This is a genomic window from Micromonospora sp. WMMD734, assembly GCF_049178975.1.
GTDB lineage: Bacteria > Actinomycetota > Actinomycetes > Mycobacteriales > Micromonosporaceae > Micromonospora > Micromonospora wenchangensis.
On record NZ_JBMHMK010000001.1, the window covers coordinates 3,683,509 to 3,740,665 of the forward strand.

General features: G+C 73.0%; 49 protein-coding genes and 5 tRNA genes (2 of these 54 running past the window's edge). 24 read left to right on the top strand and 30 right to left on the bottom strand.

What is annotated here, in order from left to right; genetic code table 11:
• Window positions 1–80, top strand: the 3' portion of a protein-coding gene (locus tag ACN267_RS15510; protein ID WP_088642232.1) for a winged helix-turn-helix transcriptional regulator. 298 nt of this gene lie to the left of the window's left edge; only the last 80 of its 378 coding nucleotides appear in the window; the start codon falls outside the window, past its left edge; it ends in the stop codon at window positions 78–80.
• A 28-nt stretch (window positions 81–108) separates the two neighbouring features.
• Here the strand turns inward: ACN267_RS15510 and ACN267_RS15515 are convergent, their stop codons facing one another.
• From ACN267_RS15515 to ACN267_RS15530, 4 genes are all read right to left on the bottom strand, one after another.
• Window positions 109–492, bottom strand: coding sequence for a PIN domain-containing protein (locus tag ACN267_RS15515; protein ID WP_204957159.1), 384 nt, complete (start codon window positions 490–492; stop codon window positions 109–111).
• Window positions 489–737: a type II toxin-antitoxin system Phd/YefM family antitoxin gene (locus tag ACN267_RS15520; RefSeq protein ID WP_204957158.1), complete on the bottom strand. Its 249-nt coding sequence runs from the start codon at window positions 735–737 to the stop codon at window positions 489–491. The genes ACN267_RS15515 and ACN267_RS15520 overlap by 4 nt, the downstream gene beginning before the upstream one ends.
• A gap of 144 nt (window positions 738–881) precedes the next feature.
• Window positions 882–1,109, bottom strand: a complete 228-nt coding sequence (locus ACN267_RS15525; protein WP_421488995.1) for a DUF397 domain-containing protein — start codon at window positions 1,107–1,109, stop codon at window positions 882–884.
• Window positions 1,106–1,969 (bottom strand): helix-turn-helix domain-containing protein, encoded by an 864-nt coding sequence (locus ACN267_RS15530; RefSeq protein WP_421488996.1) that lies wholly within the window; start codon window positions 1,967–1,969, stop codon window positions 1,106–1,108. The genes ACN267_RS15525 and ACN267_RS15530 overlap by 4 nt, the downstream gene beginning before the upstream one ends.
• Before the next feature lie 305 nt (window positions 1,970–2,274).
• Here ACN267_RS15530 and ACN267_RS15535 point away from each other — a divergent pair, with 305 nt between their 5' ends.
• Window positions 2,275–2,523 carry a DivIVA domain-containing protein gene (locus tag ACN267_RS15535; RefSeq protein ID WP_421488997.1) on the top strand — a complete coding sequence of 83 codons (249 nt, stop codon included), beginning with the start codon at window positions 2,275–2,277 and terminating at the stop codon, window positions 2,521–2,523.
• A gap of 44 nt (window positions 2,524–2,567) precedes the next feature.
• Window positions 2,568–2,780, top strand: a complete 213-nt coding sequence (locus ACN267_RS15540; RefSeq protein ID WP_421488998.1) for a hypothetical protein — start codon at window positions 2,568–2,570, stop codon at window positions 2,778–2,780.
• 10 nt (window positions 2,781–2,790) lie between these two features.
• On the opposite strand, the gene ACN267_RS15545 is transcribed toward ACN267_RS15540, so the two are convergent.
• Entirely contained in the window at window positions 2,791–3,567 is a 777-nt protein-coding gene (locus ACN267_RS15545; protein WP_088642199.1) for a DeoR/GlpR family DNA-binding transcription regulator, read from the bottom strand.
• Window positions 3,568–3,607: 40 nt separating this feature from the next.
• Window positions 3,608–5,653: a beta-galactosidase gene (locus ACN267_RS15550; RefSeq protein WP_421488999.1), complete on the bottom strand. Its 2,046-nt coding sequence runs from the start codon at window positions 5,651–5,653 to the stop codon at window positions 3,608–3,610.
• A 282-nt stretch (window positions 5,654–5,935) separates the two neighbouring features.
• Between ACN267_RS15550 and ACN267_RS15555 the strand changes: the two genes are divergently transcribed.
• The 4 genes from ACN267_RS15555 (at window position 5,936) to ACN267_RS15570 (ending at window position 11,508) form a co-directional block, all read left to right on the top strand.
• A complete protein-coding gene (locus tag ACN267_RS15555) occupies window positions 5,936–7,261 on the top strand; it encodes an ABC transporter substrate-binding protein (protein ID WP_421489000.1) in 1,326 nt (441 codons plus the stop codon).
• Between the two features lie 22 nt (window positions 7,262–7,283).
• Window positions 7,284–8,243, top strand: coding sequence for a carbohydrate ABC transporter permease (locus ACN267_RS15560; protein WP_204957147.1), 960 nt, complete (start codon window positions 7,284–7,286; stop codon window positions 8,241–8,243).
• Window positions 8,240–9,160: a carbohydrate ABC transporter permease gene (locus ACN267_RS15565; protein ID WP_204924071.1), complete on the top strand. Its 921-nt coding sequence runs from the start codon at window positions 8,240–8,242 to the stop codon at window positions 9,158–9,160. Before ACN267_RS15560 ends, ACN267_RS15565 begins: the two co-directional genes overlap by 4 nt.
• Before the next feature lie 152 nt (window positions 9,161–9,312).
• Window positions 9,313–11,508 carry an alpha-galactosidase gene (locus ACN267_RS15570; protein ID WP_421489001.1) on the top strand — a complete coding sequence of 732 codons (2,196 nt, stop codon included), beginning with the start codon at window positions 9,313–9,315 and terminating at the stop codon, window positions 11,506–11,508.
• An 83-nt stretch (window positions 11,509–11,591) separates the two neighbouring features.
• On the opposite strand, the gene ACN267_RS15575 is transcribed toward ACN267_RS15570, so the two are convergent.
• Window positions 11,592–12,980: a cellulase family glycosylhydrolase gene (locus ACN267_RS15575; RefSeq protein WP_204957143.1), complete on the bottom strand. Its 1,389-nt coding sequence runs from the start codon at window positions 12,978–12,980 to the stop codon at window positions 11,592–11,594.
• A gap of 382 nt (window positions 12,981–13,362) precedes the next feature.
• Here ACN267_RS15575 and ACN267_RS15580 point away from each other — a divergent pair, with 382 nt between their 5' ends.
• Window positions 13,363–14,325 (top strand): TIGR03557 family F420-dependent LLM class oxidoreductase, encoded by a 963-nt coding sequence (locus ACN267_RS15580; protein WP_281899422.1) that lies wholly within the window; start codon window positions 13,363–13,365, stop codon window positions 14,323–14,325.
• A 166-nt stretch (window positions 14,326–14,491) separates the two neighbouring features.
• Here ACN267_RS15580 and ACN267_RS15585 read toward each other — a convergent pair whose 3' ends face one another.
• The 8 genes from ACN267_RS15585 to ACN267_RS15620 form a co-directional block, all read right to left on the bottom strand.
• On the bottom strand, window positions 14,492–15,604 hold the full coding sequence (locus ACN267_RS15585) for a hypothetical protein (protein WP_421489002.1): 1,113 nt from the start codon (window positions 15,602–15,604) through the stop codon (window positions 14,492–14,494).
• Window positions 15,601–16,119 (bottom strand): SigE family RNA polymerase sigma factor, encoded by a 519-nt coding sequence (locus ACN267_RS15590; protein WP_204957139.1) that lies wholly within the window; start codon window positions 16,117–16,119, stop codon window positions 15,601–15,603. Before ACN267_RS15590 ends, ACN267_RS15585 begins: the two co-directional genes overlap by 4 nt.
• Window positions 16,120–16,210: 91 nt before the next feature.
• On the bottom strand, window positions 16,211–17,035 hold the full coding sequence (locus ACN267_RS15595) for an endonuclease/exonuclease/phosphatase family protein (protein WP_204957137.1): 825 nt from the start codon (window positions 17,033–17,035) through the stop codon (window positions 16,211–16,213).
• Window positions 17,036–17,045: 10 nt separating this feature from the next.
• Window positions 17,046–18,539 carry a phosphatase PAP2 family protein gene (locus ACN267_RS15600; protein ID WP_281899428.1) on the bottom strand — a complete coding sequence of 498 codons (1,494 nt, stop codon included), beginning with the start codon at window positions 18,537–18,539 and terminating at the stop codon, window positions 17,046–17,048.
• A gap of 83 nt (window positions 18,540–18,622) precedes the next feature.
• Window positions 18,623–19,624 (bottom strand): YihY/virulence factor BrkB family protein, encoded by a 1,002-nt coding sequence (locus tag ACN267_RS15605; protein ID WP_204957133.1) that lies wholly within the window; start codon window positions 19,622–19,624, stop codon window positions 18,623–18,625.
• Window positions 19,617–20,624 (bottom strand): diacylglycerol/lipid kinase family protein, encoded by a 1,008-nt coding sequence (locus ACN267_RS15610; RefSeq protein ID WP_204957131.1) that lies wholly within the window; start codon window positions 20,622–20,624, stop codon window positions 19,617–19,619. The genes ACN267_RS15605 and ACN267_RS15610 overlap by 8 nt, the downstream gene beginning before the upstream one ends.
• 103 nt (window positions 20,625–20,727) lie before the next feature.
• Entirely contained in the window at window positions 20,728–21,306 is a 579-nt protein-coding gene (locus ACN267_RS15615) for a Clp protease N-terminal domain-containing protein (protein WP_421489003.1), read from the bottom strand.
• A complete protein-coding gene (locus ACN267_RS15620) occupies window positions 21,306–21,542 on the bottom strand; it encodes an HTH domain-containing protein (protein ID WP_088642213.1) in 237 nt (78 codons plus the stop codon). The genes ACN267_RS15615 and ACN267_RS15620 overlap by 1 nt, the downstream gene beginning before the upstream one ends.
• A 115-nt stretch (window positions 21,543–21,657) precedes the next feature.
• Here ACN267_RS15620 and ACN267_RS15625 point away from each other — a divergent pair, with 115 nt between their 5' ends.
• From ACN267_RS15625 to ACN267_RS15640, 4 genes are all read left to right on the top strand, one after another.
• Entirely contained in the window at window positions 21,658–22,485 is an 828-nt protein-coding gene (locus ACN267_RS15625) for a PP2C family protein-serine/threonine phosphatase (RefSeq protein ID WP_204957128.1), read from the top strand.
• 53 nt (window positions 22,486–22,538) lie between these two features.
• Window positions 22,539–23,369 carry a universal stress protein gene (locus ACN267_RS15630; protein WP_204957127.1) on the top strand — a complete coding sequence of 277 codons (831 nt, stop codon included), beginning with the start codon at window positions 22,539–22,541 and terminating at the stop codon, window positions 23,367–23,369.
• A gap of 125 nt (window positions 23,370–23,494) precedes the next feature.
• Entirely contained in the window at window positions 23,495–25,897 is a 2,403-nt protein-coding gene (locus tag ACN267_RS15635) for a phosphoketolase family protein (RefSeq protein ID WP_421489004.1), read from the top strand.
• Window positions 25,898–25,970: 73 nt separating this feature from the next.
• Window positions 25,971–26,837, top strand: a complete 867-nt coding sequence (locus ACN267_RS15640) for a universal stress protein (RefSeq protein WP_421489005.1) — start codon at window positions 25,971–25,973, stop codon at window positions 26,835–26,837.
• Window positions 26,838–26,889: 52 nt separating this feature from the next.
• Here the strand turns inward: ACN267_RS15640 and ACN267_RS15645 are convergent, their stop codons facing one another.
• On the bottom strand, window positions 26,890–29,229 hold the full coding sequence (locus ACN267_RS15645) for a heavy metal translocating P-type ATPase (protein ID WP_421489006.1): 2,340 nt from the start codon (window positions 29,227–29,229) through the stop codon (window positions 26,890–26,892).
• 187 nt (window positions 29,230–29,416) lie between these two features.
• On the opposite strand from ACN267_RS15645, the gene ACN267_RS15650 reads away from it, so the two are divergent.
• Both ACN267_RS15650 and ACN267_RS15655 read left to right on the top strand, forming a co-directional pair.
• A complete protein-coding gene (locus tag ACN267_RS15650; RefSeq protein WP_421489007.1) occupies window positions 29,417–30,427 on the top strand; it encodes an Acg family FMN-binding oxidoreductase in 1,011 nt (336 codons plus the stop codon).
• Between the two features lie 96 nt (window positions 30,428–30,523).
• Window positions 30,524–32,194: a GAF domain-containing sensor histidine kinase gene (locus tag ACN267_RS15655; RefSeq protein ID WP_204957341.1), complete on the top strand. Its 1,671-nt coding sequence runs from the start codon at window positions 30,524–30,526 to the stop codon at window positions 32,192–32,194.
• An 80-nt stretch (window positions 32,195–32,274) separates the two neighbouring features.
• On the opposite strand, the gene ACN267_RS15660 is transcribed toward ACN267_RS15655, so the two are convergent.
• Window positions 32,275–32,913, bottom strand: coding sequence for a response regulator (locus ACN267_RS15660; RefSeq protein WP_091251953.1), 639 nt, complete (start codon window positions 32,911–32,913; stop codon window positions 32,275–32,277).
• 167 nt (window positions 32,914–33,080) lie between these two features.
• On the opposite strand from ACN267_RS15660, the gene ACN267_RS15665 reads away from it, so the two are divergent.
• Window positions 33,081–34,055 carry an Acg family FMN-binding oxidoreductase gene (locus ACN267_RS15665; protein WP_204957119.1) on the top strand — a complete coding sequence of 325 codons (975 nt, stop codon included), beginning with the start codon at window positions 33,081–33,083 and terminating at the stop codon, window positions 34,053–34,055.
• Window positions 34,056–34,171: 116 nt separating this feature from the next.
• Here the strand turns inward: ACN267_RS15665 and ACN267_RS15670 are convergent, their stop codons facing one another.
• The gene (locus ACN267_RS15670) at window positions 34,172–35,176 is read right to left on the bottom strand and encodes an NAD-dependent epimerase/dehydratase family protein (protein ID WP_421489008.1); all 1,005 of its coding nucleotides are present in this window, start codon (window positions 35,174–35,176) and stop codon (window positions 34,172–34,174) included.
• Window positions 35,177–35,598: 422 nt separating this feature from the next.
• Between ACN267_RS15670 and ACN267_RS15675 the strand changes: the two genes are divergently transcribed.
• Entirely contained in the window at window positions 35,599–36,183 is a 585-nt protein-coding gene (locus ACN267_RS15675) for a hypothetical protein (protein ID WP_421489009.1), read from the top strand.
• Window positions 36,184–36,242: 59 nt separating this feature from the next.
• Here the strand turns inward: ACN267_RS15675 and ACN267_RS15680 are convergent.
• The 7 genes from ACN267_RS15680 to ACN267_RS15710 all read right to left on the bottom strand — a co-directional run bounded on the left by ACN267_RS15680 (window position 36,243) and on the right by ACN267_RS15710 (window position 40,973).
• A tRNA-Val gene (locus ACN267_RS15680) sits at window positions 36,243–36,317 on the bottom strand.
• A 9-nt stretch (window positions 36,318–36,326) separates the two neighbouring features.
• Window positions 36,327–36,399 (bottom strand) — tRNA-Gly (locus ACN267_RS15685).
• A 184-nt stretch (window positions 36,400–36,583) separates the two neighbouring features.
• Window positions 36,584–37,747 carry a hypothetical protein gene (locus ACN267_RS15690; protein WP_421489010.1) on the bottom strand — a complete coding sequence of 388 codons (1,164 nt, stop codon included), beginning with the start codon at window positions 37,745–37,747 and terminating at the stop codon, window positions 36,584–36,586.
• A gap of 296 nt (window positions 37,748–38,043) precedes the next feature.
• Window positions 38,044–40,482 (bottom strand): tetratricopeptide repeat protein, encoded by a 2,439-nt coding sequence (locus ACN267_RS15695; protein WP_307821005.1) that lies wholly within the window; start codon window positions 40,480–40,482, stop codon window positions 38,044–38,046.
• Window positions 40,483–40,710: 228 nt separating this feature from the next.
• Window positions 40,711–40,782: transfer RNA gene (locus ACN267_RS15700), tRNA-Val, on the bottom strand.
• Window positions 40,783–40,795: 13 nt separating this feature from the next.
• Window positions 40,796–40,866 (bottom strand) — tRNA-Cys (locus tag ACN267_RS15705).
• Window positions 40,867–40,900: 34 nt separating this feature from the next.
• A tRNA-Gly gene (locus ACN267_RS15710) sits at window positions 40,901–40,973 on the bottom strand.
• 296 nt (window positions 40,974–41,269) lie between these two features.
• On the opposite strand from ACN267_RS15710, the gene ACN267_RS15715 reads away from it, so the two are divergent.
• Both ACN267_RS15715 and ACN267_RS15720 read left to right on the top strand, forming a co-directional pair.
• Window positions 41,270–41,869, top strand: coding sequence for a TetR/AcrR family transcriptional regulator (locus ACN267_RS15715; RefSeq protein ID WP_204957114.1), 600 nt, complete (start codon window positions 41,270–41,272; stop codon window positions 41,867–41,869).
• Between the two features lie 119 nt (window positions 41,870–41,988).
• Window positions 41,989–44,919 carry a M36 family metallopeptidase gene (locus ACN267_RS15720; RefSeq protein ID WP_421489011.1) on the top strand — a complete coding sequence of 977 codons (2,931 nt, stop codon included), beginning with the start codon at window positions 41,989–41,991 and terminating at the stop codon, window positions 44,917–44,919.
• Between the two features lie 49 nt (window positions 44,920–44,968).
• Here ACN267_RS15720 and ACN267_RS15725 read toward each other — a convergent pair whose 3' ends face one another.
• Window positions 44,969–45,838, bottom strand: a complete 870-nt coding sequence (locus ACN267_RS15725) for a hypothetical protein (RefSeq protein WP_281899460.1) — start codon at window positions 45,836–45,838, stop codon at window positions 44,969–44,971.
• Between the two features lie 203 nt (window positions 45,839–46,041).
• Here ACN267_RS15725 and ACN267_RS15730 point away from each other — a divergent pair, with 203 nt between their 5' ends.
• From ACN267_RS15730 to ACN267_RS15740, 3 genes are all read left to right on the top strand, one after another.
• Entirely contained in the window at window positions 46,042–46,710 is a 669-nt protein-coding gene (locus tag ACN267_RS15730) for a class I SAM-dependent methyltransferase (RefSeq protein ID WP_204924045.1), read from the top strand.
• Window positions 46,711–46,719: 9 nt separating this feature from the next.
• Entirely contained in the window at window positions 46,720–47,892 is a 1,173-nt protein-coding gene (locus ACN267_RS15735; RefSeq protein WP_421489012.1) for a cytochrome P450, read from the top strand.
• A 334-nt stretch (window positions 47,893–48,226) separates the two neighbouring features.
• The gene (locus tag ACN267_RS15740; protein ID WP_204957109.1) at window positions 48,227–49,726 is read left to right on the top strand and encodes a SulP family inorganic anion transporter; all 1,500 of its coding nucleotides are present in this window, start codon (window positions 48,227–48,229) and stop codon (window positions 49,724–49,726) included.
• A gap of 9 nt (window positions 49,727–49,735) precedes the next feature.
• Here ACN267_RS15740 and bioD read toward each other — a convergent pair whose 3' ends face one another.
• Together bioD and ACN267_RS15750 are read right to left on the bottom strand one after the other, a co-directional pair.
• Window positions 49,736–50,440 carry a dethiobiotin synthase gene (gene bioD / locus ACN267_RS15745; protein WP_204957340.1) on the bottom strand — a complete coding sequence of 235 codons (705 nt, stop codon included), beginning with the start codon at window positions 50,438–50,440 and terminating at the stop codon, window positions 49,736–49,738.
• Between the two features lie 79 nt (window positions 50,441–50,519).
• Window positions 50,520–51,680: an 8-amino-7-oxononanoate synthase gene (locus tag ACN267_RS15750; RefSeq protein WP_281899467.1), complete on the bottom strand. Its 1,161-nt coding sequence runs from the start codon at window positions 51,678–51,680 to the stop codon at window positions 50,520–50,522.
• Window positions 51,681–51,942: 262 nt separating this feature from the next.
• Here ACN267_RS15750 and bioB point away from each other — a divergent pair, with 262 nt between their 5' ends.
• Genes bioB through ACN267_RS15765 form a run of 3 tightly spaced genes read left to right on the top strand, consistent with a single transcriptional unit; the run spans window position 51,943 to window position 53,701 of the window.
• On the top strand, window positions 51,943–52,938 hold the full coding sequence (bioB, locus tag ACN267_RS15755) for a biotin synthase BioB (RefSeq protein ID WP_204957106.1): 996 nt from the start codon (window positions 51,943–51,945) through the stop codon (window positions 52,936–52,938).
• 4 nt (window positions 52,939–52,942) lie between these two features.
• Complete coding sequence (locus tag ACN267_RS15760) at window positions 52,943–53,191, top strand: hypothetical protein (protein WP_372445898.1); 249 nt, start codon at window positions 52,943–52,945, stop codon at window positions 53,189–53,191.
• Window positions 53,192–53,194: 3 nt separating this feature from the next.
• The gene (locus ACN267_RS15765) at window positions 53,195–53,701 is read left to right on the top strand and encodes a GNAT family N-acetyltransferase (protein ID WP_204957105.1); all 507 of its coding nucleotides are present in this window, start codon (window positions 53,195–53,197) and stop codon (window positions 53,699–53,701) included.
• Window positions 53,702–53,772: 71 nt separating this feature from the next.
• Here ACN267_RS15765 and ACN267_RS15770 read toward each other — a convergent pair whose 3' ends face one another.
• Complete coding sequence (locus ACN267_RS15770; RefSeq protein WP_204957104.1) at window positions 53,773–56,250, bottom strand: non-reducing end alpha-L-arabinofuranosidase family hydrolase; 2,478 nt, start codon at window positions 56,248–56,250, stop codon at window positions 53,773–53,775.
• Between the two features lie 209 nt (window positions 56,251–56,459).
• Window positions 56,460–57,157: the end of a glycoside hydrolase family 9 protein gene (locus tag ACN267_RS15775; protein WP_421489013.1), read on the bottom strand. The gene runs 2,275 nt beyond the window's last position; 698 of the gene's 2,973 nt are visible here — the last part of the coding sequence; its start codon lies beyond the right edge, outside the window — the gene reads right to left on this strand; its stop codon occupies window positions 56,460–56,462.

Below are 57,157 nucleotides of genomic sequence, written 5' to 3' on the forward strand. Positions count from 1 at the left end.
TGGCCCTCGCCGGCTGGGCCATCGAACACGTCCCCCACATCGAGGCCAGCCGAGCGCTCCACCAGGACAAGTCCGGATGACGGCAACGTTGTCAGATCACCGGGTCAGTCAGATGGTGCGGATCGTGATCAGGTCTTCGAGTCCTGCGAGATCGCCGGCGTTGCGGGTGTAGACGGCGGCGTCATGGGCGTGTGCGGTCGCGGCGATGAGCAGATCCATCACTCTGGCGCGCGGCTGACGGCCGGCTTCGACGACGCGGGCAGCCAGTCGTGCGTAGCTGTCGGCGATCACGTCATCGATGGGCAGCGGATCGAATCGGCGCTGGATAGCACTCAACCGCGCCAACCGGAGTGCCCTCGCCTCGGCGGTCTTGGCGACCAGGACACCGAATTGGAGTTCGGCAAGACTGGCAACGCTGATGGCCAGCTCACCCGGGATCGGTGTTACGTCGTTGGCGATGAGGACGCTGGTGTCGAGGATGCCCCGACTCACCGTTCTGCCCACGGGTCGGTGACGACACCGTCCAAGAGATCCCGATCGTCTGCCCAGGCGGGGTCCGTAGGTTGGTCGAACACCCCGGCGAGGTCGTCCCACTCCCGCCAGGTCCGAGGGCTGACCGGGCCGAGCACGGCTGCCGGACGGCCGGCAACGGTGATCGTCAAACGTTCACCCGCCTGCGCACGACGCACCAGGTCGCTGGCGTTCTGCCGCATCTCCCGAAGCCCCACCTCATGCATAAGACCAACGTAGCACATGTGCTACGCGGTGCTGGCCAACCTCACTACGGACAGGCGCACCGCGATACCACGGCGGCGGAGGATCTTGGCGGCAGATGGCCCCCTGGAGGGCCGAAATCACCAAGATCCTCCCGGAGCCGACGTTCAGTGGGAGGCGTTGGCGAAGTCGAACTCGCCGTCCTTGACGCCGCCGACGAAGGCCGTCCACTCGTCAGCCGTGTAGACGATCGTCGCCGCGTCACGCGCCTTGCTGTGTCGCACGGCCACCCGACCCGAGCCGTCGAGCAACGGCCCCGCCTCCACACAACTCCCGCCGTTGCTGTCACTCTTGGTGCTGATGTGCCAGGCGACCTCGGGCATAGCGTCGTTCATGCCAACTCCTCTGCAATGGCCCCCATCAGGGCGGTCGACTCGTCCTTGCTGAGTGCGGACTTCGACAATCGATCGTACGCACGGAGAAAGCGTTCGGCTTTGGGCGACTCCATGTAGAGCCGGCCGCCGAGGGATTCGACGTAGGCGACCGCAGGATACGGCTCGGGTAAATGGAAGATCCAGAACGTGCCATCGAGTCCCTGGTGGAGGGCGACCGAGAACGGCATGATCTGGATACGAACCTGCGGTAGGGCCTGGAGTTTCACCAGGTGTGCGAGTTGGTCCCGAAGAACCTGGGCACCACCGACACGGCGACGCACGACGGATTCGTCGATGACGGTATGGATCGTGAGCGGTCGCTCCTTGGAGAGAACTTCCTGGCGCGAGAGCCGTAGCTCGACCCAGCGGTTGATCATCGACTCGGACGCCTCCGGCTCCGCCGCGTTCCGGATCACCGCCTCGGCGTAGGCCCGGGTCTGGAGCAGCCCCGGCACGAGGGTCATGTGAAAGCAACACACCTTGTCGGCGCGACTCTCCAACCACGGGTACTCGATGAAGGACGAGTCGACGACGTCGCCGTAGTCCTCGTCCCAGCGGTCGGTGCGCCACACGTCCTCGGCCAGCGCCAGCAGGCGGGCCCGCTCGGCGGCGTGGTGGAAGCCGTAGAGGTCGAGCAGTGCGACGACGTCGCCCTTGCGGATCGGCCAGTCCGCCCGCTCGTAGCGGCCGAGTGCGGACATGTCACGTTGCAGGTGTTCGGAAACCAATTTCAAGGTCATCCCGCGTTCCTCCCGGAGGGCGCGGAGTTGTTGGCCGAGCCACTGCGCGCGCAGGGTCCGTATGAACGGCTTGTGCGGCATGATCCACCTCTCGAAAAAGTTGACGAGGCCCGCGAAGGAACCATTGCTCCAGTTCCAGCCCACTGGAAATGTGGCCTTCGGGTGAGGGTGATCACCGGCCCCCGGGGACGCCCGGTGCAAGCGCAGTAACCGCGGCTGTGCCAACAGCCGAGAAGGTGACGAAAGCCGGCCTCGCGGGTGGCAGCCGCATACCGGATCTCGTCGGGTCTCAACATGAAGCCGAATTTCCGGCTCCGACCGACTTGCTGAATACCTATCACGGCGGCGTGGGTTCCCGCGACCCCGTACCCGCCAGGAGGCGACGAATGATCCGCGACGACGGCACCCTGCCGGCCCGGCTGCATCCGGTCCTGGTCCGCGACCACCAGTTTCCCACCGTCGGCTTCGGCCGTCGTGGTTTCGCCCGCCGGGAGGTGCGCCGGTTCCTGCTCCGCCTCGCGCTGGAGCTGGCCAGCCTGCATCGGGAGGTGACCCGGCTGACCGAGGAGAACACCAGGCTCAAGCGGCTGCTGCGGGACCGCCGCAGCGCCCAGGCCAACCGTCCCCCGTGCTGAGCGACGGGCCGACGACCGGTCCCCGTTACGTGCTGCACCTGCCCATGACGGTCACGACCGAGGATCAGGCGTTGCGGTTCGCGTACGCGCTGGCGCGGTCGTTGGCGTTGGTGCCGGGGGTCGAGGTCGCCGGGGCCACCGTGTCCGCCGAGGATGCCCAGCACGTACGACGGTGGGTGTTCTGTGACCGGATCATGCCGGACCGGCGGCGCTGCCGGGCGCGGGCCGACCACGACGGGCCGTGCGACCCCGTTTGATGAGCCGGGGTCAGTCGACCTCGACGACGACCAGCTCACCGACCTGTTCGCCGATCTGCCGGCGGCCGTCCGCCGGCAGCCCGGCGTCGGTGATCAGCAGGTCGGCCTCGGCAAGCGGGGCGATGGTGGCGATGCCGATGGTCTCCCACTTGGTGTGGTCGGCCAGCACCACCAGGTGCCGGGCCGCCCCGATCAGCCGTTTGTTGACCGCCGCCTCCAGCAGGTTGGGGGTGGTGAACCCGGTGCGCGGGCTCATCCCGTGCACGCCGAGAAAGAGCAGATCCACATTCAGGGTACGGATCGCCGCCTCGGCCACCGGCCCGGTCAGCGCGTCCGACGGGGTACGGATGCCGCCGGTCAGCACCACCGTCTGGTCGACGCGCGGGTTCTGGTAGAGCGCGTCGGCGACCGGGATCGAGTTGGTCACCACGGTCAGCCCGGGTACGTCGCCGAGCAGGGTGGCCAGCGCGGCGGTGGTGGTGCCGGCCGACAGCGCGACGGCCATCCCCGGCTCGACCATCCGGGCGGCCCGGCCGGCGATGGCCCGTTTCTCGTCCTGCTGGCGGACCGACTTCGCGGCGAAGCCGGGTTCCTCGGCGGACCCGGGGCCGGCCAGGGTGGCCCCGCCGTGCACCTTGTCGACCAGCCCTCGTTCGGCGAGCACCTCCAGGTCGCGGCGGATCGTCATGTCGGAGACGCCGAACCGGCTGACCAGGTGGCTGACCCGCACCCCGCCGCGCTGCCGGATCAGCTCCAGGATGGCGTTCTGCCGTTGCTGAGCGAGCATCGAACCTCCCAACCGCGCGGACGAGGGAACGGTACGCAGGTCAGGCCGCTGCGGCCGGGGACGGTTCACCCGCTGGGACCGCCCCGCTCACCGCCAGCTCCTCCCGGACCACGGCCACCTCGCCGGCCGGCACCCGCAGCGTGCCGCCGCACGGCTGCCCGGTGAGCAGGTCGGTGCCGGTCACGTCGAGGGTCGCCTCGGCGTCGGTGTGGTTGACCACGAACAGCCAGGACCGGTCGTCGGCCCGGCGGCGGACCACCTCGACGCCGGTCGGGGCGGCGGCCGGCGGGCGTACCCCGGCCTCGGTGATCAGCCGGCCCACCAGGGCGTCGGTGGCCGCCTCGTCGAGCCGGGTGGCCAGGTACCAGGCGCTGCCGTCGCCGACCCGGTGCCGGGTCAGCGCGGGCACGCCCGGCAGCGGGCCGTCCTCGTAGGACGCGACGACCTCCGCGCCGGTCGGGTGCAGCCACTCGGTCCACACGTCGGCGGTGGACCCGTCGTCGAGGGCGACCCGGTCGCCGGCCAACAGCGGGAAGAACTCTTCGGTACGCACCCCGAGCAGGTCCCGGAACGCCCCCGGGTAGCCGCCGAGCCGGATGTGGTCGTGCTCGTCGACGATCCCACTGAAGTACGTCACCAGCGCCGTCCCGCCCCCGGCCACGTACCTGTGCAGCGCCTCGACGTCGGCGTCGCGGACCAGGTAGAGGGTGGGGACGAGGACCAGCCGGTAGCCGGACAGGTCGGCCGACGGGTGCACCACGTCGGCGGTGACCCCGGCCCGCCACAGCGCGTCGTAGAGCGCCCGCATCCGGTCGGTGTAGGTGACGTCGACGCTGGGATGGGAGTCGAGTTCGACGCCCCACCACGCCTCCCAGTCGAACAGGATCGCCACCTCGGCCTCGACCCGGCTGCCGCGTACCTCGGCCAGGGCCTTGAGGTCGGCACCGAGCCGGCAGACCTCGTCGAAGACCTTGGTGTCCGGCCCGGCGTGCGGGACCAGCGCGGAGTGGTACTTCTCCGCGCCGGCCCGGGAGGCCCGCCACTGGAAGAACAGCACGCCGTCGGCGCCGCGCGCCACGTGGGTGAGGCTGTTGCGGCGGAGTTGGCCGGGGGTCTTGGCGACGTTGCGGGGCTGCCAGTTGACCGCGCTGGTGGAGTGTTCCATCAGCAGCCACGGGTCGCCGCCGGCCACGCTGCGGGTCTGGTCGGCGGCGAACGACAGGCCCAGGTGGGCGTCCGGGTCGGTGGCCATCAGGTAGTGGTCGTTGGCGACCAGGTCGACGTCGGACGTCCACGAGTGGTAGTCCATGTGCTTGGCCATGCCGATCATGAAGTTGGTGGTGACGGGCTGCCGGACCCGCCGCTTGAGCACCTCCCGCTCGGCGCGGAGCTGGGCCCGCTGCTCGTCGGAGGAGAAGCGTAGGAAGTCGAGCTGCTGGGTGGGGTTGGCGATGGTCAGCGTGGACCGGGGCGGGTTGATCTCGGCCCAGTCGTGGTAGCGCTGGCTCCAGAAGGCGGTGCCCCAGGCGTCGTTGAGCCGGTCGAGGTCGCCGTAGCGCTCCCGCAGCCAGCCCCGGAACGCCTCGGCGCTGACGTCGCAGTAGCAGTGCACGTTGTGGCAGCCCAGCTCGTTGGAGACGTGCCACATGACGACGGCGGGGTGCTCGGCGTACCGGTCGGCGACCGCTTCGACCAGGGCGAGCGAGCGCTCCCGGAAGATCGGCGAGCTGGGGCAGTACGCCTGCCGTCCGCCGGGCCACAGCACGCCGCCGCCGACGGCGCGGGGCAGCGTCTCGGGGTGCCGGTGGGCCAGCCACGGCGGCGGGCTGGCGGTGGCGGTGGCCAGGTCGACCTGGATTCCCCCGGCGTGCAGGACGTCGAGTGCGCGGTCGAGCCAGTCGAACTCGTACCGGCCGGGGGACGGTTCGAGCAGGGCCCAGGAGAAGATCCCGACCGAGACAAGGTTGACCCCGGCCCGGCGCATGAGCGCGACGTCGTCGGCCCAGACCTGCTCGGGCCACTGCTCGGGGTTGTAGTCGGCGCCGAAGTAGATTCCGTCGCCCTGCCAGGTGCCGTGTTGCCGCATGAGAGCAGAGCGTGCCCCTAGCGGTCGATCAAGTCAACACTTTCCAACACGGACCCGCTTTCCAACGTTTACCACCAGCATCCCGTACGGCTTCGGCGATACCGATCCGGAGCTGCCCTCTTGACAGGCGCGTACGGACGGGTAGCTTCAAGCGCCACCGGGAGTTTGTGTTTGCCAATGTTCGTTCTCGGTGGATCTATGTTGGCATTCCCGAACAGCCGCTCCCCCACCACCACTGACGGCCCTCGGGCGCAGCGCACCTCTTCTTCCGCAGGAGGCACCATGTCCCGTCCCCGCACCGAAGCCGAGTATCTCGCCCGGCTCGTACCGTCCTCCGTCGCCGGCATCGGACGACGTTCCCTGCTCACCGGGGTCGGCGCGGGCGCGCTGCTCGGCACCGGGCTGCTCGCCGGTTGCGGCTCCGACTCCGACTCGGGCAGCGACAGCAAGGAGGTGTCGGTCGGTTCCAACCAGTCCGACCCGCAGCCCAAGGGGGTCATCGCCAAGGTGATGGACGGGTTCACCACCTCGTCCGGCATCACCACCAAGATCAACACGGTGGACCACAACACCTACCAGGAGAACATCAACAACTACCTCCAGGGCAAGCCGGACGACGTGTTCATGTGGTTCGCCGGCTACCGGATGCGCTTCTTCGCCGCCAAGGGACTGGCCGGCGACATCAGCGACCTGTGGGGCAAGCTCTCCGGCTACTCCGACGCGTTCAAGAAGGCGTCCACCGGGGACGACGGCAAGCAGTACTTCGTACCGTCGTCGTACTACCCGTGGGCGGTGTTCTACCGCAAGTCGGTCTGGAAGCAGTACGGCTACCAGGTGCCGACCACCCTCGACCAGCTCACCACCCTCAGCGCCCAGATGAAGCGGGACGGCCTCACCCCGATCGCCTTCGCCGACAAGGACGGCTGGCCGGCGATGGGCACGTTCGACATCCTCAACCTGCGGATCAACGGCTACCAGTTCCACATCGACCTGATGGCGGGCAAGGAGGCGTGGACCTCCGACAAGGTCAAGAAGGTCTTCGACACCTGGGCCGGGCTGCTCCCGCTGCACCAGCCGGACAGCCTGGGCCGCACCTGGCAGGAGGCCGCCCAGTCGTTGCAGCAGAAGAAGAGCGGCATGTATCTGCTCGGCCTCTTCGTCGCCCAGCAGTTCGGCAACGACGAGCAGGACGACATCGACTTCTTCACCTTCCCCGAGATCGACCCGGCCATCGGGGCCAAGGCGCTGGACGCGCCGATCGACGGCTACATGCTGGCCCGCAAGCCGAAGGCCGAGGCCAACGCCAAGAAGCTGCTGGAGTTCGTCGGTTCCAAGGAGGCCGCCGACATCACGGTGAAGAACGACCCGACCACGCTGGTCGCCAACAGCGGCGCGGACACCAGCGGCTACACGGCCCTGCAGAAGAAGGCCGCCGAGCTGGTCGGCTCGGCCACCGAGATCGCCCAGTTCCTCGACCGGGACACCCGGCCGGACTTCGCCTCCACCGTGATCATCCCGGCGCTCCAGCAGTTCATCAAGAACCCCAAGGACATCGACGGGCTGGTCAACAGCATCGAGAACCAGAAGAAGTCGATCTTCACCAGCTGACGGCGAGAGGGGGAGGACCGTCGTGTCCGACCTGCCCCTGATCCAGGCGGATCACGCCGTGTCGTCACCGGCCACGACCACCACCTCCCCGGGTGGTCGCGGCCGGCGGCTACGGCTCCTGTCCCGCACCGACCGCGTGGTGATCACGCTGATGGTGCTCGTACCGCTGCTGCTGGTGGTCGCGCTGGTCTGGCTGCCCGCACTGGCCACCGTGGCGCTCTCCGGCACCGACTGGGACGGCATCGGACCGCTCAGCGAAATCGACTGGGTCGGCGGCCGGAACTACTCCGACGTGGTCAACATCTACCCGCCGTTCGTGCCGGCGCTGCAGAACAACCTGCTCTGGCTGGCCGCCCTGTTCGTGGTCGCCACCCCGTTCGGGATGTTCCTCGCCGTGCTGCTCGACAAGGAGATCCGGGGCAGCCGGTTCTACCAGACCGCGCTCTACCTGCCCGTGGTGCTCTCGCTGGCGCTGATCGGCTTCGTCTGGCAGCTCATCTACTCCCGCGACCAGGGGTTGCTCAACGCCGTCCTGGGCGGCCAGACCGACTGGTACGGCGACCCGAACGTCAACATCTGGGCGGTGCTGGTGGCGGCCGGGTGGCGGCACGTCGGCTACATCATGCTGCTCTACCTGGCCGGGCTCAAGGGCGTCGACCCGTCGCTGCGGGAGGCCGCCTCGGTCGACGGCGCGTCGGAGACCAGCACCTTCTTCCGGGTGATCTTCCCGGTGCTGCGACCCATCAACATCATCGTGCTGGTGGTGACCGTGATCGAGTCGCTGCGCGCGTTCGACCTGGTCTGGGTGATCAACAAGGGCCGCAACGGGTTGGAGCTGATCTCCGCCCTGGTCACCCAGAACGTCGTCGGCGAGGCCAGCCGGATCGGCTTCGGCTCCGCCCTGGCGACGATCATGCTGGCCGTCTCGCTGGTCTTCATCACCATCTACCTGGCCGTCGTCATGAGGGAGAACCGGCGATGAGCGCGTCGACAGTGACCCGACCACCGGCGTCGACGCCGACGGCGAAGCCGGCCCCGCGCCGCCGGCCGCTGCGCCCCGCCCGGGTGGTGCTGCACCTGTTCCTCGGCGCGGTCGCCGTCGGTTGGCTCTTCCCGATCCTCTGGGCGGTGCTGACCTCGCTGCGCTCGTACGCCTACACCGCCGCCAACGGGTACGTCTCGTTCGGCGGGTGGACGTTCGACAACTACGTCACCGCCTGGCAGACCGCCGAGTTCGGCAAGCACTTCCTCAACTCGGTCTACATCACCGTCCCGGCGGTGCTGCTCACCCTGTTCCTCGCCTCGTGCGTGGCGTTCGTGATCGCCCGGTTCAGCTGGAAACTCAACATCGTCCTGCTCGGGCTGTTCACCGCCGCCAACCTGCTGCCCCAGCAGGCGCTGCTGATCCCGCTGTTCCGGATCTTCACCGAGGTGCCGCTGCCGGAGTTCATGAGCGACTCCGAGTTGCTCTACGACAGCTACTGGGGGCTGATCCTGGTCAACGTCGCCTTCCAGTGCGGCTTCTGCGTCTTCGTGCTCAGCAACTACATGAAGGCGCTGCCCCGCGACCTGTACGAGGCGGCCATGGTGGACGGGGCGAGCATCTGGCGGCAGTACTGGCAGGTGACCATGCCGCTGTGCCGCCCGGCGCTGGCGGCCCTGGCCACCCTGGAGGTGACCTGGATCTACAACGAGTTCTTCTGGGCCACCGTGCTGATGCGCACCGGCGACAAGTTCCCGGTCACCAGCTCGCTGAACAACCTGCGCGGCGAGTTCTTCACCGACAACAACCTGGTGTCGGCCGGCTCGGTGCTGGTCGCCATCCCCACCCTGGTGATCTTCTTCCTGTTGCAGAAGCAGTTCGTCAAGGGCCTGACCCTGGGCGCGTCCAAAGGCTGAGTCACCGCACCCACCCACCCATGCGCGCGAGAGCGGTATTCCTGGCAGGCATGAATATGACCCACAGGCATACCGCTCTCGCGCGGTACTGACACCCGGCGACCTCACCCACCGTGACGGACGCCGACGCGCCCGCACCGGAGATGAGCGCCATGACCGATCCGACCATGATCCACCTGCGCCGGGGCCACACCAGCCTGGTGCTCGACGCACGCGGCCCGGAGCTGCCCCGGGTCGTGCACTGGGGCACCGACCTCGGCCCGGTGCCCGCCGGCGACCTGCCGGCCCTGGTCGACGCCACCGTGCCGCCGGTGGTGCCGAGCAGCTTCGACGCGCCGAGCGTGCTGTCCCTGCTGCCCGAGGCGAGCGCCGGCTGGAGTGGCCGGCCCGGCCTCGCCGGCCACCGCCACGGACGGGACTGGTCGACCGCCTTCCGCCTCGACACGATCGACGTCGATGATCCGCGTGACGACGTGGGGGACGCGGTGCGCGTACCCGGTGAGGAGGATGACCGGGGCGGAGTCGGCGCGGCGCGGGTAACCGTGCGGGCGACGGACCCGGGCGTCGGGTTGACCCTGACTATCGAGGTCACCCTCGACCCGGTCGGGGTGCTGACCGTGCGGCACCGGCTACGCAACGACGCCGACCAGCCCTACGAGGTACGTGAGCTGACACCGACACTGCCGGTGCCGGCGGTCGCCACCGAACTGCTCGACCTGACCGGGCGGTGGTGCCGCGAACGCGCACCGCAACGGCACCCGTGGCCGCACGGCGCGTGGGTGCGCGAGGGTCGGCACGGGCGCACCGGGCACGACGCCACCCTGCTGCTGGTCGCCGGAACCGCCGGGTTCGGCTTCGGCCACGGCGAGGTGTGGGCGGTGCACACCGCGTGGAGCGGCGACCACGTGACCGTCGCCGAACGCCGCCCGACCGGGGAGTCCACCCTGGGCGGCGGGGAACTGCTCGCCCCCGGGGAGATCGTCCTCGGCCCCGGCGAGGAGTACGCCACCCCGCTGCTCTACGCGGTGCACTCCACCGCCGGGCTGGACGGGCTCAGCGACCTGCTGCACACCCACCTGCGGGCCCGGCCGGAACACCCCCGCACGCCGCGCCCGGTCACCCTCAACGTGTGGGAGGCCGTCTACTTCGACCACGACCTGGACCGGCTGCGCACCCTCGCCGACCGGGCCGCCGAGGTGGGGGTGGAACGGTTCGTCCTCGACGACGGCTGGTTCACCGGCCGCCGGCACGACCGGGCCGGCCTGGGTGACTGGCAGGTCGACGCCGACGTCTGGCCGGCCGGCCTGGGACCGCTCATCGAGCACGTACGCGGGCACGGCATGCAGTTCGGGCTCTGGGTCGAACCGGAGATGGTCAACCCCGACTCCGACCTGTTCCGCGCCCACCCCGACTGGGTGCTCACCGCGCCCGGCCGGCTGCCCCTGCCGTGGCGGCACCAGCAGGTGCTGGACCTGGCCAACCCGGCGGCGTACGCCCACCTGCTCGACCGGCTCGACGCGCTGCTGACCGGAAACCCCGGGATCAGCTACCTCAAGTGGGACCACAACCGGGACCTCACCGAGGCCGGGCACGCCGGCCGGCCCGGGGTGCACGGGCAGACCCTGGCGGCCTACCGGCTGCTCGACGAGCTACGCGCCGGGCACCCGCACCTGGAGATCGAAAGCTGCTCTTCCGGCGGGGCCCGGGTCGACCTGGAGATCCTGCGGCGCACCGACCGGGTCTGGGCCAGCGACACCAACGACGCCCTGGAACGGCTGTCCATCCAACGCTGGACGGGCCTGCTGCTGCCTCCGGAGCTGATCGGCACGCACATCGGCCCGGGGCGCTCGCACACCACCGGCCGGGTGCACACCCTGGGCTTCCGGGCGGTCACCGCGCTCTTCGGCCACCACGGCATCGAGTGGGACATCGTCACGATCGACGCCGAGGAGCGGGCCGAGTTGACCGCCTGGGTGGCCCTGCACAAGCGGCTCCGACCACTGCTGCACACCGGCCGGGTGGTCCGGATCGACCACCCGGACCCGGCCGTCCAGGCACACGGCGTCGTCGCCCACGACCGATCCCGCGCCGTGTACGCGGTGTCTCGGCTGGCCACCTCCGCCACGCAGACCCCCGGCCCGGTCCGCCTGCCCGGTCTCGACCCGGCCCGCCGCTACGCCGTCCGCCCGGCCGAGGGGGTGCCGGAGCCGGCGGCGATGCAGATCACCGGACCCCGCTGGCTGCCCGCCGTGACGCTGCCCGGCTCGGTGCTGGCCACGGTGGGCCTGCACCTGCCGGCCCTGCACCCGGAACAGGCCCTCCTCCTGGAGGTCGACGCGACCGACTGACCGGCCCGGGTCCGGGCGCGTGATCGTCGCGAGCGGGGACGGGTGGTGGCCGGGCCCTCGGAGGGCCCGGCCACCCGGAGTGCTCAGTTCGCGGTGCAGGTCACCGTAGGCGTCGGGTTCACGCTGCTGCCGCTGCCGATGAAGCCGAAGGCGGTGCTGGCCCCGGCACCGAGCCGACCGTTGTAGTCGACGTTGCGGGCGGTCACGGTGCTGCCGCTGCTGCTCAGCGACGCGTTCCAGGCCTGGCTGACGGTCTGGCCGTTGGCGAAGGTCCACTTCGTCGTCCAGCCGTTGATGGCCGCGCTGCCGGCGGTCACCTTGACCTCACCCTGGAACCCGCCCTGCCACGAACCGATGGTCGTGTACGTCGCCGTGCAACCGCCGGTCGCCGGCGGGGTCGTGACCGGCGGGGTGGTGGGTGGCGTGGTCGGCGGCGTCGTGGGCGGGGTGGTCGGGGGCGTGGTCGGCGGGGTCGTCGGGGTGGTGCCGGAGTAGACCGACGCCTCCTTCGAGGTCGACTTGATGCCGTTGACGCCGTTGAAGATCCGCTGGCCCCAGGTGGTCAGGGCGGCCGGGTTGAAGTTGGTGGTCATGTCGAGGTACTCCACGCCGCCGCCGTTGCCGCTCCACGACCAGCCCAGGTAGCCGATCCCGTTGGCCTGGGTGTACGACAGGATGGTGTCCTCGTCGGGGTTGCCGTCGGAGTGGTCGAAGCCGAACTCACCCACCACGATGGGCAGCTTGGCGGTGCGGAACCGGCCCAGGTAGTCACTGATCTCGGCGGCGGTGTCGAAGACGCCGTACATGTGGATCGAGAAGACGGTGTTCTTCTGCGGGTCGGCGGCGAACACCCCGGCCGCGTTGTCGCGCATGGTGAACGACCAGTCCTGGCCCCAGTTCGGGGCGTCCACCATGATCGTGTGGCTGATGCCGCCGGCCCGCAGCCGCTTGATCGCGTTGGCGTTGTCGGTGGCCCAGGTGGCGTAGCCCTGGTTGCCGTACGGCTCGTTGCCGATGTTGACGATGACGTACCGCTCCTGGCCCTGCAGGGCGCTGGCGATGCTCAGCCAGTAGTCGACCGCCCGGTCCAGGGTGATCGCCCCGGCCTGCTCGCCGTAGCCGGTGGTGTCGTGCACCTCCAGCACACAGATCAGCTTGTTGGCCCTGCAGAGCGAGATGACGTTGCTGACGTCGGCGGCGGTGTTCTTGGTCCAGCGGTCACCGCTGGCCAGCACCACCCGCACGGTGTTCGCGCCGAGCGCCTTGATGTTGGCGAAGGAGGTGGTCTGCTGCGGGTACCAGGTGTGGGCGTGGTTGACACCGCGCATGATGAACTCGTTGCCGTTGGCGTCGTAGAGCTTGCCACCGGAGACCGTGAAACCGGCCGCGGCCTGGGCCGGCTGGCCGAAGGCGAACACGGCGGCGAGGACGGTGAGCAGGGCGACGCCGGCGACGGAAAGTCGCTTCTTCATGGCTTTCCTCAGGAAGGGTCGACCCCGTTGCCCTGGCGGGGTGGCGATGCTGGTGACGGTGGCGCTCGGCTGCAGCCCGACAGCCGCCGCCGGAACTCCCTGGCCGCGTGCGGACCAGCGTAGGGCCACCGGGTCGGGAAGGCAACCGGTTAAGTTGCCTGCCTGTCCCCGCCGACCCTGTGGCGACCCACGCCGACCGCGAGCCGCCACAGGGGGCGGTCATCCCCACCACAGGATGTGACACCACCAGCCTGAACCGGTTAAGCCGGACCTTAGACCGCCCTCCCGTCACCGTCAAGAGGGACCCGGCCACCCATCCGAGGTTGACCGGCACCGGCCAGGGGTATCCGGTGACGATCGTCGCCCGGAAGGAGAAACCAGGATGGTCCGCGTCGGCTACACCCTGATGTGCGAACAGACCGGCCCCAAGCAGTTGGTCGACCACGCGGTGCGGGCGGAGGCGGCCGGTTTCGACCAGCTGGTCATGTCCGACCACTACTATCCGTGGCTCGACGCGCAGGGCCACTCCCCGTACGCCTGGTCGGTGCTCGGCGCGGTCGCCCACGCCACCAGCCGGGCCGAGCTGATGTCCTTCGTGACCTGCCCGATCCGCCGCTACCACCCGGCGGTGGTGGCGCAGAAGGCCAGCACCATCGGGGTGCTCTCCGACGGGCGGTTCACCCTCGGCCTCGGCGCCGGGGAGAACCTCAACGAACACGTGGTCGGCGGCTGGCCGCACGTGCAGCAGCGGCACGAGATGTTCTCCGAGGCACTCCAGATCATCCGTCCGCTGCTCAACGGCGAGACGTTGACCTTCTCCGGCAACCACTTCGACGTCCCCGACGCCTACGTCTGGGACCGGCCGGAACGTCCCGTGCCGATGGCCGTCGCCGCGTCCGGGCCGTCGTCGGCCGCCCTCGCCGCCGAGTACGCCGACGGCATCGTCGCCACCGAACCCGACTCCCGGATCATCCAGCTCTACGACGACGCGGGCGGTGCCGGGCAGCCCCGCTACGGCCAGGTGGCCATCTGCTACGGCCCCGACGAGGCCGAGTGCCGCAAGATCGTGCACGACCAGTTCCGCTGGTTCGGCAGCGGCTGGAAGGTCAACGCCGACCTGCCCGACCCGGAGGCCTTCGCCGCCGCCACCCAGTTCGTCCGGGAGGAGGACGTCGCCGACGGCATCCCCTGCGGCCCCGACGTCGACCGGCACGTCGAGGCGTTCCGCGCCTTCGTCGACGCCGGCTTCACGCACGTGGCGATCGTCCAGGTCGGCGGGGACAGCCAGCCGATGTTCCTGGACTGGGCGCAGGAACAGCTGCTGCCCCGACTGCGCGAACTGTGACCGCCGTGGCGGGTCGGGCCGGGTCGCCGTACCCGGCCCGACCGGCCTCGACGCGTTGCGGCGGGCTCCGGCCGCACCCCACCCGACGGCCGTCCCGGACCGGTGGTCGACCTGCTCCTGTGACAAGGGCGGAGGGCGCGGCGTGTCCGCTCCCCGCCGGTCGACGTCACAGCGGACGCCAGGTCGATTCGTCGTCGTGGTCGGCGACCGGCCGGAGAGCGGCGGCCAGGTCCCGGGCCCCGTCCTCGCCACCGAGCGCGGCGCTGCCCGCCGGACTCCCCGTTCCCACCATTGCCCGGCAGCCGGCGCAGCCGGGCACGCCACCGACCGACCAGGTGCCGGGCCCGTCATGCTGGACGAAGGTCCACGCCGGTCGGCCGTGCACGACGCCCGTCGGATCATCCGGCCGGTCGCCGCGCTCCAGGCCGACGGTCAGGTCCGCACCGGCAGCGGAGGAACCGGGGAGCCGGTAGTCGAGAGTGACCGTGTCCCACCGGCCGTCCCGCCAGCGCATCCGGGTCTGGTGGAGCCGGGCGTCCGACGGCAGCGCCACCGGCTGGAACGGCACCCGGACCGGTTGCCGCTCCCACACCATCCCCTCGGCCACCCGCCGTAGCACCTCCGCAGGCCGGTCGACGGTGACAGCGGTGATCGTGACCCAGGCGTCCGGGGCGTACCGCCAGGACAGCACCGTCTCCTTGCCGTCGGGGCTGGTGTGCAGGAAGGCGGGATGCCCCTGCACCGGCTCGACAGGTGAACCCGGCGGGGTGGGCCACGGCGTCGGGCCGCTGCGTAGCTTCCCCGCGTTCCTGTTGTCCCGGGTCAACTGGTCGGTGAAGAAGTCCACCCCCCGCGCGCCCACGGTCACCGCGACGCTGCCGACCAACCTGCGGGCCTGGGTGCCCTCGAACGGCGTGTGCCGGGCCGCCCCGATCGTCTGCCGGTCCGCAGCGGTGGAGAGGCTCCGTTCGGGCAGGTCGGCCGGTAGCCAGGTCAACCGGAAGAGCTGCCGGGCCGGATCGAAGGCGGTCGGCGCGACCGTGGGCGGCCAGGTCCGGTCGGCCGGGGTCGGCGACTGTCGTACCCCCAGCAGGGCGGTGATGCCGAGCAGCGCCACGGCGGTGACCACCGCCGTGGCCGCCACGGCCAGCCGGCGGCGACGCCGTACCGTGCGCTCCCCCGCCGTCACCAACGCCGCTGCTTCCGGTCCTCCGGTCGGCAGGTCGTCGGCGGCCCGGGTCAGCATCTCCCGGACCTGGGTCTCGTCGTCGTAAATCATCGGGTCACCTCCGTCGGGTCCGCCAGCGGCAACTGCCGGCGCAGCGCGGCCAGCCCGCGCGCGGTCTGGCTCTTGACGTTTCCGGCCGAGCAGCCCAGCACCTCTGCGGTCTGCTCCACGCTCAGGTCGGCGTAGAAGCGCAACACCAGCACCACCCGCTGCCCGGGTGGCACCGCCGCCAACGCGGCCCGCACCGCGACCGTGTCCACCACCGCGTCGGTCGGCGGGGCACCCCTGGGCTCCGGCTCCGGCGGACGGTCGAACAGGCGCACCCCGAACCAGCGGGACCGACGCTCCTGCCGGAACGCGTTGACCAGCATCCGGTGCACGTACGCCCCGATGTCGTCGGCGGCCCGCGCCCGGTCCCACTGCACGTACAACCGGGTCAGGGTCTGCTGTACGACGTCGTCGGCACGGTGGGCGTCGCCCCCGGTGAGCAGGTACGCGGTCCGGCGCAGCTTCGGTGTCGCCGCCGTCACGAAGTCGACGTACTCCTGCCGTTGCGTCGCGTGCATCGACCACTCCCCGTCCCGGACGCTGGCACTGTCACCCGTAGCGATGGCGGTGGGGGCGCAAAGGGTTGCACGGGTTCCCGGGGCGGGCCGGTCAGGCCGGGTCGAGGTCCAACTCGGCGACGACCGGGTAGTGGTCGGAGGCGTACTCGGTGTCGCCGCCGCGTACCACGTGGACGTCGCGCAGCCGGGCGGCGAGCGCCGGGGTGCCGAGCAGGTAGTCCAGCCGCATGCCGGAGAACTCGACGCCCCCGCCGTGCCGGGTCGGCGCGGTCAGTCCGGTCTCGGCCGACCCGGCCGGGTCAGCCGGTCCGGCGGCATGGGTCCAGAGGTCGACCAGGCCGCCGGCGAGCAGCCGGGCCACCGCCCGGGTGTCCACCGTCCGCCCGTCGCGGCGCAGGTGCCGCCGCCGGTACGCCGCCGGCAGCCGGGCCACCCGCCCGGTGTGGTCGGTGCCCGGGTCGAGGGTGTTCAGGTCACCGGCGAGCAGCGCCAGCTCCCCCGGTGCGCGGCGCACGGCTGCGGCGAGCCAGCCGGCCTCGATCCGCCGCCGCAGCCCGGTGTACGGGTCGAGGTGGGCGCTGAGCACGGTGAGCGGCCCGGCGCTGGTGGCCAGCTCGACCCGCTGCGCCGCGTGGTGCAACGGCCGACGTACCGGCCCGGCGGAGCGGATCCGCCACGGCGGGCGGACCAGCACCGCCACCGGCTGACCGAAACAGGTGCGGGCCAGGTGGGGGCGCATTCCCAGCCGCTCGGCGAACCCGGCCAGCACCCCCGGCCGGTCGAAGCCGCGCAGCTCCTGCACGGCCAGCACGTCGGGGGCCTGCGCGGTGACGACCCGGCACACCAGGTCCCGCCGGTCCGGGCCGGTACGGTCCCGGCCGCCGGTCCTGATGTTCCAGGTCATCACCCGCAGCACGGTCGGCGACTCACCCGGGCTGGCCGGCCTTGGCCAGCTCGTCGTCCAGCTCGTCGACCTGCTCCGACTCGATCTCGGGCCGGTTGCCCTGGTAGACGTCGGCGTTGGGCCGGATCACCCAGTAGAGCAGACCGATCCACAGGCCGCTGAGGATCAGCGCGCCCATGAAGTCGGTCGGGTGGTGCATGCCCCGGTACATGCGGGAGGTCGCCACCCCGACCGGCATGATCACGGCCATCGCCACGAAGAGCCACCGCCACCAACGGTCGGTACGGACGAACACGATGATCGCGATGACCAGCCAGAGGCAGGTGGTCGCGGCGATGTGCCCGGACGGGAAGGACGAGGTCGGCATCTGCCCGTCGAGGTTCTCCACCGCCGGGCGGGGCCGGTCCACCACCCGGGCCGAGGCGAGGAACAGGCTCAGCTCGCCGAAGAGCGCGAGCACCACGAAGAGCACCGGGCGCCACCGCTTCCAGATGGCCAGCACCAGCGGGCAGAAGACCAGCGAGACGATCAGGATCGCGTGGGTGTCGCCGAACTTGCTCCACCACCAGCTCAGCTCGGTGAGGAAGTCGGTGTGCCGGTCGGCGAACCAGCGCGGCACGTCGGTGTCCAGGGTCTCGAAGACGGTGCCCTTGGCGTGGTAGCTGACGTAGGTGCCGAAGCCGTACAGGGCACCGAAGACGATCACCCAGCCGACCAGCAGTTCGGCGACGGCCGAGCGGGGGTGCTCCAGCACGTGCTCCTCGGCCGGGGCGGGGGTGATCTTGTCGCCGGCCTCCGGTTCCAGCCCCTCGGTCAGCGGCGGCACCGGCCGGCCCCGCTCACGCCGCCACAGCCGGAAGGCGTACGCGGTGACGCCGAGCCAGGCCGCGCCGAGCAGCCAGCCACCGATCACGTCCGAGACGAAGTGCACGCCGAGCGCGATCCGGGTCAGCCCGATCAACGCCACCAGCACGGCGACGACGGCGATCGCCGGCTTGCGCCAGCGGGGCGACATGGCCGGCAGGAAGACCAGCAGCAGCGCCCCGTACGCGACGAACGAGCCGAGCGCGTGCCCGCTGGGGAAGCTGTTGCCGGGGGCGCTGGCGACCGGCACGTCGACCACCGGGCGCAGCCGGCCGACCAGGGCCTTGAGCGACGGGTCGAGGATCAGCCCACCCACCCCGGTGACGATCAGGTAGACCGCCAGCCGGGACTGGCGACGGATCAGCAGGGTGACCACGGCGATGGTGACCAGCCAGATCAGCACCGGCCGACCGCCCAGGTCGGTGACCGCCTGGAGTACGGTGACCAGCGCGTGGTGCGGGGCGACGAGCCCGTTGAACCACTCGGCCGCCTCGTGGTCGGCGTGGTACATGGGGCTCCACTTGAACCGGACGAGCATCAGCAGCAGCCCGAAGGCCACCCCCGCGCCGGCCACGGCCAGCAGGCCGACGACGCTCCGTTCGGCGAAATGGCCGAGCGGCCGTCGGGCCGTTGACTCCTTGACCGCGGTCACCCCGCACCTCCCTTGCGTCGACGTGGCGAGGCGCGCTGTACCCGATTCCGCCACCGCGTACACGCCCGTCCGGTGTGGCGGGCTCAGAGCGCGGTCATGTCACCGGTGTCGAACAGTTCGCCGCGCTCGGCGTCGGGCTCCCACAGGTCGGGTTGGGCGGGCTCCGGGGCCCCGATCCGCATCGCCTCCAACTGGGCGGCGAAGGACAGCCCGCCGAACAGCGCCATGCCGGTGAGGTTGGCCCACAGCAGCAGCGCCATCATCCCGGTCAACGCCCCGTACGTCTGGCCGAAGCCGCCGCCGAACTTGACGTACGCGGCGAGCAGCAGGCTGGCCAGCCACCACAGCGCGGTGGCGATGCCGGCGCCGAAGTAGAGCCAGGACAGACCTGGCTGTTTACGCCGGGGCGCGTGCCGGAAGATCACCGCCACCGCGACGACGGTCAGCACGAGGCTCAGCGGCCAGCGCACCACCTCCCACACCCCGGCGGCGAGATCACCCCACTCGTAGTGGCGCTGCACCGACTCGCCCATCGCCCCACCGCCGACCAGGATCAGGAAGCCGGCCAGCGCGGGCAGGCCGGCGACCACGGCGAGCACCGCCGCCCGCAGGTACTTCCACAGCGCCGGGCGGTCCCGTTCCACGCCGTAGATCCGGTTGGCGCCGCGCTCGATCTGGGCCATCGTGGTGGTCAGCGCGGCCAGGCCGGTGATCAGGCCGAGGGTCAGCGCCAGTTCGCCGGTGCTCTCGGTGCGGTCGCCCTCGCCGAGCAGCTCCTGCACCACCTGTTCGCTCTGCCCCGGGGTCAGCGCCAGCACGGTGTCGGCGACCACCCGGCCGCCCTCCTCGACGCCGAGGTCGCTGATCAGGCCGGTGAGCGCGATCAGGAACGGCACCACGGCGAGGCAGAGTTGCAGGGCGAAGGCCCGGGAGTGGCTGAACCCGTCGCCGTAGCGGAACCGGATGAACGCGTCCCGCATGAGCTGCCAGCCGCCGTGACGGCGCAGGGTGCGAAAGGCGTCGTCGGCGGAGAGTTCGTCCGACGCCATCAGCCGGGTCTCCGGGACGAGCCGGGTGCTACTCACGGCGGGCTTCCCCGACCAGCTTCTCCCCGCGCCGGGCCGCCGCGTCGGCGTCGTGGGCCAGGTCGGGGTCGCCGGCCGGGCGTGGCACGCAGAGCCACAGCGACTCGGGTCTGATCTCGGCGGTCAGAGTCCGCCCCGGCGCGATCAGGTCGCCGTCGAGCTGCCGGGGCTGGGCCCGGTTGCTGGTGATGACGACCTTGCGGGCCCGGTGCACCTCCATCCGGGGGACGCTGCCCCGGCGGCGGACCAGCGCCCAGCCCATGGCGAGCCAGTGCCGCACCCGGTTGGGGGTGAGCACGGCCACGTCCAGCCAGCCGTCGTCGGGTTCGGCGTCGGTGAGCAGGCGCACCCCGCCCTGGAGCCGCCCGACGTTGGCGACGAGCACGGTGCGGGCGCGGCGACGCATCGGCGGCCGGTCGTCGATGCGGATGCTGAGCCGCATCGGGCGGTCCCGCAGGTGCTTCGCGGCCCCCACCACGTACGCGGGCCAGCCGATGCGGGCCTTGGTGGTCTCGGAGGTGTCCGCCAGCATCTGCGCGTCGAAGCCCATCCCGGCCATCACCGCGAAGCACTGGTCGTCGACGACGCCGACGTCGAGCCGGCGGCGGCCCCGTTCGACGGCCACCTGCAGGCCGGCGGCGAGGTCGTTGGAGAGCCCCAGGTTGGCGGCGAGCAGGTTGCCGGTGCCCTGGGGCAGCACGGCGAGTTCCACGTCGGTGCCGGCCAGCGCGGTGACGCAGGCCATCACCGTGCCGTCGCCGCCGCAGGCGAACACGAGTTCGGCGCCGGCGGCGACGGCCTGCTCGGTCTGCCCCCGGCCCGGGTCCTCGGCGCTGGTCTCGTACCAGGTGGGGGCGGGCCAGCCGGCGGCGGCGAGCGCCTCGTCCACGGTCGCGCGGAACCCGTCGAGATCGGTCACCTTGGTCGGGTTGACCACCACCGCCGAACGCGGGGGGCGGTCGCCGCCGGTCACCGTACGCTTCTGCTCTGCACCGTCCACGGCGTCAGTGTGCAGCACCCCGGCCCGGTCAGCGACCCGGCGACGACCGACGTTGCGTTGACCGCAAACAGGTTTGAGCCGGGCCGGACCGGGGGGTGGCTGGTCAGGCCGCCGTACGCAGCGCCGACTCGATCCGGCGGCGCAGGTCGTCGAGGTCCGCGCCGGCCTCGGTGAGCACCGTCGCACCCAGGCCGCCGCCCTCGCGGAGCACGCCGAGCAGCAGGTGTTCGGTGCCGATGTGCCGGTGGCGCAGCCGCAGGGCCTCGCGGAGCGCCATCTCCAGTGCGGTGCGGGAACGCCGGGAGAGCGGCCCGCCGAGCGGTCGGCGCAGTCGCCACCGGCGGCGGGGGGCGGGGGCCGCCTCGCGCAGGGCGTCGGGGCCGAAGGTGTCCTCGATCCGGGCGACGATGGCCGCGAGGTCGATGCCGATCTCGCGTAGCGCGGCGGCGTCGGCCTCGCCGAGCCCCGTGCCGCCGTCGCCGGTCTGCCGCCTGATCCGGGCGCGCAGGTCGTCGGCGTCGAGGCCGGCGGAGGTGAGCACCCGGCAGGCGAGCCCGTCGCCGTCGGCCAGGACGGCGAGCAGCAGGTGTTCGGTGCCGACGGGTCGTCCCCCGTCGGCACGGGCCTGCTCAACCGCGTGCTGGACGACCGCGCGGGCGCGGTCGGTGAACCGTTCGAACATCATGCCTCCCCGGTGCCGTGGACCGCCGGTCGCCCGGCGTGCTTCTTGTGGACCGCCTGCCGGCTGACCTCGAGCGCGTCGGCGATCTCCTGCCAGGACCAGCCCTGTCGTCGGGCGTTGTCCACCTGGACCACCTCCAGCCGTTCGAGGAGCCGGCGCAGGGCGCGCACGGCGCGCAGGCCGACCCGGGGGTCGGTGCTGCCGGCGGCCGCCGCGAGTTCCGTCGCCTGACTCATGCTGTCAATGTACGTTGACACGCCTCAGGCGTCAACCCGAGTTGACAGCAGCGTCGCGTACCCGACACGACTCCGGACGGCCCGATCCGGCCGGCGGCGGTGCTACGGTCCGCTGGTGTTCCGTCGCCGCACCGCTGACCAGCCCGTCGAGGCGGCCCGCCGGCTGCCCGTCGGCCGGGTCGGGTGGGAGATCGCCGGCGGCACCGTGGCCGGCCACCGGTACTCCGCCAACTTCGACGCCCTGCACGTCGACCCCGACCTGCCGTTCGCGGTGGTCGTCGACGGCATGGGCGAGGGCGAGGGCAGCCGCGTCGCCGGCGACACCGCCCGCGACACCCTGCACGAACTGGTCCGCGCCGGCTGGCCCGCCGTCGGCCCGCGCGAGCTGCGCGCCGCGATCGCCGAGGCCCAGATCCGGGTACGCCGGGCCGGCGCCGCCATCGACGAGCTGGCCGGCTGCACCCTGACCGCCATGCTCGCCCAGCCCGACGGCGAGCTGGCCTGGATCGTCCAGCTCGGCGACTCGCGGGCCTACCGGCTACGCGACGGGCTGCTGGAGCTGGTGACCGTGGACCACACGATGGCCTGGCTCGGGGTGCTGCACGGCTGGTGGCCGGCGAACTCCCGGGAGGCCGCCCGCGCCCGCTACCAGCTGCTGCGCTACCTCGGCCACCCCGACCGGCCGGACCCGGACCTGCTCGGGGTGCCGCTGCGCCCCGGCGACACCTGGCTGCTGTGCACCGACGGGGTCAGCGACCAGCTCGACTACCACCGGCTGCGGGACCTGCTCGCCGAGCCGGACCCCACCCGGGCGGTACGCGGCCTGCTCGCCGCCAGCCTGGCCGAGGGGGGCAGCGACAACGCCACCGCCGTCGTGCTGCGCGTCCACCCGGCGGGCACCCGTCCGACTGATCCGGCTCCACCGCCCGCCCGCCGCGACTAGCGTCGGTTCCGACGGCGTGCCCGCGCCGTGCGGATTCCCGGGAGGTGAACCGGATGACCGGGTCCACGGGCGGGCCGGTGGTGGTCGGGGTCGGGCCGGCACCGGCCGACCTCGCGGTGGTCCGGCTGGCCGCCCGGGAGGCCGCCGCGCACGGCCGGGGCCTGGCCCTGCTGCACGCCTTCAACTGGGAGGCCGCCCTCGCCGCCCCGTCGGTGGCCGGCAGCCGGGACGCCGCCGAGGACCTGGTCGCCCGCGCCGCCACGGCCGCCAACGAGGTCGAACCGGCGGTGCCGGTCAGTGGGGAGATCGTCGAGGGGGCACCGGTCGAGGCCCTGATCCGCCGCTCCGGGACGGCGTTCCTGGTGGCCATCGGGGACGGCGGGATGGCCGGCTGCGGCGGCTGCGTACCGGCCGACGCCCCGGCCGTGCAGCTCGCCGCCCGCGCCGGCTGCCCGGTGCTGGTCGTCCGCCGCGACCCACCGCCCCCGGGCCCGGTGCTGGTCGGCGTGGACGGCTCGGCCAGTTCCCGGGTCGCGCTCGGCTTCGCCTTCGGGTGTGCCGCCCGCCGGCAGGCCCGGGTCATCGCGGTCCGGGTGATCGAGCCGGAACGACCCGACGACGGCGACGACGTGCTCCGCACGCTGGTCGGCCAGGCCCGCCGGCACCACCCGGACGTGCCGGCGGAGTGCCACACCGTACGCGGCGACCCCGGCACCGTCCTGGTGGAGCAGTCCCGCTCGGCGCAGGTGGCACTGGTCGGCGCGCGGGGCGACCAGCCGGGGCGGGGAATGCTGGGCGAGGTGAGCCAGACCCTGCTGTACCACGCGCCCACGCCGGTCATCGTCGTCCGTGGACTGGTTTCCGCCGGGGCGGGCGGGGCATGACGTCCCCAACGGCCGGGACCAACGGCCCTGACCGGTGACCGGGCGATCACGAAGACTGGGTCTGCCCGGGGCGAATCGGCGCTTCCGGGTGCAGAACCCCCCGACCCGCGAGAGGCTTTGGCAGCATGGACACCGCTCTCGACCTGCACAGCCCCCTGACCGACGACGAGCTGCGCCGGCTGGACGCCTACTGGCGGGCGGCGAACTACCTCACCGTCGGGCAGATCTACCTGCTCGACAACCCGCTGCTGCGCGAGCCGCTCGCCCCCGAGCACGTCAAGCCCCGGCTGCTCGGCCACTGGGGCACCAGCCCCGGCCTGAACCTGCTCTACGCCCACCTCAACCGGGTCATCGTCAACCGGGACCTGTCGGCCATCTTCGTCACCGGCCCCGGCCACGGCGGCCCGGCCCTGGTGGCGAACACCTGGCTGGAGGGCACCTACAGCGAGCTGTACCACTCGGTCAGCCGCGACGAGACCGGCATGCAGCGGTTGTTCCGCCAGTTCTCCTTCCCCGGCGGCATCCCGAGCCACGTGGCACCGGAGGTGCCGGGTTCGATCCACGAGGGCGGCGAGCTGGGGTACGCCCTGAGCCACGCCTACGGCGCCGCCTTCGACAACCCGGACCTGCTGGTGGCCTGCGTCATCGGCGACGGCGAGGCGGAGACCGGTCCGCTGGCGGGGAGCTGGCAGTCCAGCGTCTTCCTCAACCCGGCCCGCGACGGCGCGGTGCTGCCGATCCTGCACCTCAACGGCTACAAGATCGCCAACCCGACGGTCATGGACCGGATCCCCACCGAGGACCTGCTTAACCAGATGCGCGGCCACGGCTACCAGCCGTACCTGGTCGCCGGGGACGACCCCGAGCAGGTGCACCAGCTCCTCGCCGCCACCCTGGACCGGGCCTGCGACGAGATCGCCGAGATCCAGCGGGTGGCCCGCTCCGGCGGCCACGTCGAGCGCCCCCGCTGGCCGATGATCATCCTGCGGACCCCGAAGGGCTGGACCGGCCCGGCCCAGGTCGACGGCAAGCAGGTCGAGGGGACCTTCCGCGCCCACCAGGTGCCCATCGCCGAGGTACGCGACAACCCGGCGCACCGGGCCGAGCTGGAGCGCTGGCTGCGCAGCTACCGGCCGGAGGAACTCTTCGACGCCACCGGCGCCCCGGTCGCCGAACTGACCGCGCTGCCGCCGAAGGGCGAGCGCCGGATGAGCGCCAACCCGGTCACCAACGGCGGTCGGGTGCTGCGCGACCTGACCCTGCCGGACTTCCGCGACTACGCCGTCGACGTCAAGCGGCCGGGTGAGCCGGTGGTCGGCGCGGCCGGGGTGCTCGGCACCTGGGTCCGCGACGTGATCACCGCCAACCCGCAGACCTTCCGGCTGTTCGGCCCGGACGAGGTCGCCTCCAACCGGCTCGGTGCCGCGTTCGAGGTCACCGACCGGTCCTTCGACGGCCGGATCGAGGCCACCGACGACCACCTCTCCCCCGACGGCCGGGTGATGGAGGTGCTCTCCGAACACCTCTGCGAGGGCTGGCTGGAGGGCTACCTGCTGACCGGCCGGCACGGCATCTTCACCAGCTACGAGGCGTTCATCCACATCGTCGACTCGATGGTCAACCAGCACGCCAAGTGGCTGAAGGTGACCCGGGGCATCCCCTGGCGGGAGCCGATCGCCTCGCTGAACTACCTGCTCTCCAGCCACGTGTGGCGGCAGGACCACAACGGCTTCTCGCACCAGGACCCCGGCTTCATCGACCACGTGGTCAACAAGAAGGCCGAGGTGGTCCGGGTCTACCTGCCGCCGGACGGCAACACCCTGCTCTCCACCATGGACCACTGCCTGCGCAGCCGGCACTACATCAACGTGGTGGTGGCCGGCAAGCAGCCCGCCCCGAACTGGCTGACCATGGACGAGGCGGTCCAGCACTGCCGACGCGGCCTGGGCATCTGGGACTGGGCCAGCACCGACGAGGGCCAGGAGCCGGACGTGGTGCTCGCCTGCGCCGGTGACGTGCCCACCCTGGAGACCCTCGCCGCCGCCGACCTGCTCCACCAGCACCTGCCCGAGCTGAAGGTGCGGGTCGTCAACGTGGTCGACCTGATGCGGCTCCAGCCGTCGTCGGAGCACCCACACGGCCTGCCGGACAACGAGTTCGACACCATCTTCACCCGGGACAAGCCGATCATCTTCGCCTACCACGGCTACCCGTGGCTGATCCACCGGCTCACCTACCGCCGGGCCAACCACGACAACCTGCACGTGCGCGGCTACAAGGAGGAGGGCACCACCACCACCCCGTTCGACATGGTGATGCTCAACGACCTGGACCGCTTCCACCTGGTCATCGACGTCATCGACCGGGTGCCCGGCCTGGCCGCCCGCGCCGCCCACCTGCGCCAGGAGATGGTCGACACCCGGCAGGCGTGCCGCGACCACACCCGCCGCCACGGCGAGGACGACCCCCGGGTCGCCGAGTGGCGCTGGCTCCGCGAGACCCACCCGCAGCAGCTCGACGGGCAGTGACACCTCCGCGGCCCGAGGTGGGCCGGTCACCGGCCGGCCCACCCCCTGCCACCAGCCAGGAAAGGACGAGACGATGAAGCCCGACGAGATCCTGGTCGGCTACGACGGCTCCGCCGACGCGGGCGTCGCCGTGGACTGGGCGCTGGCCGAGGCGCGGCGCACCGGACGCCCGGTCCGGCTGGCGTACGTCTTCGAGTGGATGACTGTCGCCGGCTGGGTCGGCCCGGGGGTGGCCCCCGGGGTCTGGCCGGATGACGACGCCCGGCGGCAGGTCGAGGAGCTGGTGCACAAGGCCGCCTCGGACGCCGCCGCCGCCTGGCCCGGCGTCACCGTGCACGGTGAGGTCTTCGACGGCCCGCCCGCGTTGGTGCTGGAGGAACGTTCCGCCGAGGCCGGGTTGCTGGTGCTCGGCAGCCGGGGCCACGGCGGGTTCACCGGCCTGCTCGCCGGCTCCACGGCGGTGTCGGTGGCCGCCCACGCGCGCTGCCCGGTCGTGGTGGTGCGCGAGGCGCAGGCTACGGTCACCGGCCCGGTGGTGGTCGGCTTCGACGGCTCCGAGCAGGCCGGCACGGCGCTCGGGTTCGCCGTGGAGCGGGCCGCGCAGCGTGACGCCCCGCTGCTGGTGCTGCAGGCATTCGAGCCGCCGGACGACCGCTGGCGGCCCTCCGACCCGGACGCCGAGGCCCGGCTCGCGGCGGACCGGGCCACGATCGGACAGGCTCTCTCCGGGTGGCGGGAGACGTTCCCCGAAGTGCCGGTGACGGTGGAGATCGCACCGGCCCGACCGGCCGCCGCGCTCGTCGAGGCGAGCCGGGAGGCGCAGCTCGTGGTGGTCGGCAGCCGGGGTCGGGGCGGGCTGCGCGGGATGCTGCTCGGCTCGGTCGGCCAGCAGCTCATCCAGCACGCGCACTGCCCGGTCGCCGTCATCCGGGAACGCTGACCGCCAGGCCCCGGGTCCCGCGTTGATCCACCCGCCGGTCCCGATGGGTGGATCAACGCCCCGGGGCCGGCGGGTCGGGGTCCAGGGCGAGGTAGTCCTCCTCCTCCCGGGCCAGGTGCAGGCGCAGCACCGCTTCCAGGCCGTACAGGCTGGCGAGCAGGTCGGGCACCTGGTCGGGGCGCAACCGCCCGTCCGCCCGCGCCAGGTGACCGCCGATCGCGTCCACCAGCCGATGGATCTCCACGTGTTCCCGGCTCATCGTGGCCGTCGCCTCGTCGCCGCCCAGCGGGCCGGCCAACGCTGGATAGAGCTGCCGTTCCTCGGCGTCGGTGTGCGGCAGCACCTCGTCGGTGAGCCGGCGGTGCGTGTCGCGCACCGCCGGCAGGCACCCCTCGGCGGTCGGCCGGGTCGCCACCAGGTCGGCGGTGTCGCGTACCCGGGCCAGCACGGCCCGTACGCCGGGATGCTGGCCCGCGTACCGGTCGAGCAGGGCGCGGGTGGCCGGCGGGACGTCCCGGCGGCGCAGCCCGCCGCGCAGCGCCCGCAGCGCGTTGAGGATCACCAGCACGTCGATGCCCTCCTGGAGGAACGCGCCCGCCACCGGCGGCAGCCGGCCGACGGCGGCGACCAGCATCGCGAGCACCGCCAGCCCCATCCCGACGGCGGCGCTCTGCACCGCGATCCGGCGGGCGTAGCGGGCGATCTCGACGGCGTCGGCGAGCCGGTCCAACCGGTCCACGGTGATCACGGCGTCGGCGACGTCCGCCGAGGCGGTCGCCCCTCTCGCCCCCATCGCCACCCCGACGTGCGCCGCCGCCAACGCGGGCGCGTCGTTCACCCCGTCGCCGACCATCACGGTGACCCCCCGCCGCGACTCCTGCCGGACCCGGTCCACCTTCTCCTGCGGCGAGCAGCGGGCCACCGCCTCGTCCACCCCCACCAGCCGGGCCACCTGCTCGGCGGTACGCGGCCGGTCGCCGGTGAGCAGCAGCAGCCGGGAGAACCCGGCCTCCCGCAGCCGGCGTACCGTCCGGCGGGCGTCGGGGCGGACCGGGTCCTCCAGCAGGACCGCGCCGAGCGGGCCGTGGTCGTCGCTGACCCACACCGTCGACCAGCCGGCCAGCTCGGCCCGCTGGCGGGCCTGCTCCGCCCAGTCGGGCAGCCCGCCGGGGAACTGCCCGACCCGCACCGGCCGGCCGTCGACCCGGCCGCTGACCCCGCGCCCCGGCTCCTCGGTCACCTCCGTCGGCGTAGTCAGCCGCAGCCGCCGCTCGCGGGCCTGCCGCACCAGCGCCACCGCCAGCACGTGCGGGGAGAGCTGCTCCACCGACGCGGCCAGCCGCAGCACCTCGTCCCCGTCGCCACCGGGAGCGACCACCGTCTCCGCCGCCCGGGGCCGCCCCTCGGTCAACGTGCCGGTCTTGTCGACCAGCAGGGTACGGGCCCGGCCGAGCAGCTCCAGCGAACCACCGTCGCGCACCAGGACGCCCCGCCGGGCCACCCGGGACAGCCCGGAGACGATAGCGATCGGGGTGGCCAGCAGCAGCGGACACGGCGTCGCCACCACCAGCACCGCGACCGCCCGGACGAACTCCCCCGACCACACCCCGGCCACCGCGGCCAGCAGCAGGGTGAACGGGACGAACGCCGCCGCGTACCGGTCGGCGAGCCGCACCGTCGGTGCCCGGCGGGCGGTCGCCTCCCGCGCCAGCCGGACGATCTGCGCGTAGGTGCTGCCCGTCGCGTCCCGGGTGGCCCGCAGGCCCACGGCCGCCCCCGCGTTGACCACCCCGCTGGACACCTGCTCCCCGGCGGCCCGGCCCACCAGCTGCGACTCGCCGGTGACCACCGACTCGTCGAGCGTCGCCGCAGCCGCGAGCACGCCGTCGACGGGCACCACGTCGCCCGGCCCGACCAGCAGGTCGTCCCCCACCGCGACCCGGTCCAGCGGGACCACCTCGATCCCCCCGTCCGGGGTGCGCCGCCGCGCCTGCCGGGGCGCCCGCGCCAGCAGCGCCCGCAGGTCGCGGGTCGCCCGCCCCCGGGCGTACGCCTCCAGTGCCCGGCCGGTCGCCACCATCACCGCGATCACCGCCCCGGCCAGGTACTCCCCGACCAGCAGCGCACCGGCCAACGCCAGCACGGCGATGACGTCCACCCCGAACCGACGCCGCCACCACTGACGCAGCACCGCCCCGACCGCCGGCACCAGCGCCCCCAGGGTCGCCGCCGCCCACACGCCGTCGGCGGGGCCGCGCCGCCCGGTCAGCCACAGCACCGCCCCGACCAGCAACGCCCCGCCGAGCAGGGCCAGTGGCGTCCACTCACGCCAGCGCACCGGACGCCTGTCGACCGGCCGCCGCGGAACACACTCCTGCGGTGCCGCGTCCACCTGCGGATCGTCCCAGCAGGTGGCCGGCGGGGACCGGGAACCGGGAAACCACCGGGCCGAAATGCCCCCGAGGGGGGACCTGCGGACCGTGTGCAGGGCCGGTTCGGCAGGCCAGGATGGAACGGTATCCCCGCCCCGGGGCCGACCGGGTGGGGCACGATGGGAAAGAGACGGAAAGGTCGTGCCGATGAGCCACCAGACGCCCGCGACGGACCGCCCGCTGACCACCGCGCTCGCGGAGGCGGCGGCGACGGCAGGTCACGCCCCCTCGGTGCACAACACGCAGCCGTGGCGCTGGCGGGTCCTGCCGGACGCCCTGGAGCTGCGGGTGGCCCGGGAACGGCAGCTCACCGCCACCGACCCGGAGGGCAGACTGGTCGCGGTGAGCTGCGGCGCGGCCCTGCACCACGCCCGGGTGGCGCTCGCCGCCGAGGGCTGGACGGCGGTGGTGGAGCGACTGCCCGATCCGCAGCAGCCGGACCTGCTGGCCCGGTTGACCGGCCTGACCCGTTCCGGGGCCGACCCGGAGGCGATGCGCCTGGTGCAGTGCATGCAGGTGCGGCACACGGACCGCCGCCCGGTCAGCGACGAGCCGGTGTCCGTCGGGGTGCTCGACGAGATCGTCGGCGCGGCCGACGCCGAGGGTTCCCGGTTGCAGATCCTCGACACCGACCAGGTGATGGAGCTGGCCGCGACCGCCTCGCACGCCGGCACCGTCGAGGCGGAGGACCCGCAGACCCGCGAGGAGTTGCAGTACTGGACGCACCGGGCCGGCACCGGCACCGGTCTGCCGCCGGAGGTGCTGCCGCAGGACCAGCCGCAGACCACCGTCCCGGCCCGGGACTTCGGCAGCCCCGGCGACCTGCCGGTGGGCCCGGGGCACGACCGGGCCGCCGTGTACGGGCTGCTCTACGGCGACGAGGACGAGCCGGACAGCTGGCTGCGGGCCGGTGAGGCGCTCTCCGCGCTGTGGCTCGCCGCCACCCGGCACGGGGCGTCGGTGGTGCCGCTGTCCGGCGTGGTCGAGGTCGACGGCACCCGGCAGACGCTGCGGCAACTGCTCAGCGGGCTCGGCTACCCGTACCTGGTGCTGCGGATCGGGATCGCGGACCCGGCACACGCCGGACCGCCGCACACCCCCCGGCTGCCGGCCGCGCAGGTGGTCGACACCTCCGCCGTACGCGACCAGCGGCCCTGATGATCTCGTGCCCGGCGGTCACCGGACGGTAACATCGCCCGCGTGGCCGCCAGCACCCCTGCTTCCCGCAACGAACACCAGGTCCCCTCGCTGGGGCTGAGCCCGTTGTCCCGGGTCCGGCTCGACGAGTTGCTCCAGGAGATGCTGGACCGGGTCGGCGACGTGGTGACCAGCCGGGAGCGGCTGCGGGCGCTGCTCGACGCGGTGGTCGGTATCGGCACCGACCTCGACCTGCGCAGCACCCTGCAACGGATCGTGCAGGCCGCCTGCGAGCTGGTCGGGGCCCGTTACGGCGCGCTGGGGGTGATCGGGCCGGACCGGCTGCTGCACGACTTCATCACCCACGGCATCGACGCCGAGCTGCACGCGAAGATCGGCGACCTGCCGCACGGGCGGGGCGTGCTCGGGCTGCTGATCGACGAGCCCCGCCCGGTGCGGATGCCCGACATCACCCAGCACCCCCAGTCGTACGGCTTCCCGCCGCACCACCCGCCGATGCACAGCTTCCTCGGCGTGCCGGTGCGCATCCGCGACCAGGTCTTCGGCAACCTCTACCTGGCCGAGAAGCAGGGCGCCCCGGAGTTCACCGAGGACGACGAGGAGATCGTCGTGGCGCTGGCCGCCGCCGCCGGGGTGGCCATCGAGAACGCCCGGCTCTACGCGCTGGCCCATCGCCGGGAACGCTGGCTCGCGGCCACCGCCGAGATCACCTCGGTGCTGCTCGGCGAGGTACGCCGGACCGACGCGCTGACCCTGGTGGCCCGCCGGGCCCGGGAGGTCGCCGAGGCGGAGCTGGCGCTGGTGCTGCTCTACGACGAGGACGCCGGCCAGTTCACCGTCGAGGTGGTCGACTCCGCCGACGGTGACGCGGCGGAACTGGTCGGCGCGCTGCTGCCGGCCAGCGAGACCAGCTTCGCCGGCCCGGTGACCGAGCGTCGCCGGGAACTGCTCGACAACCTGGCCGAGGCGGCGCCGTGGCCGGTGCCGGTGGTCGCCGGCCCGGCAGTGGTCTCCCCGCTGGCCGCCGCCGACACCCTGCACGGGGTGCTGGTGGTCGCCCACCGGCCCGACGCCGGCCGGGCCGCCGACGCCGACGTCACCCTGCTGGCCAGCTTCGCCGGTCAGGCGGCCCTGGCCATGGAACGGGCCCGGGGCCAGGAGGAACGGGAACTGCTGGTGGTCCTGGAGGACCGCGAACGCATCGCCCGGGACCTGCACGACGTGGTGATCCAACGGCTGTTCGCCACCGGCCTGCAACTCCAGAGCGGCGCGATGCACGCCCGGCCCGACGTCGCCAAGCGGATCAACGCGGCCGTCGACGACCTCGACGCCACCATCCGGGACATCCGCCGCACCATCTTCGAGCTGCGTACCCCGATGAGCGCGGCGCTGCGCACCGAGATCCGGGAGGCGGTCGACGTGGCCGCCGGGTCGCTCGGCTTCCGCCCCGAGGTGGAACTCGACGGGCCGATCGACAGCGCCGTGCCGGAACCGGTCCGCCCCGACCTCACCGCCGTCCTCCGCGAGGCGCTGTCCAACGCGGTACGCCATGCCGAGGCCAGCCGGGTCGCCGTCGCCGTCCGGGTCGACGCCGGCCGGGTCACCGTGACGGTCACCGACGACGGGGTGGGCTGCGACCCGGCCGCCGCCCGGGGTGGCCTGGTGAACCTGCGCGAACGCGCCGAGCGGCACGGCGGCGAGTTCGAGGTACGCCGGATCGAGCCGCACGGCACCGAACTCTGCTGGTCGGTCCCGCTGCGCGACTGATGCCCGCCGCCGGCCGATTCCCGCTCAGCCGGCCGGCGCTGCCTGACGGTTCCCGCTGAACCGGCCGGCGGTGCGGTGGGTCAGTGGCGTTGGCCGAGCAGGCGGGTGGCGAGCACGGCCGCCTGGGTACGCCGTTCCAGGCCCAGCTTGGCCAGCACGCTGGAGACGTAGTTCTTCACCGTCTTCTCGGCCAGGAACATCTTGCCGGCGATCTCCCGGTTGGTCAGCCCCTCGGCGACGTACTCCAGGATGCGGCGTTCCTGCTCGGTGAGGGACTTCAGCTCACGGGGCTGCTCGACGCCGCTGCGGATGCGTTCCAGCACCCGGGTGGTGATCGCCGGGTCGAGCAGCGACTGCCCGGCCGCGACCCGACGGACCGCGTCGACCAGGTCGGTGCCCCGGATCTGCTTGAGCACGTACCCCGCCGCACCCGCCATGATCGCGGCGAACAACGCCTCGTCGTCCTCGTACGAGGTGAGGATCAGCCCCTTGATCGACGAGTCAACCGCCCGGACGTCCCGGCACACGTCGATGCCGTTGCCGTCGGGCAGCCGGGCGTCGAGGATCGCCACGTCGGGGCGGAGGGCGGGAATCCGCCGGGCCGCCTCCTGCGCGGAGCCGGACTCGCCGACCACTTCGATGTCGCCGCTGCTCTGCAACAGGTCGGCCAGGCCACGGCGGACGACTTCGTGGTCGTCGAGGAGGAACACCCGGATCATCCCTCGTTTCTACCCGCCCGGACCGGCCCGTGCACGGGCCGAAGGTCCCTAACCTGGCGCGTCACCCCGGGGAGGGCGACCCGACGGGTCGGGACGTCCGGCCCTGCCCGGCCGGCCTGCCGGTGACGGACCGTGGAGGGGAACCACGCCACGGAAGGAGCACGACCATGGGCACCGGGTACACCGAGACGCAACTGCGGGCCGCTGTCGCGGACGCCGTCCGCGCGCCCTCCCTGCACAACACCCAGCCGTGGCGGTTCCGACTGCGCGACGGCGGCATCGAGGTGTCGGTCGACCCGGCCCGCCGGCTGCCCGCCACCGACCCGAGCGGTTGGGGCACCCGGATCGCCGGCGGGGCGGCCCTGTTCAACCTGCGGTTGTCCCTGGCCGTGGCGGGCACCCCGGCGACCGTACGGCTGCGGCCGTACCCGGCCGACCCGGATGTGCTGGCCCGGCTCGTCCCGGAGCTGCCGCGCCGCCCCACCCCGACCGAGCAGAGCCTGTACGCGGCCATCGGCCGCCGGTTCAGCAACCGGGCGCCGTTCTGGCCCGACCCGGTGCCCGCCGACGCCCGCTGGCGGCTCGGTGAGGCGGCCCGGGCCGAGCAGTGCTGGCTGGAACTGGTGATCGGGGTGAGCGCCGTCAACGCCTTCGCCGAGATCGCCCGCAGCGCCCACCGGGTGCTCGAACGCGACCCCGCCTACCGGGCCGAACGCGCCGACTGGGTGCGTACCGAACCCGCCCCCGACGGGGTGCCGGCCCGCGCCGGTGGCCCGCAGGCCGAGCCGCAGGACCTGCTGCCGTCGCGCGGCTTCGGCGGCCTCGACCGCGCGCCCGGCCGCGACTTCGAGCCGGAACCGCTGGTGGCGGTGCTCGGCGCGGCCGGCAACACGGTCGTCGACCAGGTGCTCGCCGGGCAGGCGTTGCAGCGGGTGCTGCTGACCGCGACCGACGCGGGACTGGCGGTGTCGATGCTGTCGCAGCCGATCGAGGTGTCGGGGGCGCGGGAGGCGCTGCGGCTGTCGCTGGGGCGTTTCGGCACCCCGCAGATGGTCATGCGGATCGGGTACGGCCAGCCGGGGATGGCCACCCCGAGGCGGACCGTGGACGAGGTGCTGGACGTGGCGGTGGCACCCGGCTGACCATGCCGGCCCGACGACGGGTGCCCTCGCCGGCACCCGGGCGGCGGGGGCCCACGGATCCGGGGGCGGTGGAGGCGGTGACCCCGACGGATCCCGGGGGGCGGTGGGGCGGTGGATCAGATCGGACCGGCGGCAGCCAGCAGGGCGGTCTCGCGTTCCGGGTCCAGGCCGATCGTCACCCGCACCGGCCGCCCCGCGCGCGGTGGCACCGCGCCCACCCGGTCCAGCCAGCGCCAGGTGTCGCCGACCGTCCCGGCCACCGGGCGACAGGTCAGCCCCGCCGCGTACGCCCGCTCGACGCCGAGCTCCTGCAACCACCGGTACTCGTGGCCCGGGGGAATCCAGACCGGCAGGTCGTTCCAGGGTTCCACCCCGGCGGCGAGGATCGGCTCCGGGTCGGTCCAGCGCAGCCGGGCGTCGGATCCGGTCGCCGCCACCATCTCGCTCAACAGCTCACCCATGGTGCTGTGCCCCGGACGGCTGACCACGTTGAACGCGCCGCCGACGCCCTCGGCGGCCTGGTCCAGGGCGAAGGCCGCCAGGTCACGGACGTCGACGTACTGCACGGGCAGGTCGGCCGGGCCGGGGGCGAGGACGTCGCCACCCCGGGCCACCCGCCGCAACCACCAGGGCAACCGGCCGACGTCCTCACCCGGCCCCAGGATCAACCCGGCCCGCAGCAGCAGGGCACGCTCCCCGAACACCTCCGTCGCGGCCCGCTCACCGCCCGCCTTGCACCGGGCGTAGTCGTCGTCGCGGGGGTCGTCGGACGCCGCTTCCACCACCGTCGCCTCCTCCCCCGCCCCGGCCGGCACCGGCGGGGCGTAGACGGAGCAGCTGGAGACGTAGGCGTAGTGCCCGGCGGCACGTAGTGCCCGGGCGGCGTCGTGTACCGCGCGGGGCATGCCGTCCCAGGTGTCGACCACCAGGTCCCAGTCGCCGCCGGCCAGCGCGGCCAGCCCGTCCGGCGCGGTCCGGTCACCCCGCAACCGGTGTACGCCCGGCGGGGGGTCGCCGTGTACGCCCCGGTTGAACATCGTCACCGTCCAGCCCCGGCGTACCCCTTCGGCCACGATGGCGGAGCCGACGAACCCGGTGCCGCCCAACATCAGCAGTCTCATGCGTCCCACCCTGCCGGCCCGGCACACCGATGGGGCATTCTGTTCACCGGTAGCGGATCTGCCATCGGCAGAACCCGCGTCCCCGTCGGCCACCGGATCGCCGGAAAGTCCGGTGTCCCGCCACCAGCCTCGACCGGCGACCGCCGACGGAATGACCCGGCGTCCACGGTCGTTACACCCTCCGTACGACCGTAGGAGCGCCCCGCCCGGCCGGTCCGCAGGTGGGCAGTGCCCCGGAATAATGCGGGGCCCCCGGTCGTTACATCGGGTTCCGGCGTGAGCGGCAGGGCCCGCCGGAGACCTACCGACTTTCCCTCATGAGCGCCTCGTCGTGGTGCTTACGCCCCCACCGCCGGCTCCGCCGGTGGCCCCGGTCCCCCGACCGGTCGGGTGGCGTCGACCCCCTCGAAGGAGCATCCCCCATGAACACCACCATGCTGCGTAAGAGTGTTCTCGGTATCGCCGGTCTCGCCGTCGCCGGTGGCCTGGCCGCCGGCCCGCTCAACCACGACACCCCCACCCTCGACACCCGCCCCGTCGCCGCCGTCCAGGCCGACAAGCCGGCCGCCGACACGCTGATCCCGCACGGTGTGCAGGGCGACCAGTCCCGCATCGACCTCAACGACGAACAGACCGGCAACGCCAAGGCGATCATCGCCGCCACCAAGAAGGCCGGCATGGACGAGCGTGCCGCGGTGGTGTCGATCGCCACCGCCCTGCAGGAGTCGAAGCTGGAGAACCTCGGCCACCTCGGCGACCGCAACGACCACGACTCCCAGGGCCTGTTCCAGCAGCGCCCGTCGAGTGGTTGGGGCACGGTGGAGCAGATCACCGACCCCGAATACGCCACCCTGGCCTTCCTCAAGGGCCTCAAGCAGGTCGACGGCTGGCAGGACATGCCCCTGACCAAGGCCGCCCAGACGGTGCAGGTGTCGGCGTACCCGGACCACTACGCCCAGTGGGAACAGCAGGCCGCCGACCTCGTCGCCCAGCACTGGAACAGCTGACCCTACGTACGACACTACGAAGGCCCCGGCTCGGTTGAGCCGGGGCCTTCGTGATGCTCTGGTGGGCGATACTGGGTTTGAACCAGTGACCTCTTCCGTGTCAAGGAAGCGCGCTCCCACTGCGCCAATCGCCCGTGGTCGAGAGCGGACGACGGGATTCGAACCCGCGACCCTCACCTTGGCAAGGTGATGCGCTACCAGCTGCGCTACGTCCGCGTGCCGCCCGGTTTCCCCGGCGACGCCCCGAACTCTACCCGATGGCAAGATCGCCCGTCCGGCGACCCCACCGCTTCGCCCCGGGCAGCGATCGCCCTGTTCATCGACGGGGTACCGCACGCCGACAGCACCTCGCCGTCCCACCCGGGGCAGGACGCGCCTGCCCCGGTCGGCCACCGACCGCCTAGCGGTACAGGGTCAGTGAGACGTTCGCGCCGTACTGGATCGGGTAGTCGAGCGGTACCGGCAGGATCTCCCCCAACGGCGGCGGCGGGGGCGGCGGCGGACGCCGCCACCACCAGAACAGCCACCACCAGAGGTCGTTGCCGCACCAACCCGCGTAGACGTAGTCCCCGACGGTGAGCACCGAGATCGACCCACCCGGCTTGGCGAACGCGGGACCGGTGACGACGTACGCCTGCCACCCGCCGGCCACGTTGGTCACGATCCGCACGGCGCCGGCGGCGTCGGCGAAGTACACCCCGGTCGGGCCGTCGACGGGGCGGGTCGCGGCGAGCGCCGCGCCCACCGGCACCACACCGACGTCGGACACGGCCACCCGGTTCCACGGGTCGGGCAGGCCACCGCCGGCCGGGCTGACCTGCCAGAGCCGGCCGTCCAACCCGGCGTAGTAGGCCTGCACACCGCCCCCGGCCAACGAGGCCACCCCACTGCCGGCCGCCGCGACACCGGACGGGCCGACGGATGACGTCTGCCAGGTGCCGCCCGTCCGGGCGAGGTGACGCAACCCGCCGTCGACGCCGACGAAGAACGCGCCCGGCCCGCTGGACTGCCACGACCCGGCGACTACCGCGCCCGGCGGGGCGACGCCGGGCACCGAGACGCGCTGCGGACCGGCACCGGGGCGCACCACACGTGAGTACGAGGTGCTGTAGACGGCGCCGTCGACGCCGACGAAGAAGACGTACACGTAGCCGTCCGGGGCGGTGAACGCGGTCAGCCGGCCCCCGGGCGGGGCGAGGTTGCCCGCCCCGTCGCGGTAGACGGTGATATTGGAGGTCGCCGAGCTGGTCACGGCGGCGACCAGGCCACCCTGGGTGCCGACGGTGAACACGGCGGTGTTCCCGTCGGACTGTCGGACGGCGCTGACGTCGGCGTCGGGTGGGGCGAGCGCCGTGGGGCCGAACGGGCTGACTCCGGTGGATGACGTCAGGTAGAGGCGGCCGTCCTGGCCGACGGTGAAGCCGACGACCTGCGACGCTGCCGCCTGCGCGGTCGACGGGGGCGGCGCGGCCTGCGCGGGTGGCACAGCGGCGGCGGTGGCGACGAGCGCCAGCACCACTCCGGCCGCCGCCGCGCGGAGGCGGCCAATTCTGTGGGGGATCACGATTGTCCTTTCGGTCGACAGGGAACCACGGAACAACAGGCTCGCCCACCGACAACAGATCAGACAACAACCCCAGAAGAATTGACAGTCATCAGTAAATTGAAGTCGACGTCATTGACCCGGAGCATCAAGAAATGCAGTACAGGCCCTCTGGGCTGGCACGACATCCGCAGTCGCGCACGCTTTCCGGGCTTTTCCCGGACGCCGCCGACGGCCTGGTTCCCGCCACCTGCGACAATTGTTTCCGGCCCTTCCGGAGCGTCCGGGAAATCACCGGACAGTGGATTCCCGGGAGACTATCGCGGAGGCGTTGGCGTCCCGTCGAGCCGGCCACGCACCAGGGCGGCGTCCGGGTGGCCGAGCCGGTCGAGCACGTCGAGGGCCTGCGCCCAGGCGGCCCGGGCGGCGTCGGGCGCGGCGGTGGCCCGGTGGCTGTCACCGAGATGCATCAGCGTGACGGATTCGTAGTACCGTTCGCCGGCCTCCCGCCACAGCGCGAGCGCGTGCGTGTAGCAGTCGATGGCGTCGCCGTGCCGGCCGAGCTGGTGGTGCGCGAAGCCGAGGCTGTCCCAGGCGTGTGCCTCCCAGTACCGGTTCCCGGTCTGCTGCTGCTGCACCAGCGCCCGCCCGCAGTAGTCCAGCGCGCGGAGGTGGTCGCCGAGCTGGATGTGGTACCAGCCGATGTTGTTGAGCGCGTTGGCCTGCCCCTGCGCGTGGCCGGCGTCCTCGAACAGGCGGTGCGCCCGCTGTGCGTGGTCGAGCGCCCGCCGGTGGTCGCCCTGGCGCTCCGCGAGGATACCGAGGTTCAGCTCGGTACGGCCGCCGCCGACCCCGTCGCCGAGTTCGGCGTACAGGTGTCGGGATCGCTCCAGGTGGTCGCGGGCCTCGTCGTACGCGCCGAGACGCAGGCAGGCGACGGCCCGGTTGCGGTGGGCGCGGGCCTGGCCGTCCCGGTCGCCCGCCGCGGTGGCGGCCCGCAGCGCCCACTCCTGGGCGCGGGACTGGTCCGGCCAGGCGCCCACCCGGTCGAGGTAGGTGTTCACACTCCACGCCAACTGCCAGGCGTGGGTGGGCAACCCGTTCTCGGCGGCCAGGCCGATCGCGGCGAGCAGCGCCCGGTGTTCGGCGGCGAGCCACGCCCAGGCCTCGTCCCGGTCGGCCGGCACCAGCACCGCCGTCCCGGGTTGCGCCGCCGGCAGGTCGATGTCGTCGCGGTGCCGGTGCAGCAGCAGAGCAGCGGCGTACGCGGTGTGCAGGTAGTGGTCGAGCAGCCGGCACAGCGCGGCCTGCCGGAGCCCGGCGGAGTCGGTGGCCACGGCCAGTTCGACGGCGTACGCGCGGAGCAGGTCGTGCAGGGTGTACCGGCCGGGGGTGTGCTCGGTGAGCAGGTTCGCCCGGGTCAGCACCGCCAGCGGCCGGCGTACCTCGGCCGGCGCGACGGCGGCGAGGCTGGCGGCTGCCGCGACGGACACGTCGGGGCCGGGATGCGTCCCGAGCACCCGGAACAGGTCGGCCGCCGCCGGGTCCAGCCCCCGGTACGACCAGGACAGCACCGCCCGCACGTCGGTGCCGGCCTCCCCGCCGCTGAACGCGTCGAGGGCACCCCGGGTGGCGGTCAGCTCGGCGGCGAGCCGGGCGAGCGGGAAATCCGGGTAGGTGGCGGCCCGCGCCGCCACGATCGCCAGCGCCAACGGCAACCCCGCCGCCGCGGCGACGATCCGGTCCACCGCGGCCGGCTCCGCCGCGACCCGGTCCGCGCCCAGCCGGCGGGTCAGCAGCTCACGCCCCTCCGTCGGGGACAGCACGTCCAACGGGAGCGGGCGGGCACCCTCGGCGGTGACCAGCCCCGGGAGCTGGTTGCGGCTGGTCACCAGGACCAGGCAGCCGGGTGAGCTGGGCAGCAGCGGACGCACCTGGTCGGCGTCGCGGGCGTTGTCCAGCAGCACCAGCATCCGCCGGTCGGCGAGCAGGCTGCGGTACAGCGCCGCCTGCGCCGCCAACCCGACGGGGATGCGTTCCGCGGGTACCGCGAGGGCCTCCAGGAAACCGGCGACCGCCTCGGCCGGGCTCAGCGCCGGCGACTCGGGGTCGTAGCCGCGCAGGTTGACGTAGAGCTGCCCGTCCGGGAACCGGTCGGCGACCCGGTGTGCCCAGTGCACGGCGAGGGCCGTCTTGCCCACTCCCGCCGTACCGCCGATGGTCGAGACGGGCACCGTGCCCGGCGGGCCGGGCGGCTCGGCGAGCAGTGCGGTCAGGGCGGCGAGCGGCGCGGTCCGCCCCGCGAAGTGCCGTACCGCCGCCGGTAGCTGGCGGGGCACGAGCGGTGCCGGGGTCTGCTCGGCCGGGGCCGCCGGCGGGGAGCCGACACGCGCCCGTCGACCTCGTTCGGCGCGGGCGGCGGCAGCGAGCCGCTCGTCGGCCCGCGCCGCGTCCGCCGCCCCCAGCATCCGCCAGTACGCCGTCTCCCACCCGGCCGGGTCGGTCAGCTCGGCGGGCAACCGGGTGCCGGCCTGTTCGGCGTACGCGACGCAGGCCCCCAGGTAGTCGACGACGAAGTCCCAGTCCGGCAGCGACTTGGCGTTGAGCTTGTCGCTGAGGGTGGATCGGGCCAGTGGCCTGCCCCGGCGGGCGGCGACCGCGACCAACGTGTTCAGCGACGGGCCGCCGGCGCGCTGCCGCAGCCGCCGTAGCTCGTCGGCGAACGCGAGCAGCGCCTCCCGACCGGTCTCCCCCACTCCACACCCACCCGGCGTAGCGACGTCCCCTGGCAGCGTCGGAGCCAGGATAGACATCACATCGACGCGGAGCGATCATCTCCCATGAGTCGGGAGGGTCCGGCCGGGCTGACGGGTTCCGGCTCCCCCGCGACAGCGGGAGCACTCCCGACCCGGCCGACGGCGGGGCCGGGAGAGATAAGCAGTAGAGCCACCTTCCGGAATCGGAAGGTGGCTCTACTGACCGTGTGGGCGATACTGGGTTTGAACCAGTGACCTCTTCCGTGTCAAGGAAGCGCGCTCCCACTGCGCCAATCGCCCGTGCCTGTTACCGAGGTGGGGACGGGATTTGAACCCGCGTACACGGCTTTGCAGGCCGTTGCCTCGCCTCTCGGCCACCCCACCGAGGTTGCCCCCGTCATGCGTGGCGGCAGCTCCGAGCGGACGACGGGATTCGAACCCGCGACCCTCACCTTGGCAAGGTGATGCGCTACCAGCTGCGCTACGTCCGCTTGCCTCCGGGACGACACCCGGTGACGGATGGAAACTCTAGCCGAGCGGTTCCACCGATGCCAAATCGGGGCCGCTGACGGCGCGTTCGACCACCGGGCGGTGACCGACCCCACCACCGCCAGAGCTTCCTAGGAGAGTTGGCTGCCGGGGTGGGGTGCGTCGCCGGCACCCCTGGTGAACAGGTCGGAAAGGTAGCCCACTCGCTGCGGGGTGCTGTCCGGCTTCCGACTGCCGGCAGCCCGATCGGGCGGGTCGGTAACTCCCTGTGCTCGGTTCGATAGGTTACCGTAGCGGCGTGACGAGACGTGCCGCCGCCGATGTCCGCCTGGATTCCCTGCTGCGCACGGCCTGTGACGTGATCGTCGAGCGTGGACTCGCCAACACCCGCACCGCCGACGTCGCCGCCGCCGCCGGAGTCAGCCAGGCGCTGGTCTTCTACCACTTCGCCACCAAGGAGCGGCTGCTCGCCCAGGCGTTCGCGTACGCCGTCGAGCAGGAACTGTCCCGGCTGGACGCGGTGCTGCGCTCCGCCACCCCGCCGCTGACCAAGCTCCGGCGCATCCTGCGTCTCTACACCCCCACCGGCCGGCCCTGGGCGATGTGGATCGACGGCTGGGCGGAGTCGCTGCGCACCCCGGAACTGGAGAAGGTCTGCCGACGGCTGGACCTGCGCTGGCGGGAGGACCTGGCGGCGGTGATCTCGGCCGGGGTGGCCGACGGGACCTTCGACTGTGCCGACCCGGCCGGCGCCGCCTGGCGGATCAACGCGGTGATGGACGGGCTCGCCGTCCAGCTCGCCGTGCACGAGCGGGTGATCTCCCGGCGTCAGTTCGGCGAGTGGATCCGGCTGGTCACAGCCCGGGAACTGGGGCTCGACCCCGCCCAGCTCGTCTGATCCGCGCAGCGCGGGCCATTGCCCCCGTCCGATCCGCCTGGTATCCACGTATGCGCATGCGTTACCCCGCCTGCGCCGGGCCGGCGTCGCGCCGGTCCCCGCTCCCACGAGGAGGTTCCGTGCCCAGACCGGAGTGGACACCCCGAACGAGCCGGCATCGACGCCGGCTCGTTCCCGTACTGGCGACCGCCGCCGTGGTCGCCGCCCTGCTGCCCGGCGGGGGCACCGCCACAGCGGCGCCGGGCGACACCGCGGCCCCGGCCCCGGGCCGCTCCGGCTCGTTCGCCGACGACCGCCACCAGGCCGCCGACGTCGACAACCGCACCGGTACCGCCGCACCCGAGGCCCGCCAGCGCAGCCTGGCCCGGGCCACCGGCGCCCCGGTGCGCTGGAACCGGCTCGGCACCCCGCACGCCCTCGGCCCGGGCCGGCTCGCCACCGGCCTGCCCGCCGACCCGGAGGCCGCCGCCCGGCGTTACCTCACCACCCAGCGGGACCTGTTCGGGCTCGACGCCGACGCGGTCGCCACCATGGATCGGATCCTGGTCCGGCGGATCGGCGACGGCGCGGTGGTCACCCTGCGACAGCGCTTCGGCGACCTGCCCGCCGGTCACGACGGGCTGGTCACCGTGGCGGTCGCCGACGGCACCGTGCTCTCGGTCAGCTCCTCGCTGTCCCGGGACGCCGCCGCCCCCGCCCCGGCCACCCGCACCGCCGAGCAGGCGTACGCCGACGCGCTCGCCGACGCCGGCCTGGCCACCGACGCGGTGGCCAGCCACCGGGTGCGCCAGGTCGCCGTGCCCACCCCGGTCGACGGCAACCGGGCCGCCTACGAGGTGACCCTGATCGGTAAGGACAGCGACCACCCGGCGGCCTTCACCACCTACGTCGACGGGATCACCGGGAAGGTGCTGGTCCGCGAGGACCTCGTCGACTTCGACTCCGACAACCCGAGCTGGGCGGTCTACCCGGCCACCCCGCCGCAGGACCTCGCCCCCGGGCAGGACCCCCGGGTCCGCTGGTGCGCCAGCCCCGCACCCGACTGCGCCGCCGCCTTCCGCGACCCGGCGGGCGGGCAACCCTGGGACGTCGACCTCGCCACCGGCACGCCCACCGGCACCACCCGGGGCAACTCCGCCAACACCGTGGTCTCCTGGGGCGCCGGCAGCCCCATGGTCAACGCCCCGGACCGCCCGGACCGGCGCTACGAGTACCCGTTCACCGACCAGTGGCACCAGGCCCGCTGCAACCCGGCGGTGTTCACCTCCGCCCAGCGCAACGACGCCGACGCCGCCACCGCCAACCTGTTCGCCATGCACAACCGGATGCACGACTGGGCCTGGCACCTGGGCTTCACCGAGGCCAGCTGGAACCTGCAGGCGGTCAACGTCAGCGGTGCCGGGCTGGGTGGCGACGCCGAGCAGGGGCGGGCCCAGCAGGGCGCGCTGAGCGGCAACCGGAACAACGCCAACCAGTCCACCCCGCGTGACGGCCTGCCGCCGAGCACCAACATGTACCTGTGGCAGCCGCAGGCCGGTGGGCCGTACCCGCCGTGCGTCGACGGCGACTACGACATGACGGTGATCGGCCACGAGTACACCCACGCCATCACCAACCGGATGATCGCCGGCCCGGACAGCGGGATCAGCGGCCACCAGGGCGGGGCGATGGGCGAGTCGTGGAGCGACCTGCTCGCCGCCGAGTACCTCTACGAGCACGGCCTGCGCGCCCCCGGCGAGACGCCCTTCGTCACCGGCGGCTACGTCACCGGCAACCTGGTCAGCGGCATCCGCAACTACGACCTGAGCCGCAGCCCGCTCAACTACTCCGACGTCGGCTACAACACCGGCGGCCCGGCGGTCCACGCCGACGGGGAGATCTGGGGTGCGACCAACTTCCGCATCCGCGCCGCCCTGGTCAAGAAGTACGGCCTGGGCACCCCGGCGCGGCAGCTCGACTGCGCGCAGGGCCGGGTGGCCGCCGAGAACTGCCCGGGCAACCGGCGCTGGGTGCAGCTGGTCTTCGACTCGTTCCTGCTCCAGGCGGCCAGCCAGGTCAGCATGCTCGACATGCGGGACAACCTGCTCACCGCCGACCGGCTGCGCTTCGGCGGGGCCAACCAGGAGCTGATCTGGGCCGAGTTCGCCCGCTCCGGGATGGGCCGGGACGCCGCCACCGTCGGCGCCGCCGACACCGACCCCACGCCGAGCTTCGCCAGCCCGACCGGCGGCAACGCCACGCTGACCCTGCGTCCCCGGGGCGACAGCGTCAACGCGCCGATCCGGCTCTACGTCGGTGACTACGAGGCGCGGGCCACCCCGGTCGCCGACACCGACCCGGCCACCCCGCTACCGGCCACCTTCGAGGCCGTCGCCGGGACGTACCAGGTGCTGGCGGTCGCCCCCGGCTTCGGCCACCAGCGCCTGGAGGTGGTCGCCAAGGCCGGCCAGCAGGGGTACGTCGACCTGCGGCTGAGCCAGAACCTGGCATCCACCACCTCGGGGGCGACGATCACCGGGGACGGGGTGAACCTGGACCGGATCGCCGACGACACCGAGGCCACCAACTGGGCGTCGTTGACCGGGGTGGCCGGCAGGCAGGTCACCGTGACGTTGCCCTTCGGCACCCCGCAGCCGGTGCAACGGGTCACCGTCAGCGCGATGCTGCGCCCGGCGATCACCGGCGACGCCGACCCCGGCGCGCAGAACGCGCTGAGCGCGCTGCGGTCGTTCGCGGTGTCGACCTGCGACGCGACCACCACCGACTGCGCCGACCCGGCCCGCTGGACCCGGGTCTACACCAGCGCCGACGATGCGTTCCCCGGCGGGAGGTACCGGGCCTACAGCCGGGACCTGATCGCCAGATCGTTCCGGGTGCCGGCCACCGTCGCCACCCACGTCCGGCTGGAGGTGCTGGCCAGCCAGTGCACCGGCGGCCCGGCGTACGCCGGTGAGCAGGACGACGACCCGGCGACCCGGACCGACTGCGCGACCGCCAGCCCGGCGCGCGACCAGGTGCGGATCGCCGAGTTCCAGGTGTTCGCGAAGTGAAACCCGCCGGGGCCGGGTGGTGGCGCCACCCGGCCCCGGCGGCCCCCGATCACCGTCGGACGGTGGTCCAGCGGACGGGCCGACGGACCGGGCGCGCATCGTCGCCCTCCACCCCGTCGGACGCGGTCCGGGTGAGCTGCCGCAGCCGCATCAGCAGGCCGACGCCGAGGAAGAGCAGCAGGCCGCCGAGCAGGAACGCCGCCTGCACCACCCCGAAGCCCCCACTGGCGTTGGCCGAACGGTTCGCCGCGGCCGGTGGCGGCACCTCGGCCAGCGCCTCCTCGGTCGGCTCGGTCTCCTCCTCGGTCGGCTCCAGCACCTCCTCGGTCGGCTCCGGCGACGCGGTGGTCGGCTCGGGTGCCGCCGTGGTGGGCGGTGGTGCCGTGCCGACGACCTGCCGGGTGGCGGTACGTCGGGCGAGCAGCCGCAGGTTCGGGTCGTACGCCTCGGCGGCCATGGTGATCCGACCCCGGGTGACGTCCTCGGCGAAGGCCACCCGGTAGGTGGCGGTGACCGTGCGGTCCGGGCAGAGGGTGCCCGGGTCGAGCTGCCGGTCGGTCAACCGGGCCACGTCCCCCTGCGCCCGGATGTCCAGCGGGAACGAGCCGGTCTCCTCGACCCGGTCCATCTTGACCTGGTCCAGTCGCAGCCCCTGCACCGAGAGCACCATCGACCAGCGGACCTTCACGCAGCCGCCGTCGCCCTTGTTGGACACCACCGCCGAGACCGTCCGCACCTGGTCCCCGGCGGTGAACTGGGCCGGCAGGCCACTCAGCTCGGTGGAGAAGCGGTCCGCCGCCGACGCCGGTGTCGGCCCGACGAGCGCTGTCCCCGACAGGCAGGCCAGCACCGCCCCGACCCGTAGCGCGTTCCGCCACACCATCACCACCGCCTCGCTCCTCCCGTCGGTCTTGTCCACCCGCCACGCTATGAGCACGATGGGGAAGCCGGTAGACGGGCGTGTTCGCGCCGGTCGGCAAGTACGGGGCCGGTTAACACCGACAGTGGTGAACCGGTCACCCGCCTTCGCCGACACGCCGGGTGACGGTGTGGGCTTGGCCGCTTCGTCGGGCCGGTGAGGGTCGACCGCGCCGGGGTTCGCGCGGCTGACATCCTGGGCGGGTGTCCGATCTCTCCGCGGCCTTCGTCCGGCTGCACGCCCGGCTCGCCCCGGTCGCCTTCGTACCCGAGGTGCGGTTGCACCAGGCCGACGAGCCGATCGGCCTGTGGGAGCTGACCGAGGGCGAGTTCCGCAGCTCCCAGCCGCCGCCGTTCTGGGCCTTCGCCTGGGCCGGTGGGCAGGGCCTGGCCCGGTACGTCACCGACCACCCGGAGACCGTCGCCGGCCGCCGGGTGCTCGACCTCGCCTCCGGCTCCGGCCTGGTCGCCATCGCCGCCGCACGGGCCGGCGCGGCGGCCGTACGGGCGGTGGAGATCGACGAGCGGGCCGTCGCCGCCGTCGCCCTCAACGCCCACGCCAACGGGGTACGCGTCGACGCCGAACTGGCCGACGTCCTCGACGGCGACGCCGGGGACGCCGAGGTGCTGCTCGCCGGGGACGTCTTCTACAGCGAGGCGATGGCCCGCCGGGTGCTGCGTTTCCTGCTGCGGGCCGCCCGCTCCGGTGCCCGGGTGCTGGTCGGCGACCCGGGCCGGGCGTTCCTGCCCCGGGAACGGTTCCGCGAACTGGCCGGCTACGACGTGCCGGTGCCGGAGGCGCTGGAGAGCGTACGGGTGAAGCACACCACGGTGTGGGAACTGGACCCCGCCCCGCCGGGGGCCGCCCGCTAGCGTGACCGGGTGCTGTTCCGGGGGTGGGAGGCGTCCGTCGACGAACCCTGGCCGGACGTGGCCAGGGTCGTCGACCGGGTCGGTGGCGTACACCTGGTGGTGACCCGGCATGCGCTGGTCCGGCGGGTGCTCGCCGACCCGGTGACCTGGCGGCCCGACAACGCCCTGGACGCGGTGACCCCGATCCCGGTGGCCGCGCTGCGGGTGCTCACCGCGCACCGGTTCCGGCTGCCGCCGACGCTGGCCAACAACGCCGGGGACAGCCACCCGGCGATCCGGGCGATCGTCGCCGAGGCGCTGCACCCGGACCGGGTGGCCGCCCAACGGCCGTGGTTGACCACGCTGGTGCGGGCCCGGGTGGCCGGGATCGCCGCCGAACTGGCCGCCGGCCGGCCGGTCGACCTGCACGCCCGGCTCGCCGCCGATCTGCCGCTGCTGGCGCTGGCCCGGCTGGTCGAGCTGCCGGACGCCCCGGTGGGCGCGGTGAAGGACTTCGCGCGGGCGGCACTGGAGCTGTTCTGGGCCCCGCTGGACGCCGAGCGGCAGCAGAGCCTCGCCGCCGAGGTGGGCCGGTTCCATGCCGTACTGCGGGAGTTCGCCGGCACCGGGGGCGGCCTGGCCGGTCGGCTGCGCGCCGCCGGGCACTCCCTCGACGTGGTGGTCGGGGCGCTGTTCTTCCTGCTGGTAGCCGGCCAGGAGACCACCAGCCAGTTCCTCACCCTGCTGTTGCACCGGCTCACCGGCGAACCCGGGGTGCGTGCCGGGCTGCGGGCCGGCACCGTCGCCGTCGCCGACGTGGTCGAGGAGGGCCTACGCCGGGACCCGCCGATCGTCACCTGGCGGCGGGTGGCGGCGGTCGACACGACCCTGGGCGGTACGCCGGTGCCGGCGGGCAGCTCGATGCTGCTGTGGCTGGCCCGGGCCGGCTGCGACCCGGCGGTGGTGGCCGACCCGGCCGGGTTCCGCCCGGGGCAGCGTGGGTCCCGCCGGCACCTGGCCTTCGGGGCGGGGGCGCACCGGTGCGTCGGCGCGCAACTGGCCCGGCTGGAGGCGGCGGTGGTGGTCGCCGAGGCGGCACCGCTGCTGGACGCGGTGACGGTGGTACGTCCGCCGTGGTGCCCGGACAACCTCACCTTCCGGATGCCCGACGCCTTCGTGGTCCGCCGCGCCACCACGCCGTAGCCTCCCGCCGCAGCCTCGCCTGAACCCCGCTCACCTGCGGAAACGGGCGTAACCCCCACTCCCCGCCAAGGGTTGAACCCCGTGTGACGCCAAGCGCCACACCAACCCGGGAGGTCCTCATGCACCCCACCCCCTCCCCACTCCCCCCACCCCGCCCACTCCCCCCGCCCTCCCGGGTTGATCAAGAGGTTTGCGTCAACGTTGATCTTCGATCTGACGCAAACCTCTTGATCACCGGGGCGGGCGGGGTGGCGCGCGGCGGGGACGGGGTGGCGGGGGCGGGGGCCGGCAGGGTGGCGGGGACGGGTGGGGTGGCGTCGGGTGGTGGGGGGCGGTGAGGTGGGGAGAGTGGCGGCGTGACGTGCCGGCGTCGCTCGTGGTGTTCCTGGTCGCGTTGCCGCTGTGCGTCGGGATCGCGGTCGCCTCCGGCGTACCCGTCGAACTCGGGCTGGTCACCGGGGTGGTGGGTGGGCTGGTGGTGGGGGTGATGCCGGGCAGCAGCCTCCAGGTGAGCGGACCGGCCGCCGGGCTGACCGTGCTCGTCGCCGAGGCCGTGGAACGGTACGGCCTGACCGGCCTCGGCACGATCGTGCTGGTCGCCGGACTGCTTCAGATCGGGTTGGGGCTGCTGCGGCTCGGCCGGTGGTTCCGGGCCATCTCGGTGGCCGTGGTGCACGGCATGCTCGCCGGCATCGGACTGCTGCTCATCGCCGGTCAACTGCACATCCTGGCCGGCGCCGGGACCGCCCCTGTCGGCCTCGCCGCGTTCACCGGTCTGCCGGCACTGGTCGGTGAGCTGACCGGCTCCGAACCAGCCAGGCTGTCGCTCGCCCTGGGTACGGCCACCATCGCGGTGATGATGCTCTGGAACCTGCTGCCCGGCAGACTGCGTACCGTGCCCGGGGCGTTGGTCGCCGTCGTCGCGGCGTCCGCGGCGAGCGCCGTGCTGGGTCTACCCGTCGACACCATCGAGGTGGCGGGGCTGCTCGCGGCGATCCAACCGTCGCTCGGCCACCCCAGCCAACTCGCCGACCTCGGGGTACTCGCCACCATCGTCACGTTCACCCTGGTCGCCTCGGCGGAGAGCCTGTTCAGCGCGGCGGCCGTCGACCGGATGCACCAGGGGCCCCGGACCGACTTCGACCGGGAGTTGGTCGCCCAGGGCACCGGCAACACGGTCTGCGGGCTGCTCGGCGCGCTGCCGATGACCGCCGTCATCGTGCGCAGCTCCGCCAACGTGCACGCCGGCGCGCGGACCAAGGCGTCCCGGGTGCTGCACGGGTTGTGGCTGCTGCTCTTCGTCGCCGCCGTGCCCGGCCTGGTCGGGCTGATCCCGCTGCCCGCGCTCGCCGCCGTGCTGGTGCACGCCGGGTGCAAGCTGCTGCCGCTGCGGACGCTGCCCGGGCTCTGGCGGACACACCGGGGCGAGGCGGTGGTGCTGACGGTCACCGCCGTCGCCATCGTCACCACCGACATGTTCACCGGCGTGCTGGTCGGCCTCGGCCTGGCCGTGGCCAAGGTCGCCTGGGAGACGTCGCACGTCCGGGTCACCGTCGACGACCACGGCACCGGCACCGGCCCGATCGACGTCGCCATCGTCGGTAACGCCACCTTCCTGCGGCTACCCACCATCCTCAACACCCTGCACGCGCTGCCCACCGACCGGATCGTCCGGCTGGACCTGCACGGCCTGCGGCACCTCGACCACGCCTGCGGCACCGCGCTGGACACCTGGATCGAGGCGCACAACCGCACCGCGGGCGGCCAGGTCCACGTCGTCGCCCCGCGACCTGCGCAGGACGACCGGCCCCGGCCGGTCCCCGCCACCGAGTGAGCGGACCGGTCAGCCCGCGTCCTCGGCCCAGGTACGCCAGTCGTCGAGCACCCCGTACAGGTCGGGGGTGAGCCAGCCCGGGGCGGACCGGCGGAACACGCCCGGATCCATCGCCCCGGCCCCGGCCGGCAACGCGCCGAGCAGGCTCGGCACCAGCTCCGTCAGGTTCGCCCAGTGCACCAGCTGCGGCTCCGCCGGCCACGCGCCGATCACCACCCCGGCGGGCACGGCCCGACGCTCCAACGCCTCCAGGGTCAGCGCGGTGTGGTTGAGGGTGCCCAACCCGGCCCGGGCCACCACCACCGCCGGAGCGCCCAGCGACACCGCCAGGTCGGCGACGGTCCACGCCTCACCCGACGGACGCAGTCCCATCGGCACCAGCAGCCCACCGGCCCCCTCGACCAGCACCAGGTCGTGCTTGTCGACCTCCGCGCGGACCGCGTCGACGGCCGTGTACAGCTCCAACGGCTCCAGCTCGGCGACCCGCGCGGCGGCCAGCGGAGCCAACGGGTCGGGGTAACTGGCCAGGGTACGACCGGTCAGCGGGGCGGCCAGCCGGGTCACCGAGTCCACGTCGCCGGGTTCGCCGGTGGCCGTGCCCGTCTGGCCCGGCTTGACCACCGCGACCCGCAGGCCGGCGGCCTGCGCGGCGGCTGTGATCGCCGCCGTCACCACCGTCTTGCCGACCTCGGTGTCCGTCCCGGTGACCAGCACCGCACCCTTCCACCCGCTCACGGCAGGATCACCTCGGTTCGCGACTGCGGGGCTCGCAAACCCGGCTCACTCCTCACGCTCACAGGACCCCCCCGGTTCGCGACTGCGGGGCGCACTCCACGATGGCCTCCAGGGCGTGTTCGAAGTCCGCCCGGGTGACCCCGGTGGAGAGGGTCAGCCGGAGGCGGGAGCGGTGGTCCGGGGTGGACGGCGGGCGGAAACAGCCGACCGCGACACCCCGGGACCGGCAGTCGGCAGCCCAGGCGGTGGCGGCCTCCGGGCCGGGAGCCGTCACCGACACCACAGCGGCGTCGGGGGTGGACACCGGCAACCCGGCCGCGCCGAGGCGGCGTACCGCGTACCGGGCCCGGTCGGCCAGTTCGGCGCGCAGGTCGTCGGCGGCGCGGGCCAGCGCCACGGCGGCGCGTACCCCGGCGGCGACGGCCGGCGGCGGCGCGGTGTCGAAGATGAAGGTCCGGCCGGTCTCCACCAGGTGCCTGACGAACTCGGCCGGACCGGCGACCACCCCGCCGGCGCCGCCGAGCGCCTTGGACAGGGTTGCGGTGACCACCACGTCCGGCGCACCGGCCAACCCGGCGGCGGCCACCGCGCCGGCACCGGCCGGGCCGGTGACGCCGAGCCCGTGCGCGTCGTCGACCAGCAGCAGCGCGCCGTGCCGCCGGGCCACCGCGTGCAGCGCGGCCAGCGGCGCGAGATCACCGTCGACGGAGAACACCGACTCGGTGACCACCACCGCCGGGCGGCCCGGCGCGGCGGCGAGCACGGCGGCCACCGCGTCGACGTCGGCGTGCGCGGTGACCACCGTCTCCGCGCCGGAGATCCGGCAGCCGTCGATCAGCGAGGCGTGGTTGTGCGCGTCGGAGACGAGCAGGGTACGCGGCTGGACCAGGCCCCGGACGGCGGCCAGGTTGGCCAGGTAGCCGGAGGAGAAGACGAGTGCCCGGTCGACGCCGAGCCAGTCGGCCAGGTCGTCCTCAAGCGCGTGGTGGACGTCGGTGGAGCCCCGGACCAGCCGGGAACCGGTGGCGCCCAGCCCGTACCCGGACAGGGCCCGGCCGGCGGCGGCCACCACCTCGGGGTGGGTGGCCAGGCCCAGGTAGTCGTTGCCGGCCAGATCGACGTCCGGGTCACCGGCGGCGCGGGGGCGCAGGGTACGGGTGAGCCCCGCCTTCGCCCGCAGTGCGGCACGCCGGTCCAGGGCCGCCAGCCAGTCCGCCACCGGTCACCGCCTCCGTCCGCCGTCCGACCTGGCACCCTGCCGACCTCACACCGCTGCCGCCCGGTCGCCGGGGTGCCCGACGACCGGCCCGTGCCGGTGGGTGACGGCGTTGCCGCCGTCGGGCGAAATTACCATCCGCCGGGCCGGCACCGGCGTGGCGGCGGGCCCGCCGTACCGCCACGCGGAAGGGGACAGCCGGGATGGCCGGGGGCCGTCGGCTCGGGCGTTTCCCGGCCCGCTGCGGCCTTGTAGGGTACGAGCCATGCCAGAGATCCTCGACCAGGCCCGGACCCAGGTGCTGGGCGACGGCGTCGGCCTCGACCAGGCCGGTGTCCTCGCGGTGCTGACCCTGCCCGACGAGCACCTCACCGCCGCCCTCCAGCTCGCCCACGAGGTGCGGATGCGGTGGTGCGGCCCGGAGGTCGAGGTCGAGGGGATCGTCTCGCTGAAGACCGGTGGCTGCCCGGAGGACTGCCACTTCTGTTCGCAGTCCGGCCTGTTCACCTCGCCGGTCCGGTCGGTCTGGCTGGACATCCCGTCACTGGTCGAGGCGGCGAAGCAGACGGCGGCGACCGGGGCGAGCGAGTTCTGCATCGTGGCCGCCGTGCGCGGCCCCGACGACCGGCTGATGAAGCAGATGCGCGAGGGGGTCGCCGCGATCCGCGCGGCGGTCGACATCCAGGTCGCCGCGTCGCTGGGCATGCTCAGCCAGGAGCAGGTCGACGACCTGGTCGAGATGGGCGTGCACCGCTACAACCACAACCTGGAGACCTGCCGCTCGTACTTTCCGAACGTGGTCACCACGCACTCGTGGGAGGAGCGTTGGGAGACCCTGCGGATGGTCCGCGAATCCGGCATGGAGGTCTGCTGCGGGGGCATCCTCGGCCTCGGCGAGACCGTCGAGCAGCGCGCCGAGTTCGCCGCGCAGCTCGCCGAGCTGGACCCGCACGAGGTGCCGCTGAACTTCCTCAACCCGCGTCCGGGCACGCCGCTGGGCGACCGGCCGGTGGTGGAGGGTAAGGACGCGCTGCGGGCCATCGCCGCGTTCCGGCTGGCCATGCCGCGCACCATCCTGCGGTACGCGGGCGGCCGGGAGATCACCCTCGGTGACCTGGGCACCCGGGACGGCCTGCTCGGCGGGATCAACGCGGTGATCGTCGGCAACTACCTGACCACGCTGGGACGGCCGGCGACCGACGACCTGAAGCTGCTCGACGAGCTGAAGATGCCGGTCAAGGCGCTCTCCGCCACCCTGTGAGGTGATGATGACCGATGCGGGTGACCCGACCGCCGGCGGCCGTACGGCGGAGTCCGCAGTGCTGACGTCGGCCGCGGCCTGGTGCGACCGCTGTGGTGCGGACACCACGGCGGGCCCGCACCCGGGTTGCGCGGCGGCCCGGGTGCTGGAGCCCCCGCGCTACTGCGGGCACTGCCGCCGGCGGATGAAGGTGCAGGTGCTGCCGGTCGGCTGGTCGGCGGTCTGCGTCGAGCACGGCGAGCGGCGGGGCTGACAGGTGCTGCGCGGTCGGACGGTCACGCTGCGCCCGGTGACGGAGGCGGACGTGCCGGCCCTGGCCGCGATCCGGGCCACCCCGGAGGTGCGCCGCTGGTGGCGCGGCGGCGACGACCTGGCCGCATCGGTACGGGCCGACCTGGCCGACGACACGGTGACGGTCTACGTCGTCGAGCACGCGGGCCGGCTGGTCGGGGCGATCCAGTGGTACGCCGAGACCGACCCGGACTACCGCCACGCCAGCCTGGACGTCTTCCTCGACCCGGCGGTACGCGGCAACGGGCTGGGCGGGGACGCGGTCCGCACCCTGGTCCGGCACCTGGTCGACGAGTACGGCCACCACCGGTTCACCGTCGACCCGGCGGCGGCGAACACGGCGGCGATCCGGGCGTACGCGAAGGTGGGGTTCCGGCCGGTGGGCGTCATGCGGCGGTACGAGCGGGGTGCGGACGGACGCTGGCACGACGCGCTGCTGATGGACCTGCTCGCCGAGGAACTGGCCGGCTGAAACCGGGCGGGGCGTGCCCGGCACCCTCAGGTGCCGGACACGCCCCGGTCGTTGCGCGTGCGACGGTGCGCCTAGCGCTGGAGGGTGAGGACACCCGGCCGCCACGGCAGCAGGTTGTAGTCGGTGTTCGCGTTGGGGTCCTTGCCCTGGTAGAGCAGTTGCAGGTTGCAGGCGTCGATGGTCTTGGTCTGGTCGGGGTTGGTGCGGACCAGGTCACCGTGGCTGATGTCGTTGGTCCACGTGGCGCCGCTGTTGGCCTTGCCGGCGAAGGGGTTGCTCTCGCTGGTGGCCTGCGGGGTCCACGAGCCGCCCAGGCTGGTGGAGGTGAAGGAGCGGAAGTAGCGCTGCCCCTGGCTGCCGATCGCCTCGACGATCATCAGGTACTGGTTCTGGCCCTGCACCTTGTAGACCTCGACGCCCTCGAACAGGTTGTTCGTCGAGTCGGTCATGATCGTCGTGTAGCTCGACCCGAAGCTGCCCGGGAAGTTCCCCAGCGGCATGCTCGACCGGTAGATCTTGCCGTTGTCCCCGGCGAAGAACAGGTACATGTTCTGGTCGTCACCGATCAGGGTCTGGTCGATCACGCCGTAGGGGGCGTCCGGGAGGGTGGCGGTGGACAGCGTCTGCGCCGAGGACCAGCCGTTGGCGTTGGTCGGGTCGCTCGACGTCTTGTAGCTGAACGAGGTCGGCCCCCACTGGTACGCCAGCACCCAGATGTTCTTCGGGGCGAAGTACAGCAGGGTGGGCGCGACGGTGCCCTGGCTCATCCCGTTCTGGCTGGCCGAGGCCATGTCGGACCAGTTGGTGAACGTGCCGAAGTTCATCGAGCTGTACTGGCCGCTGCTGTTGACGTACGAGCCGTAGACCAGGTGCTTGCCGTTGTAGACGACGTTGGTGAAGTCCTTGAGCGAGACCCAGCCGTTCTTCGGGCTGGTCAGCGCGCCGGTCGACGACCACCGGTAGGTCGACGGGAGCGCGCAGCCGCCCGACGGCGGGGGCGTGGTGGTCGGCGGCGGCGTGGTCACCGGCGGGGTGGTCGGCGGCGGGGTGCTGCCCCCGAAATCGGTGCGCCACTGCTGGTTGGTCTGCCCGTGGCAGTCGTACAGCTGGACCTGCTGGCCGTTGCCGGTGCCCCAGACGTCCAGGCAGCGCCCGGACTGCACGCCGCTGATGGTGCCGTTGGCGTTGATGTTCCACTGCTGGTTGGCCCCGCTGTTGCAGTCCCAGATGATGATCCCGGTGCCGTTGGCGGTGCCCGCGCCGTTGGCGTCCAGGCACTTGGTGCCGTAGACCTGCAACTGCTTGCCGCTGGTGTACGTCCACTGCTGGTTGGACTGGCCGTGGCAGTCGTAGAGCTGCACCCGGGTGCCGTTGGTCTGGGTGGCGTTCGGCACGTCGATGCACCGGTTCGACGCCACGCCGACGATCCGTCCGGCGCCGCCGCTCGGCGGCGGGGTCGTGGTGGGCGGGGGCGTGGTGGGCGGGCCCGTGGTCGGCCCGGAGGTCGGCGGGGCCGCGTTGAGCGCGTTGAGGACCGAGTTGTACGCGGCCTTCTTGTTGCCGCCGCTGTCGAAGAGCAGCGGGCTCTCGTTGGAGCGCCAGGAGTCGCTGTCGCGTACGCCCCACACGGTGATGCCGATGCAGCGCGGCACGTTCAGGCAGGCCTGGGTGAGCCCGGCGTACTGGGTGGTGGAGGAGTTCGTGACGTCGACCTCGGTCAGCGCCACGTCCACCCCGAGGGCGGCGAAGCTGGACAGCGTGGTCTGGAAGTTGCTCGGCAGGGAGCTGCCGCCGGTGAAGTGGGTCTGCAGGCCGACGCAGTCGATCGGCACGCCCCGGGACTTGAAGTCCTGGATCATGCGGTAGACGCCCTGCGTCTTGCCGTACGACCAGTTCTCGATGTTGTAGTCGTTGTAGCAGAGCTTCACCGACGGGTCGGCGGCCCGCGCGGTGCGGAACGCCACCTCGATCCAGTCGTTGCCGGTGCCCTGGAGGTTCGACGACCGGCGGCTGCCGTCCTCGTTGAACGCCTCGTTCACCACGTCCCAGGCGGCGAGCTTGCCCTTGTAGTGGCCCATCACGCCGTTGATGTGGTCGATCATCGCCTGGCGCAGGTTGCTGCCGCTCAGGCTCTGCATCCACGGCGGCTGCTGCGCGTGCCAGGCCAGGGTGTGCCCCCGGACCTTCAGGCCGCGCTGGGTCGCCCAGTTGTAGATCTGGTCACCGGAGGTGAAGTTGAACTGGCCCCGCTGGGGCTGGGTCGCCTCCGGCTTCATCTCGTTCTCGGCCGTGATCATGTTGAACTCGCGGCCGGCGATCGTGGTGTAGTTCGAGTCGCCGAGCCGGCCCCCCGCGATCGCCGTGCCGAAGTACCGGCCCGACTGCGCGGCGGCCGCGCCCAACGTGGTCGCGGCGGCGTTCGCCGACGGCATCATCACCGCGACGGCGGCCACCGTCACGACGCTGACCGCGCCGGCGAGCAGCGCCCGGACGGCTGGTGGTCGCCGTCGCCGACTCCCGCCGTGATGAACGGATGGGCTCATTGCCATCGTGGCCTCCTTGCTGGCCCGCACCCGGACCGTCGGGGCGGGACGGCCGGGCGTCGCGGTTGTTAAATCTAGTGCCGTCGATGTTTCCATCACGCACCGGTCAGAACAAAGATGTTTCGGAAAAGTTTCGGAACATTTTTTGCCGGGGCCCACCCGACGCGACGTGGCCGGTCACCGCAGGTGCGGTGCCGGCCACGCCACGTCGACGATCAGGAGACCGTGCAGGCCGCCCCGTTGAGCGTGAAGCTCGTCGGCTTCGGGTTGCTGCCGGTGTGGGTGCCGTTGAACCCGATGCTGGTGGACGCACCGGGGGCGAGCGCCCCGTTGTAGCTCATGCTGGTCGCGGTCACCGCCGTACCGGTCTGGGCGAACGTCGCCGACCAGCCCTGGCCGACCTTCTGCCCGCTGCTCGGGAAGGTGAAGGCCAGACTCCAGCCGGTGAGCGCGGTCGTGCCGGTGTTGGTGATGCTGATGCTCGCGGTGAAGCCGTTGGTCCAGTCGCTGGTGGTGTAGCCGACCTTGCACGACGAGGCGGGCAGGGTCGGGGTCGGGGTCGGGGTCGGGGTGGAGGTCGGCGTCGGGGTCGGCGTCGAGGTCCCCGGCAGGGTCTGCACGGTGACGGTCTTCGACGGGGTCGACGGGTTGCCGGCGGCGTCCACCGCCACCACGTAGAACCCGTACGACGTGTCGGGGGTCAGCCCGTTGACCTGGAGGGTGGTACCGGAGCCCGTGGCGACGACGAGGTGGGCCGGCCAGGAGGTCTTGTAGACCCGGTAGCCGGTGACCCCGACGTTGTCGGTGGACGGCGTCCAGCTCAGGGTCACCCCGTTCGCGCTGATGTTCGACGCGGTCGGGGTGCCGGGCGGGGTCGGCCCGCTGGTGTCCGAACCGGTGCCGGCCGGGGTGG

Coding starts and splice junctions, on each gene's coding strand:
- ACN267_RS15520 (WP_204957158.1), bottom strand. CDS start 737: ATGCATGAGGTGGGGCTTCGGGAGATGCGGCAGAACGCCAGCGACCTG.
- ACN267_RS15525 (WP_421488995.1), bottom strand. CDS start 1,109: ATGAACGACGCTATGCCCGAGGTCGCCTGGCACATCAGCACCAAGAGT.
- ACN267_RS15530 (WP_421488996.1), bottom strand. CDS start 1,969: ATGCCGCACAAGCCGTTCATACGGACCCTGCGCGCGCAGTGGCTCGGC.
- ACN267_RS15535 (WP_421488997.1), top strand. CDS start 2,275: ATGATCCGCGACGACGGCACCCTGCCGGCCCGGCTGCATCCGGTCCTG.
- ACN267_RS15540 (WP_421488998.1), top strand. CDS start 2,568: ATGACGGTCACGACCGAGGATCAGGCGTTGCGGTTCGCGTACGCGCTG.
- ACN267_RS15545 (WP_088642199.1), bottom strand. CDS start 3,567: ATGCTCGCTCAGCAACGGCAGAACGCCATCCTGGAGCTGATCCGGCAG.
- ACN267_RS15550 (WP_421488999.1), bottom strand. CDS start 5,653: ATGCGGCAACACGGCACCTGGCAGGGCGACGGAATCTACTTCGGCGCC.
- ACN267_RS15555 (WP_421489000.1), top strand. CDS start 5,936: ATGTCCCGTCCCCGCACCGAAGCCGAGTATCTCGCCCGGCTCGTACCG.
- ACN267_RS15565 (WP_204924071.1), top strand. CDS start 8,240: ATGAGCGCGTCGACAGTGACCCGACCACCGGCGTCGACGCCGACGGCG.
- ACN267_RS15570 (WP_421489001.1), top strand. CDS start 9,313: ATGACCGATCCGACCATGATCCACCTGCGCCGGGGCCACACCAGCCTG.
- ACN267_RS15575 (WP_204957143.1), bottom strand. CDS start 12,980: ATGAAGAAGCGACTTTCCGTCGCCGGCGTCGCCCTGCTCACCGTCCTC.
- ACN267_RS15580 (WP_281899422.1), top strand. CDS start 13,363: ATGGTCCGCGTCGGCTACACCCTGATGTGCGAACAGACCGGCCCCAAG.
- ACN267_RS15585 (WP_421489002.1), bottom strand. CDS start 15,604: ATGATTTACGACGACGAGACCCAGGTCCGGGAGATGCTGACCCGGGCC.
- ACN267_RS15590 (WP_204957139.1), bottom strand. CDS start 16,119: ATGCACGCGACGCAACGGCAGGAGTACGTCGACTTCGTGACGGCGGCG.
- ACN267_RS15615 (WP_421489003.1), bottom strand. CDS start 21,306: ATGTTCGAACGGTTCACCGACCGCGCCCGCGCGGTCGTCCAGCACGCG.
- ACN267_RS15620 (WP_088642213.1), bottom strand. CDS start 21,542: ATGAGTCAGGCGACGGAACTCGCGGCGGCCGCCGGCAGCACCGACCCC.
- ACN267_RS15630 (WP_204957127.1), top strand. CDS start 22,539: ATGACCGGGTCCACGGGCGGGCCGGTGGTGGTCGGGGTCGGGCCGGCA.
- ACN267_RS15635 (WP_421489004.1), top strand. CDS start 23,495: ATGGACACCGCTCTCGACCTGCACAGCCCCCTGACCGACGACGAGCTG.
- ACN267_RS15640 (WP_421489005.1), top strand. CDS start 25,971: ATGAAGCCCGACGAGATCCTGGTCGGCTACGACGGCTCCGCCGACGCG.
- ACN267_RS15650 (WP_421489007.1), top strand. CDS start 29,417: ATGAGCCACCAGACGCCCGCGACGGACCGCCCGCTGACCACCGCGCTC.
- ACN267_RS15660 (WP_091251953.1), bottom strand. CDS start 32,913: ATGATCCGGGTGTTCCTCCTCGACGACCACGAAGTCGTCCGCCGTGGC.
- ACN267_RS15665 (WP_204957119.1), top strand. CDS start 33,081: ATGGGCACCGGGTACACCGAGACGCAACTGCGGGCCGCTGTCGCGGAC.
- ACN267_RS15670 (WP_421489008.1), bottom strand. CDS start 35,176: ATGAGACTGCTGATGTTGGGCGGCACCGGGTTCGTCGGCTCCGCCATC.
- ACN267_RS15675 (WP_421489009.1), top strand. CDS start 35,599: ATGAACACCACCATGCTGCGTAAGAGTGTTCTCGGTATCGCCGGTCTC.
- bioB (WP_204957106.1), top strand. CDS start 51,943: ATGCCAGAGATCCTCGACCAGGCCCGGACCCAGGTGCTGGGCGACGGC.
- ACN267_RS15760 (WP_372445898.1), top strand. CDS start 52,943: ATGATGACCGATGCGGGTGACCCGACCGCCGGCGGCCGTACGGCGGAG.
- ACN267_RS15770 (WP_204957104.1), bottom strand. CDS start 56,250: ATGGCAATGAGCCCATCCGTTCATCACGGCGGGAGTCGGCGACGGCGA.